53 protein-coding genes (2 of these 53 running past the window's edge) are annotated in these 54,868 nt (G+C 62.0%); 31 read left to right on the forward strand and 22 right to left on the reverse strand.

Annotated elements, in window-relative coordinates; translation table 11 throughout:
* A protein-coding gene (locus tag ACP7CJ_RS02880) for a 5-guanidino-2-oxopentanoate decarboxylase (RefSeq protein ID WP_426099510.1) crosses the window boundary here: on the reverse strand, nt 1-1,268 show its 5' portion. 358 nt of this gene lie to the left of the window's left edge; 1,268 of the gene's 1,626 nt are visible here — the first part of the coding sequence; its start codon is at nt 1,266-1,268; its stop codon lies beyond the left edge, outside the window.
* Nucleotides 1,269-1,380: 112 nt separating this feature from the next.
* Here ACP7CJ_RS02880 and ACP7CJ_RS02885 point away from each other — a divergent pair, with 112 nt between their 5' ends.
* Nucleotides 1,381-2,253, forward strand: coding sequence for a LysR substrate-binding domain-containing protein (locus ACP7CJ_RS02885; RefSeq protein ID WP_426099509.1), 873 nt, complete (start codon nt 1,381-1,383; stop codon nt 2,251-2,253).
* Between the two features lie 61 nt (nt 2,254-2,314).
* Here the strand turns inward: ACP7CJ_RS02885 and ACP7CJ_RS02890 are convergent, their stop codons facing one another.
* Together ACP7CJ_RS02890 and ACP7CJ_RS02895 are read right to left on the reverse strand one after the other, a co-directional pair.
* Nucleotides 2,315-2,929: an NAD(P)-dependent oxidoreductase gene (locus ACP7CJ_RS02890; RefSeq protein ID WP_426099508.1), complete on the reverse strand. Its 615-nt coding sequence runs from the start codon at nt 2,927-2,929 to the stop codon at nt 2,315-2,317.
* Nucleotides 2,930-2,963: 34 nt separating this feature from the next.
* Complete coding sequence (locus ACP7CJ_RS02895) at nt 2,964-3,830, reverse strand: MBL fold metallo-hydrolase (protein ID WP_426099507.1); 867 nt, start codon at nt 3,828-3,830, stop codon at nt 2,964-2,966.
* A gap of 105 nt (nt 3,831-3,935) precedes the next feature.
* Here ACP7CJ_RS02895 and ACP7CJ_RS02900 point away from each other — a divergent pair, with 105 nt between their 5' ends.
* A complete protein-coding gene (locus tag ACP7CJ_RS02900; RefSeq protein WP_276197004.1) occupies nt 3,936-4,841 on the forward strand; it encodes a LysR family transcriptional regulator in 906 nt (301 codons plus the stop codon).
* 99 nt (nt 4,842-4,940) lie between these two features.
* On the forward strand, nt 4,941-5,117 hold the full coding sequence (locus tag ACP7CJ_RS02905) for a hypothetical protein (protein ID WP_276197005.1): 177 nt from the start codon (nt 4,941-4,943) through the stop codon (nt 5,115-5,117).
* Nucleotides 5,118-5,142: 25 nt separating this feature from the next.
* On the opposite strand, the gene ACP7CJ_RS02910 is transcribed toward ACP7CJ_RS02905, so the two are convergent.
* Nucleotides 5,143-6,030: a helix-turn-helix domain-containing protein gene (locus tag ACP7CJ_RS02910; protein ID WP_426099506.1), complete on the reverse strand. Its 888-nt coding sequence runs from the start codon at nt 6,028-6,030 to the stop codon at nt 5,143-5,145.
* A gap of 189 nt (nt 6,031-6,219) precedes the next feature.
* Between ACP7CJ_RS02910 and pobA the strand changes: the two genes are divergently transcribed.
* Nucleotides 6,220-7,404, forward strand: a complete 1,185-nt coding sequence (pobA, locus tag ACP7CJ_RS02915; RefSeq protein WP_426099729.1) for a 4-hydroxybenzoate 3-monooxygenase — start codon at nt 6,220-6,222, stop codon at nt 7,402-7,404.
* Nucleotides 7,405-7,469: 65 nt separating this feature from the next.
* Nucleotides 7,470-8,987 (forward strand): MDR family MFS transporter, encoded by a 1,518-nt coding sequence (locus tag ACP7CJ_RS02920; RefSeq protein WP_276197007.1) that lies wholly within the window; start codon nt 7,470-7,472, stop codon nt 8,985-8,987.
* A gap of 44 nt (nt 8,988-9,031) precedes the next feature.
* On the opposite strand, the gene ACP7CJ_RS02925 is transcribed toward ACP7CJ_RS02920, so the two are convergent.
* Nucleotides 9,032-9,871 carry a cache domain-containing protein gene (locus ACP7CJ_RS02925; protein WP_426099505.1) on the reverse strand — a complete coding sequence of 280 codons (840 nt, stop codon included), beginning with the start codon at nt 9,869-9,871 and terminating at the stop codon, nt 9,032-9,034.
* Nucleotides 9,872-9,921: 50 nt separating this feature from the next.
* Nucleotides 9,922-10,695 (reverse strand): transporter substrate-binding domain-containing protein, encoded by a 774-nt coding sequence (locus tag ACP7CJ_RS02930; protein WP_426099504.1) that lies wholly within the window; start codon nt 10,693-10,695, stop codon nt 9,922-9,924.
* 410 nt (nt 10,696-11,105) lie between these two features.
* On the opposite strand from ACP7CJ_RS02930, the gene ACP7CJ_RS02935 reads away from it, so the two are divergent.
* The 5 genes from ACP7CJ_RS02935 (at nt 11,106) to ACP7CJ_RS02955 (ending at nt 15,769) form a co-directional block, all read left to right on the forward strand.
* Nucleotides 11,106-12,482 carry a glutamine synthetase family protein gene (locus ACP7CJ_RS02935; RefSeq protein WP_426099503.1) on the forward strand — a complete coding sequence of 459 codons (1,377 nt, stop codon included), beginning with the start codon at nt 11,106-11,108 and terminating at the stop codon, nt 12,480-12,482.
* A gap of 101 nt (nt 12,483-12,583) precedes the next feature.
* The gene (locus ACP7CJ_RS02940) at nt 12,584-13,183 is read left to right on the forward strand and encodes a class I SAM-dependent methyltransferase (RefSeq protein ID WP_276197010.1); all 600 of its coding nucleotides are present in this window, start codon (nt 12,584-12,586) and stop codon (nt 13,181-13,183) included.
* A 122-nt stretch (nt 13,184-13,305) separates the two neighbouring features.
* Entirely contained in the window at nt 13,306-14,439 is a 1,134-nt protein-coding gene (gene rnd / locus ACP7CJ_RS02945; RefSeq protein WP_426099502.1) for a ribonuclease D, read from the forward strand.
* Nucleotides 14,436-14,729, forward strand: coding sequence for a YcgL domain-containing protein (locus tag ACP7CJ_RS02950; RefSeq protein ID WP_017848744.1), 294 nt, complete (start codon nt 14,436-14,438; stop codon nt 14,727-14,729). The genes rnd and ACP7CJ_RS02950 overlap by 4 nt, the downstream gene beginning before the upstream one ends.
* Nucleotides 14,730-14,836: 107 nt before the next feature.
* A complete protein-coding gene (locus ACP7CJ_RS02955; protein WP_426099501.1) occupies nt 14,837-15,769 on the forward strand; it encodes a D-2-hydroxyacid dehydrogenase in 933 nt (310 codons plus the stop codon).
* Nucleotides 15,770-15,833: 64 nt separating this feature from the next.
* Here the strand turns inward: ACP7CJ_RS02955 and ACP7CJ_RS02960 are convergent, their stop codons facing one another.
* Nucleotides 15,834-16,427, reverse strand: coding sequence for a nitroreductase family protein (locus ACP7CJ_RS02960; RefSeq protein ID WP_276197013.1), 594 nt, complete (start codon nt 16,425-16,427; stop codon nt 15,834-15,836).
* Between the two features lie 153 nt (nt 16,428-16,580).
* Between ACP7CJ_RS02960 and ACP7CJ_RS02965 the strand changes: the two genes are divergently transcribed.
* Nucleotides 16,581-17,030: a YcgN family cysteine cluster protein gene (locus ACP7CJ_RS02965; protein ID WP_276197014.1), complete on the forward strand. Its 450-nt coding sequence runs from the start codon at nt 16,581-16,583 to the stop codon at nt 17,028-17,030.
* A 13-nt stretch (nt 17,031-17,043) separates the two neighbouring features.
* Complete coding sequence (locus ACP7CJ_RS02970; protein ID WP_426099500.1) at nt 17,044-18,264, forward strand: hypothetical protein; 1,221 nt, start codon at nt 17,044-17,046, stop codon at nt 18,262-18,264.
* A 133-nt stretch (nt 18,265-18,397) separates the two neighbouring features.
* Here ACP7CJ_RS02970 and ACP7CJ_RS02975 read toward each other — a convergent pair whose 3' ends face one another.
* The 4 genes from ACP7CJ_RS02975 to ACP7CJ_RS02990 all read right to left on the reverse strand — a co-directional run bounded on the left by ACP7CJ_RS02975 (nt 18,398) and on the right by ACP7CJ_RS02990 (nt 20,605).
* Entirely contained in the window at nt 18,398-18,748 is a 351-nt protein-coding gene (locus ACP7CJ_RS02975; protein WP_426099499.1) for a YgaP family membrane protein, read from the reverse strand.
* Nucleotides 18,749-18,816: 68 nt separating this feature from the next.
* On the reverse strand, nt 18,817-19,284 hold the full coding sequence (locus ACP7CJ_RS02980) for an RNA methyltransferase (RefSeq protein WP_247406491.1): 468 nt from the start codon (nt 19,282-19,284) through the stop codon (nt 18,817-18,819).
* Nucleotides 19,285-19,483: 199 nt separating this feature from the next.
* Nucleotides 19,484-19,858 carry a YajD family HNH nuclease gene (locus ACP7CJ_RS02985; protein ID WP_048725827.1) on the reverse strand — a complete coding sequence of 125 codons (375 nt, stop codon included), beginning with the start codon at nt 19,856-19,858 and terminating at the stop codon, nt 19,484-19,486.
* A 60-nt stretch (nt 19,859-19,918) separates the two neighbouring features.
* The gene (locus ACP7CJ_RS02990) at nt 19,919-20,605 is read right to left on the reverse strand and encodes a spermidine synthase (RefSeq protein WP_247406490.1); all 687 of its coding nucleotides are present in this window, start codon (nt 20,603-20,605) and stop codon (nt 19,919-19,921) included.
* 78 nt (nt 20,606-20,683) lie between these two features.
* Here ACP7CJ_RS02990 and ACP7CJ_RS02995 point away from each other — a divergent pair, with 78 nt between their 5' ends.
* Nucleotides 20,684-20,962 carry a hypothetical protein gene (locus tag ACP7CJ_RS02995; protein WP_276197017.1) on the forward strand — a complete coding sequence of 93 codons (279 nt, stop codon included), beginning with the start codon at nt 20,684-20,686 and terminating at the stop codon, nt 20,960-20,962.
* Between the two features lie 47 nt (nt 20,963-21,009).
* Here the strand turns inward: ACP7CJ_RS02995 and ACP7CJ_RS03000 are convergent, their stop codons facing one another.
* Entirely contained in the window at nt 21,010-23,064 is a 2,055-nt protein-coding gene (locus ACP7CJ_RS03000; RefSeq protein ID WP_426099498.1) for a S9 family peptidase, read from the reverse strand.
* A gap of 21 nt (nt 23,065-23,085) precedes the next feature.
* Here ACP7CJ_RS03000 and ACP7CJ_RS03005 point away from each other — a divergent pair, with 21 nt between their 5' ends.
* From ACP7CJ_RS03005 to ACP7CJ_RS03015, 3 genes are read left to right on the forward strand one after another with little or no spacing between them, the layout of a single operon-like run.
* Complete coding sequence (locus ACP7CJ_RS03005; protein WP_276197019.1) at nt 23,086-23,619, forward strand: MFS transporter; 534 nt, start codon at nt 23,086-23,088, stop codon at nt 23,617-23,619.
* 30 nt (nt 23,620-23,649) lie between these two features.
* The gene (locus ACP7CJ_RS03010; protein ID WP_276197020.1) at nt 23,650-24,426 is read left to right on the forward strand and encodes a class II glutamine amidotransferase; all 777 of its coding nucleotides are present in this window, start codon (nt 23,650-23,652) and stop codon (nt 24,424-24,426) included.
* An 11-nt stretch (nt 24,427-24,437) separates the two neighbouring features.
* Nucleotides 24,438-24,980 (forward strand): DUF2937 family protein, encoded by a 543-nt coding sequence (locus ACP7CJ_RS03015; protein WP_017848756.1) that lies wholly within the window; start codon nt 24,438-24,440, stop codon nt 24,978-24,980.
* A 122-nt stretch (nt 24,981-25,102) separates the two neighbouring features.
* On the opposite strand, the gene ACP7CJ_RS03020 is transcribed toward ACP7CJ_RS03015, so the two are convergent.
* Nucleotides 25,103-26,017, reverse strand: coding sequence for a LysR family transcriptional regulator (locus ACP7CJ_RS03020; RefSeq protein ID WP_426099497.1), 915 nt, complete (start codon nt 26,015-26,017; stop codon nt 25,103-25,105).
* A 175-nt stretch (nt 26,018-26,192) separates the two neighbouring features.
* On the opposite strand from ACP7CJ_RS03020, the gene ACP7CJ_RS03025 reads away from it, so the two are divergent.
* The 3 genes from ACP7CJ_RS03025 to ACP7CJ_RS03035 are packed head-to-tail and all read left to right on the forward strand — an operon-like array spanning nt 26,193 to nt 28,545.
* A complete protein-coding gene (locus ACP7CJ_RS03025) occupies nt 26,193-26,933 on the forward strand; it encodes a 5-oxoprolinase subunit PxpA (RefSeq protein ID WP_426099496.1) in 741 nt (246 codons plus the stop codon).
* The gene (locus ACP7CJ_RS03030) at nt 26,930-27,634 is read left to right on the forward strand and encodes a 5-oxoprolinase subunit B family protein (RefSeq protein WP_276197023.1); all 705 of its coding nucleotides are present in this window, start codon (nt 26,930-26,932) and stop codon (nt 27,632-27,634) included. The genes ACP7CJ_RS03025 and ACP7CJ_RS03030 overlap by 4 nt, the downstream gene beginning before the upstream one ends.
* A complete protein-coding gene (locus ACP7CJ_RS03035; protein ID WP_426099495.1) occupies nt 27,631-28,545 on the forward strand; it encodes a biotin-dependent carboxyltransferase family protein in 915 nt (304 codons plus the stop codon). Before ACP7CJ_RS03030 ends, ACP7CJ_RS03035 begins: the two co-directional genes overlap by 4 nt.
* 168 nt (nt 28,546-28,713) lie before the next feature.
* Here the strand turns inward: ACP7CJ_RS03035 and ACP7CJ_RS03040 are convergent, their stop codons facing one another.
* The 3 genes from ACP7CJ_RS03040 to ACP7CJ_RS03050 all read right to left on the reverse strand — a co-directional run bounded on the left by ACP7CJ_RS03040 (nt 28,714) and on the right by ACP7CJ_RS03050 (nt 31,923).
* Nucleotides 28,714-29,892: a vWA domain-containing protein gene (locus tag ACP7CJ_RS03040; RefSeq protein WP_276197025.1), complete on the reverse strand. Its 1,179-nt coding sequence runs from the start codon at nt 29,890-29,892 to the stop codon at nt 28,714-28,716.
* Between the two features lie 11 nt (nt 29,893-29,903).
* Nucleotides 29,904-30,749, reverse strand: a complete 846-nt coding sequence (locus tag ACP7CJ_RS03045) for an AAA family ATPase (RefSeq protein WP_247401493.1) — start codon at nt 30,747-30,749, stop codon at nt 29,904-29,906.
* Nucleotides 30,750-30,846: 97 nt separating this feature from the next.
* Nucleotides 30,847-31,923, reverse strand: coding sequence for a DUF748 domain-containing protein (locus ACP7CJ_RS03050; RefSeq protein ID WP_426099494.1), 1,077 nt, complete (start codon nt 31,921-31,923; stop codon nt 30,847-30,849).
* A gap of 124 nt (nt 31,924-32,047) precedes the next feature.
* Here ACP7CJ_RS03050 and cysK point away from each other — a divergent pair, with 124 nt between their 5' ends.
* Together cysK and ACP7CJ_RS03060 are read left to right on the forward strand one after the other, a co-directional pair.
* On the forward strand, nt 32,048-33,022 hold the full coding sequence (gene cysK / locus ACP7CJ_RS03055) for a cysteine synthase A (protein ID WP_276197027.1): 975 nt from the start codon (nt 32,048-32,050) through the stop codon (nt 33,020-33,022).
* A gap of 246 nt (nt 33,023-33,268) precedes the next feature.
* Nucleotides 33,269-34,207 (forward strand): aspartyl/asparaginyl beta-hydroxylase domain-containing protein, encoded by a 939-nt coding sequence (locus ACP7CJ_RS03060; protein WP_276197028.1) that lies wholly within the window; start codon nt 33,269-33,271, stop codon nt 34,205-34,207.
* A 133-nt stretch (nt 34,208-34,340) separates the two neighbouring features.
* Here the strand turns inward: ACP7CJ_RS03060 and acnA are convergent, their stop codons facing one another.
* Nucleotides 34,341-37,082: an aconitate hydratase AcnA gene (gene acnA, locus ACP7CJ_RS03065; RefSeq protein WP_276197029.1), complete on the reverse strand. Its 2,742-nt coding sequence runs from the start codon at nt 37,080-37,082 to the stop codon at nt 34,341-34,343.
* Nucleotides 37,083-37,277: 195 nt separating this feature from the next.
* On the opposite strand from acnA, the gene rlmM reads away from it, so the two are divergent.
* Nucleotides 37,278-38,354, forward strand: coding sequence for a 23S rRNA (cytidine(2498)-2'-O)-methyltransferase RlmM (rlmM, locus tag ACP7CJ_RS03070; RefSeq protein ID WP_253394109.1), 1,077 nt, complete (start codon nt 37,278-37,280; stop codon nt 38,352-38,354).
* A 27-nt stretch (nt 38,355-38,381) separates the two neighbouring features.
* Nucleotides 38,382-38,633 (forward strand): sulfurtransferase TusA, encoded by a 252-nt coding sequence (gene tusA, locus ACP7CJ_RS03075; protein ID WP_373423728.1) that lies wholly within the window; start codon nt 38,382-38,384, stop codon nt 38,631-38,633.
* A 138-nt stretch (nt 38,634-38,771) separates the two neighbouring features.
* On the opposite strand, the gene ACP7CJ_RS03080 is transcribed toward tusA, so the two are convergent.
* Complete coding sequence (locus ACP7CJ_RS03080; RefSeq protein ID WP_426099493.1) at nt 38,772-40,166, reverse strand: MATE family efflux transporter; 1,395 nt, start codon at nt 40,164-40,166, stop codon at nt 38,772-38,774.
* Between the two features lie 206 nt (nt 40,167-40,372).
* Here ACP7CJ_RS03080 and pdxB point away from each other — a divergent pair, with 206 nt between their 5' ends.
* Nucleotides 40,373-41,515 carry a 4-phosphoerythronate dehydrogenase PdxB gene (gene pdxB / locus ACP7CJ_RS03085; protein WP_426099492.1) on the forward strand — a complete coding sequence of 381 codons (1,143 nt, stop codon included), beginning with the start codon at nt 40,373-40,375 and terminating at the stop codon, nt 41,513-41,515.
* A 56-nt stretch (nt 41,516-41,571) separates the two neighbouring features.
* Here pdxB and ACP7CJ_RS03090 read toward each other — a convergent pair whose 3' ends face one another.
* Entirely contained in the window at nt 41,572-41,745 is a 174-nt protein-coding gene (locus ACP7CJ_RS03090) for a PA1571 family protein (RefSeq protein ID WP_276197032.1), read from the reverse strand.
* Between the two features lie 245 nt (nt 41,746-41,990).
* On the opposite strand from ACP7CJ_RS03090, the gene ACP7CJ_RS03095 reads away from it, so the two are divergent.
* A complete protein-coding gene (locus ACP7CJ_RS03095; RefSeq protein ID WP_426099491.1) occupies nt 41,991-43,775 on the forward strand; it encodes an ABC transporter ATP-binding protein/permease in 1,785 nt (594 codons plus the stop codon).
* Nucleotides 43,776-43,839: 64 nt separating this feature from the next.
* Here the strand turns inward: ACP7CJ_RS03095 and ACP7CJ_RS03100 are convergent, their stop codons facing one another.
* Nucleotides 43,840-45,768, reverse strand: coding sequence for a transglycosylase SLT domain-containing protein (locus ACP7CJ_RS03100; RefSeq protein ID WP_426099490.1), 1,929 nt, complete (start codon nt 45,766-45,768; stop codon nt 43,840-43,842).
* Between the two features lie 213 nt (nt 45,769-45,981).
* Between ACP7CJ_RS03100 and ACP7CJ_RS03105 the strand changes: the two genes are divergently transcribed.
* Nucleotides 45,982-47,901, forward strand: coding sequence for an ATP-binding cassette domain-containing protein (locus tag ACP7CJ_RS03105; RefSeq protein ID WP_247402014.1), 1,920 nt, complete (start codon nt 45,982-45,984; stop codon nt 47,899-47,901).
* Nucleotides 47,902-48,019: 118 nt separating this feature from the next.
* On the opposite strand, the gene ACP7CJ_RS03110 is transcribed toward ACP7CJ_RS03105, so the two are convergent.
* Nucleotides 48,020-48,457 (reverse strand): universal stress protein, encoded by a 438-nt coding sequence (locus tag ACP7CJ_RS03110; RefSeq protein ID WP_247402012.1) that lies wholly within the window; start codon nt 48,455-48,457, stop codon nt 48,020-48,022.
* Nucleotides 48,458-48,562: 105 nt separating this feature from the next.
* On the opposite strand from ACP7CJ_RS03110, the gene ACP7CJ_RS03115 reads away from it, so the two are divergent.
* Entirely contained in the window at nt 48,563-49,000 is a 438-nt protein-coding gene (locus ACP7CJ_RS03115; RefSeq protein WP_426099489.1) for a hypothetical protein, read from the forward strand.
* 110 nt (nt 49,001-49,110) lie between these two features.
* On the opposite strand, the gene ACP7CJ_RS03120 is transcribed toward ACP7CJ_RS03115, so the two are convergent.
* Nucleotides 49,111-49,476 (reverse strand): hypothetical protein, encoded by a 366-nt coding sequence (locus ACP7CJ_RS03120; protein WP_253394118.1) that lies wholly within the window; start codon nt 49,474-49,476, stop codon nt 49,111-49,113.
* A gap of 17 nt (nt 49,477-49,493) precedes the next feature.
* Here ACP7CJ_RS03120 and fadB point away from each other — a divergent pair, with 17 nt between their 5' ends.
* From fadB to topA, 4 genes are all read left to right on the forward strand, one after another.
* The gene (gene fadB, locus ACP7CJ_RS03125; protein ID WP_426099488.1) at nt 49,494-51,641 is read left to right on the forward strand and encodes a fatty acid oxidation complex subunit alpha FadB; all 2,148 of its coding nucleotides are present in this window, start codon (nt 49,494-49,496) and stop codon (nt 51,639-51,641) included.
* A 29-nt stretch (nt 51,642-51,670) separates the two neighbouring features.
* Nucleotides 51,671-52,846, forward strand: a complete 1,176-nt coding sequence (gene fadA / locus ACP7CJ_RS03130) for an acetyl-CoA C-acyltransferase FadA (RefSeq protein ID WP_276197039.1) — start codon at nt 51,671-51,673, stop codon at nt 52,844-52,846.
* 97 nt (nt 52,847-52,943) lie between these two features.
* A complete protein-coding gene (locus tag ACP7CJ_RS03135) occupies nt 52,944-53,180 on the forward strand; it encodes a DUF1653 domain-containing protein (RefSeq protein ID WP_010563748.1) in 237 nt (78 codons plus the stop codon).
* A 114-nt stretch (nt 53,181-53,294) separates the two neighbouring features.
* A protein-coding gene (gene topA, locus ACP7CJ_RS03140) for a type I DNA topoisomerase (protein ID WP_276197040.1) crosses the window boundary here: on the forward strand, nt 53,295-54,868 show its 5' portion. 1,048 nt of this gene lie beyond the right edge of the window; 1,574 of the gene's 2,622 nt are visible here — the first part of the coding sequence; it begins with the start codon at nt 53,295-53,297; its stop codon lies beyond the right edge, outside the window.

Below are 54,868 nucleotides of genomic sequence, written 5' to 3' on the forward strand. Positions count from 1 at the left end.
CAGGCGCCGATGGCCGCAGGCAGCGCGTAGCCCAAGGTGCCGTAGCCGGTGGAGGCGTTGAACCAGCGGCGCGGGTGGTCGAGGTTCAGGGTCAGGTTGCCGCTGTACACCGGCTGCGTGGAGTCGCCCACCAGCACCGCATTGGGCAGTTCCTCCAGCACGGTGTGAAGGAAGCGGGTTTGCGCACGGGTGGCGGTGTCCCAGGCCGGCGTCAAATCGGCCCATAGGCGGGCGACGCGTTGAGCACCCCAGGCGCTGTGGCGAGGCGCCAGCGGCAGGCGCTGGAGTTCAGCGAGCAAGGCCTCGGCGGCGATCTGTGCGTCGGCCACCAACGCCTGTTCGGGCGGGTAATTGCGCACGGTTTGGTCCGGGTCGATATCGATGCGCAGCAGCGCGCCGGGAATCTCGAAACCGCCGGCGAAGGTCACGTCGTAGTCGGTCTCCGCCAGCTCCGTGCCGATCGCCAGCACCACATCGGCCTCGGCGACCAGGGCGCGGGTGGCGAGCAGGGTCTGGGTCGAGCCGATCAGCAGCGGGTGGGCCGCGGGCAGCATACCTTTGGCGTTGATGGTCAGCGCCACGGGGGCGCCGAGGGTTTCTGCCAGGCGGGTCAACGCCGCAGCCGCCGCGATGGCACCGCCGCCGGCCAGGATCAACGGGCGTTTGGCGGCGGCGAGCCGTTGGCTCATTTGCTTGACCGCCGACGGTGCCGCCCCGGCACGCGCCACGCTGACGGGTGAAGTGCCGAGCAACGCATCGGCGTTTTCCACCAGCACATCCAGCGGGATTTCGATGTGTACCGGGCGCGGCCGCCCCGCCTGGAACAGCGCAAACGCCCGCGCCAGTACGCCGGGTAATTGCGCTGCCGACATCAAGGTGTGGGAGAACGCCGCCACGCCGGCGACCAGCGCGCTCTGGTTCGGCAGCTCATGCAACGTGCCGCGCCCGCCGCCCAACTGGCTGCGCGACTGCACGCTGGAGATCACCAGCATCGGGATCGAGTCGGCATAGGCCTGGCCCATGGCCGTGGTGATGTTGGTCATGCCGGGGCCGGTGATGATGAAACACACGCCGGGCTTGCCGCTGGTGCGTGCATAGCCATCGGCCATAAAGCCCGCGCCCTGTTCGTGGCGCGGGGTGAGGTGGCGGATGTTTGAGCGCGCCAGGCCGCGATACAACTCCACGGTGTGGACCCCAGGGATACCAAACACCTGGTCCACGCCGTAGCGTTCCAGAAGGTTGACCAGTACTTCGCCGCAGGTCGCCATACATGTCGCTCTTATTGTTGAGGTTGGGCGGTATTGGACCGGCTGGCCGTAGCGGCAACAATCGATAAAAAGTCATACTTGCCATGTCCTCACGTCATGGCTGCTTGCCCCTATGAAACGCCTTCCGCCGCTGCCCGCGCTGCACACCTTCTGGGTCACCGCCCAGTGTTGTAACTTCACCCGCGCCGCCGAGCAGTTGCACATCACCCAGGGTGCGGTAAGCCGGCAGATCGCCGGGCTGGAAAGCTATTTGGGCTACGCGCTGTTCCTGCGTCAGGCGCGGGGCTTGAGCCTGACTGAAGAAGGCCGCGAGTGGTCGCTGCGGGTGCAGCAGGTGTTCGGCCTGCTCGGTGACGCGCTGGAGCAGATCGGCAGCCGCCGCGACACCCTGCAGCTCAAGGCCTCCACCTGCGTGATGCGTTGGCTGCTGCCGCGCTTGATGCAATGGCAACGCGAACGCCCGGATGTGCCGGTGGAGCTGACCACGACCGTGGCCTACAGCGTGGACTTTCGTCGCGAGCAGTTCGATGCGGCGGTGATCTATGCGCCCAGCGCGGAACAATCAGCCGAGGCTCGGCATCTGTTCGATGAACAACTCACACCGGTCTGCGCGCCGGCTTTACGCGACTGTCTGAGTACGCCTGCGGACCTGCAGCAACAGGTGCTGTTGCATCCCACGCGGGACGAGCGGGACTGGGCGTTATGGCTGGAGGCGGCGAAGACGCGCTTGAGCAATGTGAGCCAGGGCCACCATTTCGAGACGCTGGATCTGGCCATGACGGTGGCGTCCCAGGGCTCAGGCGTGGCGATTGGCGACAGTGCGTTGATTGGCGACGACGTGAAGGCGGGGCGGTTGGTGATACCGTTTGAATTGCGGGTGCCGACGGGGATGGGCTATTACCTGGTGTATCCGCCGGGGACAACCCCTTCGGCCGGGCTTGAAGCGCTGATGGATTGGTTGGTCAACCAGGCGCAACAGACGTAGCGCTGAAGATCCACATGGGGGCGCCGGCAACGCAGCGCCCCCATGTTTTGATCGCGTTGGCTCAGTAACCGACGGTGAAACGCAGGCGCGAGTGCTTGGGTGTTTCCACTTCATCGAGCATCGCGATGGCGAAGTCGGCGAAGCTGATCCAGCTGCGGCCTTCGCTGCTCACCAGCAAATCATCCTGGCCCAGGCGGAACGTGCCGGTGCGCTCGGTTTCAACGAATTCGGCCGACGGCGACAGGAAGGTCCAATCCAGTTCCTGCTCCTGACGCAACGCATCGAGGAACGTCGCGCCGGCACTGGCTTCTGCCTTGTACGCTTGCGGGAAACCCTCGCTGTCGATCACCCGAGTGCCATCCGGCAGCAGCAGCGAGCCCGCGCCGCCTACCACCAGCAGGCGTTTCACCGCAGCTTTTTTCACCGGGCCGATCACCGCGCTGGCGGGCAGGGTGGCGAAGTGCGCCGCGCTGATCACCACATCGCTGCCGCTGATGGCCTGTTGCAAGGCCTCGGCATCCAGTGCATCGACCTGTTTGACGCTGACGCCGGGGCGCACGGCCAGTTTGTCGGTGTTACGCGCGATGGCGGTGACGCTATGCCCACGCCGCAGCGCCTCTTCCAGCAGTTGACTGCCCGCACGGCCAGTGGCCCCAATGATTGCGATCTTGCTCATGACGTTCTCCAGTACGGTTAAGGTGTGAAACGCTTCACCACTTCATTTCGCCCTTGGCGACTTTGGCGCTCAGTTCCAGCGAGCTTTCGTCGGCGAGGGTCGGGTAACGCTTTTGCATTGCCGCGATCAGGGCGGCGGAATCCTTGGCCTTGGCGGTTTCTTCGTCAAAGGCCTTGATGTAGCCGGCGGTAAAGGCCACGGATTGCAGCGCCGGGCTGCCGAGGAAATGCCCCGGAACCACCGTGCGCGGCTTCAGCTCGGCGATGCGTTGCAGGGTGGCCAGCCAGTCTTTATGGGACTGCGCGCTCTGAGTATCGGCCATCCACAGGTGGATGTTGTCGGCGACCACCACGCCGCCGATGACGGCCTTGATCGATGGAATCCACACAAAGCTGCGATCCGGCTGCGGGCCGTCCAGGCCGATCACTTCCAGGCCCTGCCCTTCAAGCGTCAGGCGGTGGCCGGCGAGCACCTGCGGCACGATGGTTTTGCCCGGCTTGTCGGCGCCCATTTTCGGGCCCCAGAACGCCAGTTTGCCGGCGACGGTAGCGTTGATGTGGTCGACCACCGCTTGCGGGGCCAGCACCTTGGCGTCGGGGAATGCGGCGGTCAGGGTGTCGAGGCCGAAGTAATAGTCTGGGTCGCCGTGGCTGATGTAGATGATGGTCAGGTGTTTGCCGCTGGCGCGGATCTTCTGCACCAGTTGTTCGGCCTGGCCTTTGCCGAACTGCGCGTCGACCAGGATCGCGTCTTTCGCGCCGCTGACCAGCACCGAACTGACCGGGAAGATCGCGGCTTCGCCGGGGTTGTACACGTCGAGGGTCAGCTCGGTGGCGGCCGCCTGGGCGGCGAAAGCCAGGGCGGCGGTCGCCAGGGTCAGGCGCTTGAGGGTGGAAAACATCGGGCAACTCCGGCAATCGGTAAGGGATGCACAGAGCTTAGTTGCACCAAACACAACAAAAAATGCGATGCTGGGACATAGTTTGTTTCTAAAATCGGGCAGATCATGGATCGTCTTCAAGCAATGCGCGTGTTTGTGACGGTGGTGGATTTGGGCAGCCAGTCCGCCGCCGCCGACCATCTGGACCTGTCGCGCCCGGTGGTCTCGCGCTACCTGGCCGAGCTGGAAGACTGGGTCGGCGCGCGCTTGCTGCATCGCACCACGCGCAAGCTGAGCCTCACGGCCGCCGGCGGGGAAACCCTGCCACGTTGCCGGCAATTGCTGGAATTGTGCGGTGACATGCAGGCCGCCGTTCGCGAGCCGGATGACGCGCCCCGTGGCCTGTTGCGCCTGAGTGTCAGCACCTCGTTCGGCCTGGCGCAGCTGGCCGAGGCCATCGCTGAGTACGTCAAGCGCTACCCCTTGGTGACGGTCGACCTGCAGATGCTCGATCGCACGGTCAACCTGGTGGATGAGCGCATCGATCTGGCGATCCGCACCAGCAATGACCTGGACCCCAACCTGATCGCACGGCGCCTGACCGTCTGTCGCTCGGTGGTGTGCGCGACCCCGGCCTACCTGCTTGAGCATCCGACGCCGCAAAAGGTCGAAGACCTGGCGCTGCACAACTGCCTGACCCACTCGTACTTCGGCAAAAGCCTGTGGCATTTCGAGGAAGGCGGCGAGCACGTTTCGGTGCCGGTCCACGGCAATATCACCGCCAACGAAGCCAGCACGCTGTTACGCCTGACGCTGGCCGGTGCCGGGGTGGCGATGTTGCCCAGTTATCAGGCCGGGGAGCACATCCGTCGTGGCGAACTGGTGCGCCTGCTGCCCGCAGCCGAGCCGCGGCAGATGAACATCTACGCGGTGTACGCGTCGCGCAAACACATGCCGTCGGCGCTGCGCAGCTTGCTGGATTTCCTGGTGCAGAGGTTTCCGGAAACGCCGGCGTGGGATAGGGGCCTCTGACCCGACATACAGATGTTGAATGTCGTCCAATAATGGCAACTCGCCCTGACTGACCTATGCTTTAAACAGCGTCAAATAGATCCTTCAGAGGTCTGTGCCATGACCGTCAAAACCAGAAAGTACCTGATGATCTTCATCCTCTGCGCCTTAGCCAGCGCGCTGTACGGCACTGCCGCCTATCGCGTGGAGCAGACCCGGATGCAGCCGAGCTTTGCGATCAGTTGCAATCAGGACCAATGCATTCCGCACACCGGCAGTTTCAGCGCGTTGCGCTAATGGCCTACAGAGGACGATCCCACCTTTAACCCTGGGGTGTGTCGGCCTTGAGTTGCTCGCGAAACGCCTTGGGCGAAAACCCGACCCGTCGGCGGAACAGCCGCGAGAAATTGGTCGGGTCGGAAAAGCCCAGTACCTCGGACATTTCATTGATGGTCATGCTGGTGTAGGTCAGCAGGCGCTTGGCTTCGAGCAATTGGCGGTCATGCATGATCTGTAGCGCAGGTTGCCCGCCCAATTCCCGGCACGTGCCGTTCAGGTGTGAGACCGAGATGCCCAGCTTGTGGGCTAGGTCTTCAATCTTCGGGTGTTCGCGATAATGCTGCTCGACCAATTGGGTAAAGCGCCGGAAATATTCTTGCCCGCGCGGTGCCCGTGGGTGACGGCGCTGGATCGCCTGGCGGCTGATCCACACCAGCAGTACGCTGACCAGAGCGTGCATCATCATGTCCCGGGCCGGCTGTTCATCGGCGTATTCGTCCTGCAGGCGGGAGAACAGGCTGTGGAGGTAGTCACGGTCCTTGCCTGCCGGGTAAGTGCCGAGCGCCTGCAGGCCGTCCACCGTCGCGCCCAGTTGCGCTTGCAGATGGCTGACCAGCGGGGCCGCCAGGGTCAGCACGTAGCCTTCGACCTCTTCAGCAAACCGAAACCCATGCACGCACAGCGGCGGCAGCACCTGCAAGGTCGCTTCGTTGAGGGTGGTGCGCTGGCCTTCGATTTCCAGTTGCGCCTGGCCTTTGTGGACGTACAGCAGCTGGCACAGATCCGCGTGCCGGTGGGGCTGGATTTCCCACTGATAGTCCCGGCTGCGTCGGGAAATCGTTTCGCAGTGCAACAAATCCGGCGTCGGCCATTGCTGGTTTTCCCCATACAACTTGAACACCGGAATCGCGGAACTGGCAGTTTTAGTCATAGTTTCAATCCGATACTCAGGCAAGTGGTTCGGTAATCGCCCCGATTGGCAAAAAGCGCAGGCTTTGGCGCAGTTTTCACCTTCTTATAGCGGCCACTCAAGTGAAAAATGTCAGCAACACGACCAATGACAACTCTTTCACCTGATCCGTTCGGGTGAAACTTGCGGACCACAAAAATAATGAAAACACTGAAAACTCAAGTCGCCATTATCGGCGCCGGTCCCGCGGGACTTCTGCTCGGCCAACTGCTGCATCAGGCCGGTATCCAGACCCTGATTCTAGAGCGCCAAAGCGCCGATTACGTGCTGGGTCGCATCCGTGCCGGCGTGTTGGAGCAAGGCATGGTCGACCTGCTGCGCGAGGCCGGCGTCAGCCAGCGCATGGACGCGGAGGGCCTGGTCCACGATGGCTTCGAACTGGCGCTCAATGGCCAATTGACCCACATCGACCTCAAGGCGCTCACCGGCGGTCAATCGGTGATGGTCTACGGCCAGACCGAAGTGACCCGCGACCTGATGGACGCGCGCGCCGCCGCAGGTGCCATCACCTTGTATAACGCCCGTGAGGTGCAACCCCACGGGCTCAAAACTGATCAGCCCTGGTTGACGTTCGAACATGAAGGCGAAACCTTTCGCCTGGAGTGTGACTACGTGGCCGGTAGCGACGGTTTTCACGGTGTCGCCCGTCAAGCGATCCCGGCAGAATCGCTGAAGGTCTTCGAACGGGTGTACCCCTTCGGCTGGCTGGGTATCCTGGCCGACACGCCGCCGGTCCATGAAGAACTGGTGTACGCCAAGCATGCGCGTGGGTTTGCCTTGTGCAGCATGCGTTCGCCGACACGCAGCCGTTACTACCTGCAAGTACCCGTTGAGGAGTCGGTCGACGCGTGGTCGGACCAGCGTTTCTGGGATGAACTGAAAGTGCGCCTGCCGAGCCACCTGGCCGAACAGTTGGTGACCGGGCCGTCGATCGAAAAAAGCATCGCGCCGCTGCGCAGCTTCGTGGTCGAGCCGATGCAGTACGGGCGTTTGTTCCTGCTGGGGGATGCGGCGCACATCGTGCCACCCACCGGGGCCAAGGGCTTGAACCTGGCGGCGAGTGACGTGAGCACGCTGTTTCGGATCTTGCTCAAGGTCTACCGCGAGGGGCGTGTGGAGTTGCTGGAGAAATACTCGGAGATCTGCCTGCGGCGGGTGTGGAAGGCCGAACGGTTTTCCTGGTGGATGACGTCGATGCTGCATCAATTTCCCGAGGCGGACGGGTTCAGCCAGCGCATTGCCGAGAGCGAACTGGCGTACTTCATCCACTCCCACGCCGGTCGCACGACCATCGCCGAAAATTACGTCGGGCTTCCTTACGAAGCTATCGAATAGCCTGCTATCGTATCGAGCATCCCCGCAGGTCGCCTTTTCCTGCGGGCCTTGCTCGAAGGTTTACCGTGACTCAACTCAATCAACCCACCCCAGCCGTGCCCGCCGTGCGCAGCATCCTCGTCTCGTTGATGATGGCGATCTTCCTCGGTGCCTTGGACCAGACCATTGTCGCGGTGTCCATGCCGGCCATTTCCGCGCAGTTCCACGACGTCAACCTACTGGCATGGGTGATCTCCGGCTACATGGTGGCGATGACAGTGGCGGTGCCGATCTACGGCAAACTCGGCGACCTGTACGGGCGGCGGCCGATGATGCTGATCGGCATGGGCCTGTTCACCCTGGCGTCGCTGTTCTGTGGCATGGCACAGAGCATGGAGCAACTGGTGCTGGCGCGGGTGCTCCAGGGCATCGGCGCCGGCGGGATGATTTCGGTGAGCCAGGCGATCATCGGCGACATCATCCCGCCCCGCGAGCGCGGCCGTTACCAGGGCTATTTCAGCAGCATGTACGCAGTGGCCAGCGTGGCCGGGCCGGTGCTGGGCGGTTATATGACCGAGTACCTGTCCTGGCGCTGGGTGTTTTTGATCAACCTGCCCTTGGGCGCCGGTGCTTGGTACGTGGCCCATCGCTCCCTCGTCGGGCTGCCGTTACCGCAACGCAAGCCGATCATCGATTACCTCGGTACTGTGCTGATGATCATCGGCTTGAGCGCCTTGTTGCTGGGCATCACCGAGATCGGCCAGGGCCATTCTTGGCGCGATGACTCGGTGCTAGCGTTGCTGGCCTGCGCGCTGGTGGCGCTGAGCATATTTGTCTGGCATGAGCGGCGTGCGCGGGAACCGTTGCTGCCGATGCACCTGTTCGCCAACCGCAGCGCGGTGTTGTGCTGGTGTACGATGTTTTTCACCAGTTTTCAGGCGATTTCCCTGACGGTGCTGATGCCCCTGCGCTTTCAGACGGTAACCGGTTCCGGTGCCGACAGCGCCGCGCTGCACCTGCTGCCGCTGGCGATGGGCTTGCCGATGGGCGCCTACTTTGCCGGGCGCATGACCTCGGTGACCGGGCGCTATAAACCGCTGATCCTCAGCGGCGCCGTGTTGAGCCCCTTGGCGATTCTCGGCATGGCCTACAGTGCGCCGCAGGCGTTGGGGCTGACGGCAATGTTCATGTTGCTGTGCGGCATCGCTGCCGGCATGCAGTTCCCGACCTCGCTGGTGGGCACACAGAATTCGGTGGGCCAGCACGATATCGGCGTCGCCACCAGCACCACCAACCTGTTCCGCTCCCTGGGCGGGGCAGTCGGGGTGGCGTGCATGTCGGCGTTGTTGCTGGCGCTGTTGCAGGACTCCAGCTTTGCCCACCTGGCCAGCGGTGCGCTGGTGGCCGAGGGCGGCTCCGGCAACGTCCTGCTCGACGGCCTGAACGCCGCCCCGGGCCCGGCGCAGGACGCCCTGCGCGGGGAACTGGCGGTGACGTTCCGGCATTTGCTGATGGTGAGTGCGGCGGTGTCGTTGCTGGGGTTGGCGGCGGCGATTGCGATGCCTAATCGCGTGCTGCGCGGTCGGGAAGACAGCGCCGAGTAGCTGGCCTGATCAAGCGCCCATGCTTGATCGCCTGCCACTTTGGATCAGGGGCTGTAGTACCCGACCGCCACCATGAAATGCCCGGCTTTGCGCAAATACGCATGCTTGTGCTCGACCTTGCCGGTCACCGGGTTTTTCCAGCGGTACTTGTACTCACCCTGGTCTTGCTCCGTCATCAGCTTGAGAATCGGTTCGCCCACCGGCTTGCCGTCCGGGTCCTTGATCGTGCTGAAGTCGGTGTTGACCAGTCGCAGGTTGGTGCCATGGGCGACATAGCGCTGGGTATCGAGGTTCACCACAAACACGTAGAGATCATCCTGCAGGAAACCGCCCTGCAATGAGTTGATCGCCTTCAGCGTGCCCGCTTGATCCTTGAGCAGCGCCTTGACAGCCTGGTCGCGCAGTGCCCGCGCCTGTTCCGGCGTGGCCCGTGGCAGGTAATAGCCCACCGCCAGGATGCGCTCGCCCACGCGCTGATAAAACACATGCTTGTGCTCGGTCTTGCCGTCGTTCCAGTTCTGCCAGCGGTAGTCGGCCTGCTGGATGCCCTGGCCTTCCGGCACCTTAAGCGCGTCCTTGAACGACTGGCGCAAATCCGGCCCCAGCACTTCGGAAATATCGCGGCCGATCAACGCGGAGGAGGGCCCGCCGCTGGCCAGCAACACGCCCTGGGTGTCGACCACGAACACATAGCGGTCATGGTCGATAAACTCGCCCTGGCGGCTGAAGGCGGCGAAGGCCTTGTCGCCATTGCTCTGGTAGTAGGCCAAGGCTTTCCCCAGCAGGGCCTTGGCCGCCTGGGCGTCCTCCTCCGGCAAGGTAGCGGCGTGGACCTGGCTGAAACCCAGCAGCAGCAGCCAGGTGAATCGGAGCAGTCCCTTCATTGTCCGTGCCTCGTTCTTATAGGTGTGAGCACAGCGTAGACGGCTGCGGCTCAGGGCGCTGCCAGCCATTGATTGACGATGCCGTCGTACACCCCGGTGGCCACGCTCAGGTGCAACCACTGGTCGACATAGCTTTTCCAGGCCACATCGTCGCGGGGCAGCAGGAAGGCTTTTTCGCTGTACTGCATCTGCCGCTGCGGGTTGACCGCGCACAGCCCCGGCTTGAGCTTCTGCTGGAAGCGCGCCTCGCTGGCGTCGGTGATCATCACATCAGCCTTGCCCGCCAGCAGTTCGTCGAAGATGCTCACGTTGTCGTGCAGGCGTATCTGCGCCTGGCCCAGGTGTGCCCGGGCGAACACTTCGTTGGTGCCGCCCGCCGGTTCGATCACCCGCACCTGCGGCTGGTTGATCTGCTCGACGGTCTGGTAACGCTGTACATCGGCGCAGCGCACCAGCGGGATCTTGCCGTCGACCCCGAGGGACTGGCTGAAGAAGGCTTTTTTCTGGCGTTCCAACGACACCGAAATACCGCCCACGGCGATGTCGCAGCGTTGCGCGAGGAAGTCCGGCATCAGGGTTTTCCAGGTGGTGGGCACCCAGGCGATCGTTGCATTGAGGCTCTTGGCCAGGGACTCGGCCATGGCGATATCGATGCCCTCGTAGTGGCCATCGGCACGCAGGGAGGTGTAAGGCTTGTAGTCGCCGGTGGTGCAGACGGTGAGCGTGCCGCTGTCGAGGACGGTGTCCAGGCGCGAGGGGGCAGTGTCCGCCAGGGCAGGCGTCGCTAGACTCGCCAATACACACAGGGCTAAGGGAGCTTTCATGCAGTCGAGTCCTTGGGCATGATCGGGCGGCCATTATTTCCAGCAAGATGGCAGGGTGGCAAGGACGGCGAATGTTTAGCCAACGTGTAACCAAACTCCAGCAACCCTGAATTGACCCACCTGACCCAGCATGTGACGCTGCCGGGCAACTCCACCACTGTGATTCGCCCATGGACGGTTGCCCCGACACTTACCCCGAGACACTGCCTGGCGTCGTCGCGCCGAGCGGTCCGGCGGATGTCGAGGCGTTACCCTCTGCGCTGGCTTTCTGGGCCCTGTTCCACTGTCGACATGCGCGCCCACCAGATACCTCTCTCCTACGTTGATCTATCCGATGGATGACGCGCACCTGCGCGCATCCGCCCGGCGGCGCCTGTGTGCCTGCCTGACGCAAACGTATGAGAATTGCCATGAGTGTTTTTGCCAGCCTGCACGAAGCCCACTCCTTCCTTGAGCAGAACCCGGACATCGAGATGTTCGAGCTGTTTATCCTCGACAACAATGGCGTGCCGCGCGGCAAGTTGCTGCATCGCGACGAACTGCTGGCGGTGTATGAAAGTGGTCGCCCGCTGCCCAGCACGATCCTTGGCCTGACGATCCACGGCGATGACGTGGAAAACTCCGGGCTGGTGTGGGAGGTGGGCGATATCGACTGCCGTGCCTACCCGATCAGCGGCAGTTTGCAGCGCATGCCATGGCGGTTGATTCCGACGGCAGCGGTGCAAGTCAGCATGCACCCCACCGAAGGCTTGCCCGCCACCGTGGCCGACCCCCGGCATGTGCTGGCCAAGGTGATCGAGGGGCTCAAGGCCGACGGTTACTACCCGGTGATGGCGGCGGAACTGGAGTTCTACCTGCTCGACCAGAAACCCGACAGCAACGGCCGCCCGCAACCGGCACGCGACATTGACGGCGGCCGCCCGCGTGCGACCCAGGTCTATGGTCTGCGCGAACTGGAGCAGATCGAGCCGTTTCTCGCCGACCTTTACAGCGCCTGCAAACTGCAAGGCATCCCGGCCCGCACGGCGATTTCCGAATACGCCCCGGGCCAGGTCGAAATCACCTTGGAACACCGCGCCGATGCGCTGCAAGCGATGGATGAAGCGGTGCGTTACAAGCGCCTGGTCAAAGGCGTGGCGCACAAACACGGGATGACAGCGTGCTTCATGGCCAAGCCGTTCGACGACCTGGCCGGCACCGGCATGCACATGCACGTCAGTCTCGCGGATGCCGAGGGCAATAACCTGTTCGCCAGCGAGGCCGCCGACGGCACGCCGTTGCTGCGCCAGGCGGTGGGCGGCATGCTCAGCACCTTGCTCGATTCGCTGCTGATGTTCTGCCCCAACGCCAACTCCTATCGCCGCTTCCAGACCAACAGCTACGCGCCGCTGGCCGCCACCTGGGGCGTCGATAACCGCACCGTCTGCCTGCGCGTGCCGGGTGGTCCGGCGCAGTCGCGGCATATCGAACACCGCCTCTGCGGTGCCGACGCCAACCCCTATCTGGCGGCGGCGGCGATCCTCGCCGGTATCCACCGCGGCATCCGCGAACAACGCGACCCCGGCGCCCCGGTGGAAGGCAACGGCTACGCCCAGGCCAACGCCAACGCGTTACTGCCCACCGACTGGCTCACCACCCTGCGCGCATTGGAAGATTCCAGCTGGGCACGGGAGGCGTTCGGCAGTGAGTTCCTCGGGGTGTACCTGGCGGTGAAACGTGCTGAATATCGGCAGTTCATGGGTGAGGTGGGGGAGCAGGATTGGCGCTGGTATCTGCACTGCGCGTGAGTGGAATGGCAGGGGTGGCGTTTTCGACCTTTTTTTCACGTTGCAGTGGGTAAGCTGCGAATCAAGGTCGTTCACTACCGTTCCACTCATATGAGTCCGTGATGTCGTCACCACCACTTTCTTCCATCGAGATTGAATACGCCGAGCGCTGTGACCGCGAGCACGCCAGGATCTGCGGCGATACGCACCCGCCTGGGTTGCGTCGGCGTCTGGCGGCGTGGCGTCACGGGCGGCTGGTGCGCAATGCCCTCAAGGTCGCCGGCGAGCCCGGTTTGGTCCTCGACCTGGCCTGCGGCTCGGGGCGGTTCTGGCCGGTGTTGGCCGAACACGTCAACCGGGTGATCCTCGCCTCGGATAACTCCCAGGACATGCTCGACCACGCCCGCACCCACCACCCGACGTCGCTGCTCAAACGGGTCAAGACCTTTCAAGGTTCGGCGTTTTCCATTGGCCTGTCGGCGAATGCGGTGGATTGCATTTTCTGTCTGGAATTGTTTCGCCATGTACCCAGCAGCGAAGCGCGCCAGGCGCTGCTGCAGGAGTTTCATCGGGTCAGCCGCGACACGGTGATCGTGTCGGTCGCCTCTCATACGCCGGTGGAGGACGAGTTCCGGCGGGCGGGCTTCGAGGTCCTGAATTACCAGGAGTTCATCCCCGGCTCCAGTGTGTGGCGTGTCTACATTCTGCGTAAGACGGGATAACTCCCCTCGATCGGACTATTCTTCGCTCGCTGTCGGAGTTTTCATGATTGCGTGTGCACTGCGGATGCTCGCAAGTCCCTTCCGCGATATATACTGCGCGCCATTCTTCAAGGGAGAGCCGTGTGGCCATCGATATTCACTGGATCTGCGACAACGATAGCCTCGGCCAGCATTGCGCCGAATGGCAGCAGTTGCCATTCGTCGCCCTCGACACCGAATTCATGCGGGTCGACACCTTTTATCCCATTGCCGGGCTGATCCAGATCGGTGATGGCGTGCGCGCTTACCTGATCGACCCTCTGACCATCGACAACTGGCAACCGTTGGCCGCTTTGCTGGAAAACCCGGCCGTGATCAAAGTGGTCCACGCCTGTAGCGAAGACTTGGAAGTATTGCTGCGCCTGACCGGCAGCCTGCCGGTGCCGTTGTTTGACACCCAACTGGCTGCGGCTTACCTGAACCTCGGGTTCTCCATGGGCTATTCGCGCCTGGTGCAAGCCGTGCTCGATATCGACTTGCCCAAGGGTGAAACCCGCTCCGACTGGCTGCAGCGCCCGTTGTCCGAGACCCAGGTGAGCTACGCCGCCGAAGACGCGGTCCACCTGGCCGAGGTCTTCATTCGCCTGCGCCCGCGGCTGTCGGACGACAAATACGCCTGGGTCCTGGACGACGGTGCCGAACTGGTGGCCAACCTGCGCCGCGAAGTCGACCCTTACGAGGTGTACCGCGACGCCAAGCTGGCGTGGAAACTGTCCCGTGCCCAACTCGCCGTGCTGCGTGAACTGTGCGCCTGGCGCGAGCAGCAAGCGCGTGCCCGCGACCTGCCGCGTAACCGCATCATTCGTGAACACTCGCTGTGGCCCCTGGCCAAATCCCAGCCGGATAACCTCGCCGCCCTGGGCAAAATCGAAGACATGCACCCGCGCACCGTGCGTCAGGATGGCCAGTTTCTGCTGGACCTGATCAAGCGCGTCGGCAGCGTGTCCATGGACCAATGGCCGCCTGCCGTGGCTGAACCGCTGCCGGTGGATGCCGCTGCGCTGATCAAGCAACTGCGCGCCTTGGGCCAGGCTGAAGCCGAACGCCTGGACATGGCGCCGGAACTGATGCTGCGCAAGAAAACCCTCGAAGCCCTGGTCAAAAGTGGCTACCCCGATGGGCCTTATAAACTGCCAACCTCGCTGCGTGGCTGGCGCCGCGAGTTGATGGGCCAGGCGCTGCTCGACAGCCTGGCCACTGCCGGAGAACAGCCTTGAAACGTATTTGCTCCATCTATCGCAGCTTGAAACGCAACGAAATGTACCTCTACGTGCTGAAAAGCGATGCCCTGGAGCGCGTGCCGGAACCCTTGATGGAAGCCTTCGGCAAAGCCCATCACGCGTTCGACATGGTGTTGACGCCCGAGCGCAAGCTGTCGCGCGAGGACATCGCGGTAGTCCTGGAAAACCTCGAAAAGCAGGGCTACCACCTGCAAATGCCACCGGCCGAAGACGAGTACATCGAACACTTGCCCGAAGAGTTGCTGCGACGCAACGACCCGATGTGATCGCTCAGTGCCCTGTCCTGGGCGCATTTTTCCATGGAATCGTATTAATGGACGGTGGCCGTAAGGATACGGGCGGCCGTCTGCATTGTTTTTGAAAGGTTTGAACCATGCGTGTTCTGATTGCTGAACAGGATCACCCGCTCTACGCTCGGTTGCTGAGCGAAGCGGCACCGGACCTTGAGGTGTTGACCAGCGGCGACTCGGCCGAACTGTCGCGCCTGGCCGCCGATTGCCCGGTGTGGCTTGGCCAGCCGGACCTGCTGGCCACCCTGTTGCGTCAGGGGCACCACCCGCAGTGGCTGCAGTCGACCTGGGCCGGTGTCACGCCGCTGCTGGCCGAGGGTTTGCCCCGCGACTATCGGCTGACCCGCGCGGTGGGGATTTTTGGCCAGGTCATGGCGGAATTTATCCTCACCTACATGCTGGGCCATGAACGCGAAGTGTTGGCGCGCCTGGTCAGCCAGGTCGAGCGCAAGTGGGACAGCCGCATGGGCCAGAGCCTCGCCGGGCGCACGGTGTTGATCGTCGGCTGCGGTGATATCGGCCAACGCGTAGCGCAGTTTCTCGTGCCGTTTGGCGTCAAGCTGTACGGCATTGCCAGCCAGGCACGCGAGCAGGCACCGTTTATCGAAGTGGCCGGGATCGATCAACTGGGCCGGCTGGTGGGCGAAGCGGACTACGTGATCAACCTGCTGCCGAATACGCCGAACACCCACGACCTGTACGACGCGGCGTTGTTCACGCAGTTCAAGCCGAGCGGGTTGTTCATCAACGTCGGCCGTGGCGTCGCGGTGGTCGATGCCGATCTGGTCGAAGCCTTGAAAGAAGGGCACTTGGCCGGTGCGGTGATCGATGTGTGTCGCCAGGAACCGTTGCCGCAACGCCACCCGTTCTGGACCGCCTGGGGCCTGCTGCTGACCGGGCACAGCTCGGCACCGACCTCGCCGCCGATGATGGTGCAACTGTTTCTGGAGAACGTGCGCGCGTACCAGGCCACGCAAGCCTTGCGCGGTGAAGTGGATTTCGAGCGCGGATACTGACACGACGCTGAGCAAAAATGTGAGAGCGGGCTTGCCCACTCCCACATTGGGTATCGCCTCAGCTTCAGAGGCTGAAGTCACCCTCCGACACCAGTTCGCTCAATGGCTTACGCGGGCTTGGCGTCTCACGGCCTTGCAGGTACTCGGGCAAGGTCGACTTGTCGCCCAGCTTGCCGATCGCGACCGCCGCATGCAGCGCATAACCCTGTGGAATCTTCAGCGCCTTGCGTGTCAGTTCCTGATCGAAGCCGGCCATGCCATGCGTATGCCAGCCGCTGAGGCTGGCCTGTAGCGCGAGGTAGCCCCAGGCCGAACCGGTGTCGAAGGTGTGCCACAGGGCCGGGGTTTCTTCGGTGGCGCCGGGGGCGATGAAGTCGGTTTTCGAGGCGATGATCACCAGGGCCGACGCATGCTGCGCCCAGTTGCGGTTGAATTCGTTCAACAAGCCCAGGAAGCGCTCCCAGTCCGGCGTGTCCCGGCGCGCGTAGAGGAAGCGCCAGGGCTGCGAGTTATAGGCCGATGGCGCCCAGCGCGCGGCTTCAAAAAAGCTCAGCAGGGTTTCCTGCGGGATGCTCTCGCCGGTGAAGGCGCGGGGCGACCAGCGGTCAGTGAACTGGGGGTTGATCGGGTAATCGGCAGCGCGGGGGTTGGTGCTCATGGGCAGTTCCTGATTGTCAATTCGGCGCCCAAAGCTACTGCGCCCCCGCTAGACTGACAAGTCTTGTAACACCGCCAGTCGTAAGCGCTTGGCCGCAGTGGTCTTGGGCACTAGACTGACGGCCTTTTCACCTACCGATACTGATGTAGAGCCATGGCCGCCAAAGTCGAACCTTTCTGGATACGCAAAACCCTTGAACACCTCGATCAGGAGGAGTGGGAGTCGTTGTGCGACGGCTGTGGCCTGTGCTGCCTGCAAAAGCTCGAGGATGAAGACGACAACAGCGTCTATTACACGCGCATCGCCTGCAAACTGCTCGACCTGAAAACCTGCCAGTGTACCGATTACCCTAACCGCCGCGCGTCGGTGCCCGACTGTATCCAGCTCACCCCGGGCCATGCCGACCAGTTCAAGTGGCTGCCGCCCACCTGCGGCTACCGCTTGGTCAGCGAGCGCAAGGACTTGCCGCTGTGGCATCACCTGGTCTGCGGCGACCGTGACGCCGTGCATCACGAACGCATTTCCCAGTCCGGACGCATGCTCGCCGAAGGCAGCGTGCCCGAAGACGACTGGGAGGATTACCTGATCTTCCGCGCGGGCTGAACAAGGAGTGAGTATGAGGGGGCTGACCCAGTTGGCGGCGAGCCTGGTGTTGCTGGCGCTGAGCACGCCGGCGTGGTGCGCGAAGAAAGTCGACTTGGACTATCACGTCAAACTGCTGCCCCAGAGCGATCAGGCGCAGGTGCGCGTGAGTCTGTCCCAGGGTTCGGTGGTGCGCAGCCTGGATTTCGAGCTGGGTCGCGACGGTGACTACAGCGATTTCCAGGCCGACGGCCAATGGACAGTCAGTGGCCATCGCGGCCTTTGGCAACCTAGCGCCGACAAGGCCAGCCTGACCTACCGTGTACGCCTTAGCCATGCGCGCAAGCCGGGTGCCTATGACGCGCGGATAACGCCGAGCTGGGCGCTGTTTCGCGGGGAAGATTTGGTGCCAACCGCGCACCTCGACCAGCAGGACGGCGTCGAGCTGGTCTCGCGCCTGGTGTTCGAGCTGCCAACCGGCTGGAAAAGCGTCGAAACCGCCTGGCCGCGTATCGGCAAGCACACCTTCCGGATCGACAACGTCTCCCGCCTGTTCGACCGGCCCACCGGTTGGATGCTCGCCGGTAACCTCGGCAGCCGCCGGGTGCGCCTGGGGGAAACCGACGTCACCGTGGCCTCGCCCAAGGGCCAGGCCATGCGTCGTATGGATGTGCTGACGTTGCTGACCTTCGTCTGGCCGCAGGTGGAAGCCGCGTTCCCGCGTCACCCCGCCAAGCTATTGATCGTCGGCGCCAGCGACCCGATGCGCCGTGGCGCCTTTTCGGCACGCGACTCGATCTACCTCAACAGCCGCACGCCGCTGGTCAGTGAAAACGGCAGCAGCCCGTTGATCCGCGAAGTGGTGCAAGCCATTGGCCGCTTCAACAACCATGACACCAGCGACTGGATCGGCGAAGGCCTGACGGAGTATTACGCGATCGAACTGCTGCGCCGTGGCGGCGGGATCACCGATGAGCGTTATGCGGCGATACAGGCGCGGCTGACCCGCGAAGGCAAGGATGTCACCACCTTGCGCGGCGAGCACGTCAGCGGCGCAACCGTGGCGCGGGCGGTGGTGGTGATGCAGGAGCTGGATCGCGAGATCCGCGTGAAAACCCACAACAAGCGCTCCCTGGATGATCTCGCGCAAGCGGTGATGCGTGCGAACAGCATAAACACCCGGGCGTTCGTGCAGTTGGCCGAGAGCATTATCGGCGAGTCGTCGGTGGTGCTGGACTCCAAGCTGTTGCGCTGACCCAGAATAAAGGTGGGAGGGGGCTTGCTCCCGATAGCGGTGGTTGCGTCACTGTAGGTGGCAACTGACACTCTGCTATCGGGGGAGCAAGCCCCCTCCCACATGTGGATCACCAACAGGCAGAAGACTTGGCTCAGCCGGTGGTTTTTGTGGCCTTTTCGGCGGCCACTTGCGCCTTGGTCTTCAGGTTTTTCAACTCTTCGCCGGCCCGCTCGATTTTCGTGCGCACGCTGTTCATTTCCTGGCGGCCTTGTTCCAGCTTGTCTTTGAGCGAACTGTGCCCGGTAAAACCACGCGCCAACGCTACGCCGCCAATCGCCACCTGAAGCAGCCCGAAAATCCCGCCACGGCGCAGGCCTTTGCCGACCATCATCACGCCGCCGGCTACCGAGCCGATGCGCTCCCAGCCGTGTACGTTCTGTGTAGGGCGGGCCTGGAACGGGGTGGATTCAATGATAGGTCGTAGGGTTTTGCTGTCGCTCATGGTCTGTCTCCAACAAGGGCTAGTGATACGCAACTGACTGTGTGCAGGCGCCGGATGTTCCCGAAAAATCAGTACTTGGGGCCCGAGCGGGTGTTATTGCCCTTGGCCATGCGGTCGTAGAGCACCACGTTGACGGTGGCGGCGAGGTTCATGCAGCCGGTGGTCGGGATATACACCACGTCTTCACACCAGTCGCGGATCTCTTTGTCGAGGGAGCCATCTTCGGGGCCGAAGATGTACAGCGCGCGGTCGGGGTGGGTGTATTCAGGCAGTGGGCGGGCGCCTTCCACCAGTTCGACGGCGACCGGAATGCAGCCCAGCGGCAGGATTTTTTTCAGGTCGTCGATGCCGATCAGCGGAATGTCGTGGTGGACCTTCTTGGTGTCGGTGATGAAATCCCGGGCGCGCTCGTAGCGCTTGCCGGTGTAGAACACCGAGGCCACGCCGTAGCAGCCGGCGGCGCGCATCACCGAACCGACGTTTTCGGGGGATTTGGGGTTATACAGACCAATGCAGCTGTAGCGTTTATTGCCCACGGGGAAGGGTGCCTTGGAGAAAAGCGGCGATTATACGGGGATTGGTCGGGCTGTTGTCGCTATCGAGCGGTGTGTCGCTAGCGCTGCCGCCTTCGCGAGCAAGCCCGCTCCCACATTGGTCCGTGTCCATGCTCTGGAATGCGGTCGAGGGTGCGAGCGGGCTTGCCCGTGATGAGGCCGGGACAGGCAGCGACGCGCTTCAGTCGTCCTTCTTCATCAACCCTGCCAACGCAGCAAAGGGGTTGTGCGTGGCCTTGGCGATCGTCGGGCTGCTGGTGGAGCCTTCGCTGAAGTACTGCTGGTCGGTGTAGCGTGAGTGCTCGTTGTCGTGGCAGTACAGGCACAGCAACTCCCAGTTGGAACCGTCCTGGGGGTTGTCGTCATGGTTGTGGTTGCGGTGGTGTACGGTCAGTTCGCTCAGGCGCTTGCCGGCGAATTCACGGGCGCAGCGGCCGCACACGTGGGGGTACATTTTCAGGGCTTTGTCGCGGTAGCCCATTTCCCGGTCGCGCTGGGCATCGGCGAGGATGCGGTCCAGCTTGGCGGTGTGGGAGGGCGGGTTGGTCGAGCTCATCATGGCTCCTGTCTTTGGGTGGTTCACGGATAAGGTTGATTCTAGCCAATCGCGGCGCAATTAGCCCTTGAGCTTTTCCGCAATCCAGATGGTGTGCCGCGTGCCCTTGTTGCCATGGGCGAACACCTGCACTTCTTCGGCCTTGAAGCCGGCCTTGCGCAGCTTGTCGCTGAACAGCTTGTCGGCGCTGGCCGACCATACCGCGAGCACGCCCTTGGGGCGCAGGGCCTTGGCGCAGGCGGCCAGGCCACCGGCGGAGTAGAGCCAGCTGTTGGCTTTTTGCGTGAGGCCTTCGGGGCCGTTGTCTACGTCGAGCATGATCGCATCAAAGCCGTGGGGCTCGGCTTGCAGCACCTTGGCCACGTCTTCCATGCGGATCACGGTGCGCGGGTCGAGCAATGGGCGCCCGGCCTTTTCGCCCAAAGGGCCGCGGTTCCATTCCACGACGCCGGGCACCAACTCCGCCACCACCACTTCGGCGGTCTTGCCCAGGTGCTTGAGGGCCGACGCGAGGGTAAAGCCCATGCCCAGCCCGCCGATCAATACCCGCGAACCGGGGCGGCCGGCGACTTTGCGACAAGGAATTTCCGCCAGCGCGTCTTCGGAGCCATGCATGCGCGTGTTCATCAACTGGCCGCCGTCGCCGCCCTGGATCTTGATGACAAAATCCTCGCCGTATTCGAACAGGCACAAAGCACCGCCGTTGTCGGGGATCGGGGTGGTGTCCAGCAGAACGAAACGTTTCATGGAAATCTCATTGGGAAGGGCATTCTTGCGCGGTTGGGAGTAGCCTTACGACATTCCGGTCAGGCCATGGAGCCATCGATGAAGTGCAGCATTCTAACGGTCATTGTGCTCGGCGCGCTCACATTGGGTGCGGTGCAGGCTCAGGAGTTGCAAACCGTACCGGTTGCGCCGACACCAACCCCTGGCGCGCCGGGCACCGCCACCCCGACGCTGTATCCGCAAGTCACCCCGCCGGCCGTGCCCAAGACGAACGGCTCGCCGCCGTTGGTGCCCATCGTGTTACCTGCGCCACCGAAGGACCAGACGGTCCCCGGCGTGCCGCCGAACGACAGCAAGCCAAAGACGCCCGGCGGTTAACACGGTAGGGCGGTCCAGTGTTCAGACGGGACCACCGTACAAAGCTGCTAAACCAACCCCAGCGCCTTGAACACAAATGCATATTCGAGCGCTACGTCACGTAACCCCTGATAACGCCCGCTCATGCCGCCGTGGCCGGCCCCCAGTTCGGTCTTGAGCAGCAGCAGGTTGTCGTTTGTCTTGGTGTCGCGCAGCTTGGCCACCCACTTGGCCGCTTCCCAGTACTGCACGCGGCTGTCGTTGTAGCCGGCAATCACCAGCAGGGCCGGGTAGGCCTGGGCGCGGACGTTTTCATACGGCGCATACGCCTTGATGCGGGCGTAGACCTCGGGTTCTTGCGGGTTGCCCCACTCGTCGTACTCGGTGACGGTCAGCGGCAGGTCCGGGTCGAGCATGGTGTTGAGCACGTCGACAAACGGCACTTCGGCAATCGCCGCCTGGAACAGCTCCGGCCGCTGGTTGAGCACCGCGCCGATCAACAGGCCGCCGGCGCTGCCGCCGCTGATTACTAGCTGTTTGGCGCTGGTCAAACCCTGTGCAATCAGGTGTTCGGCACAGGCAATGAAGTCGCTGAACGTGTTCTGTTTGTGTTCCTGCTTGCCGTTGCGGTACCAGGCTTCGCCCAGCTCGCCGCCGCCGCGCACGTGCGCAATAGCAAACGCGACGCCACGGTCCAGCAGGCTCAAGCGGGCGTGGGAGAACCACGGATCAAGGCTCTGGCCGTAGGCGCCGTAGCCGTAGAGGTACAGCGGCGTCGGCTTGCCGAGCTGGTCGCGCTTGACCACTAGGCTGATCGGCACCTGGGTGCCATCGGCGGAGGTCGCCCACAAACGCTGGCTGACGTAATCGTCGGCGTTGAACACGCCGAGTACCGGGGTTTCCTTGAGCACCTGTTGTGCACCGCTGGCCAGTTCCAGCTGGCGCACCTGGGCCGGGCGGTTCAGCGCTTCATAGCGCAGGCGGATCTTGTCGCTGGGGAATTCCAGGCTGTTTTGTACGTAGAGGCTGTAGGCGGCGTCAGGCAATTCCACGCGGTAGGTCGGCAGACCCTGGGGATGCACTTCGATGACCGGCAGTCCGCCAATGCGCAGGCTCAGGGTCATGGCGCTGGCGTTCAGGCTCACGCCGTCGAGCATTACCTCATCGCTGTGGGGGATCAGGTTTTGCCAGTCGGCTTGGGTCGGCACGCGGCCGGTGTCGGCGGCTACGAACAGCGCGTAGTTGATGCCGTCGCGGTTGCTGCGGATAAACCATGTCCACGCGCCGTCGAGCTGGCCGTGGTCGACGTCGTACTCGTGGTCTTCGACCCGTGGCGCCAGGCAGGTGAAGTCCAGGTGCGGCTGGTCGGCGTCTAGCGCCCAGATTTCACTGGTGGTCTTGCTGCCCAGGGCCACCAGTAACTGGCGCTCGGAGCTGGAACGGTAGCAGTGCAGGAAGAAACGCCCGTCGGTCTCGTGGAACACTTCCTGCGCTGCCGTGCCGTCCAGGCGATAGCGGTAGAGTTTGTGCGGGCGATGGGTGTCGTCCAGCTCGCCGAAGAATAGCGTCAGGCTGTCATTGGCCCAGGTCATGCTGCCGTCGCAGTTGTCGAACGCCAGTTCGCTGACTTTGTCGGTGGCCAATTCCTTCACGTACAGGGTGTAGATCTCTTCGCCACTGGTGTCGAGGCTGTAGGCCAGGCGCTGGTGGTCGGGGCTGATGCTGAACGCGCCGAGGGAGAAAAAGCCGCCGTTGGCCAACGCATTGGGGTCGAGCAACAGCTCTTCGCTGCTGTCATCCACCAGGCTGCTGTCATCGGCCGGGCGGCGGCAGCGGTAGTGGCGGGCGTATTCGTCGCCGGCGGTGGTGCGCGTGTAATACAGGTACGGGCCCCAGGGGGAGGGCAGCGACAGGTCGGTTTCGAGGATGCGGCCCTTGATCTCTTCGAACAGGGTTTCACGCAGCGCCTGTTGCTCGGCGAGTTGGGCTTCCTGCCAGGCGTTTTCGGCCTTGAGGTAATCCATGACTTCAGCGCTGTCACGCGCTTGCAGCCAGGCGTAAGGGTCCTGGCCCGTGGCCTTGCGGGCAATCGGGGCGGCAGTGATGTGGGTCGATGACGGCATGGATCACTCTCTGTCTGGAGGATGGTGGCAGGCATTGCAGCCGCGACACGCAAAAGCCGTTATCATAGCGGCCTGTTTGCCTACCTTGCCATGGACACCATGACCGAGAACGACTATCTGACCGCTTGGGGCCTTTACGCCTTCGCCGCTTTGGGCTGCTTGTTGGTGTGGTGGCGCATGACCCGCTGGATCTGGCGCTGGTTGCGCGAGCCACTGCAATTACTGATGGCCGTGCTGCTGTTGAGCCCGACCGTCGTCGACCCGGTCAAGACCCAGTTCGCGCCCGCCGTGGCGATTACCGCGTTGGACCTGGTGCTCAAGGTCGGCAATAACGCCTGGCGGGCCGTCTCCGACTTGTTCATGTACACGATGATCGCTTTTGGCGTGTACCTCGTGTTTGTGTTGATACGCTGGCCCATCGAGCGCGCCGCCAAGGCGCGCCGTGAGCGCAAGGCTGCGGTCGATGCGGCCTTGGCCGCCGAGCCGGAAGAGGATGACGAGCCGTTCCGTCGCCCCGCGCCTGTGAGCGGTATGCGGGTCGAACCGCGCCTTTAACGTTGTCTGCCCTGCAGCGAGAGCCCTGGCATGTGTGAATTATTGGGCATGAGTGCCAACGTCCCCACCGACATCGTGTTCAGCTTTACCGGGCTGATGCAGCGCGGTGGGCGTACCGGCCCCCACCGCGACGGTTGGGGCATCGCCTTCTATGAAGGCCGCGGCTTGCGCCTGTTCCAGGACCCGGCCGCGAGCAGCGAGTCGGAAGTCGCGTTGTTGGTGCAGCGTTATCCCATCAAAAGTGAAGTGGTGATCGGCCATATCCGCCAGGCCAACGTGGGCAAGGTGTGCCTGTCCAATACCCACCCGTTCGTGCGCGAACTGTGGGGGCGTAACTGGTGCTTTGCGCACAACGGTCAATTGGCGGGCTTCAACCCACGCGCCACGTTTTACCGCCCGGTGGGCGACACCGACAGCGAAGCGGCGTTCTGCGACTTGCTCAACCGGGTCCGCGAGGCGTTCCCGGAGCCGGTGGAGATCGAACAGATGCTGCCGGACCTGGTCGCTGCCTGCGCCGAATACCGCAGCAAAGGTGTGTTCAACTGCCTGCTCAGCGACGGTGATTGGTTGTTTTGCTACTGCTCGACCAAACTGGCGCAGATCACCCGACGCGCGCCGTTTGGCCCGGCGCGTTTGAAAGATGTCGACGTGATCGTCGATTTTCAGGCCGAAACAACGCCTAATGATGTGGTCACGGTGATTGCCACCGAACCGCTGACCGACAACGAAAACTGGACTCGCTACGAACCGGGCCAGTGGAGCCTGTGGCGGCGCGGTGAATGCGTCAGCCAGGGCATTACCGAGTAAGGAAGTCGACTATGTTGCTCAGCTATCTGCGGTTGGTGTTGTTTGCCATTGGCTTGTTGGTCGGTGTGCAAGTGCCGGGTTTTATCAATGACTACGCCAAGCGCGTCGAAGCCCATCTGATCGAGGCCCAGACCGGTCTGCGCGGCTTTGAATCCACCGCGCAACAGTTCTTCAACGGCGACTTGCAGGCCCTGGTCGCCCACTACCGCGCCAGCGACGACCCGGTGTTTCGCAGCGATGCCAATAGCCTCGGCACGTTATTGGATCGCCAGTTGGCGTTGGACAAGCAATTCCAGGCCATGCAAGGCCCCTGGTACATCCGCGCCCTGCAGGTGGCGGTGGCGGCCGACCCGGCGATCCGCCTGGAAACCTGGAACGGCTACAGCTACCAGATCCTGCTGACCCCCGAAGCCATGGGCTGGGGCCTGGGCGGGGCGATGTTGTTGTCGTTCGGCCTGGAGTGCCTGTTCCGCTTGATCGACTGGGTGGTGTTGGGCGGTAAGCGTCTTCGCCAGAGCCGGCCGATCGAAGAGCGCGACCTTAAGGGCCTCTAACGCCCAACTCGGTCAAATGTGGGAGGGGGCTTGCCCCCGATAGCGGTGGATCAGCTAAAAATAAGCTGACTGACACCCTGCTATCGGGGGCAAGCCCCCTCCCACATTTGGATTGGGTTCCTTCAGTTGCTCAGTACCATCCGCTCTTCGCCGACTTCCTCGGCATAGCGGGCAACGACCTTCTGGCACAGCCCCACAATCTCCTCCACCAGTTCTACCCCCACGCGCCACGACACCACCACCTGCAAATTCGGCAGTTTCTGCGCCATCGGCAGCATCACCAGTTCCCCGCGCGCCAGCTCTTCGCGCACCAACACAGGCGGCAGTGCACCAATGCCGAAACCATCGCGCAGCAAGCGGGTAATGGCCGACACCGAATTCACGCAGTTCATACGCGGTGCCGCGACGCCGTTGGCCTGCATCAGGCTCAAGACATCCTGGTGCGGGTGGGAATTTTTCGAGTAGGTGATGATGCGCTCCTGGGCCAGTTCGGCGAGGGAGGCGTAGTTGCGGTTGTAGATCGACTGGCTGGCGACGATCCAGGCCATGGGGTGGCTGGCCAGTTCCAGGCTGCGCACGGTTTCCAGGCGCAGCAGGTCCGTTTGCAGGATCAGATCGAGGAAGCCTTTTTGCAGTTGGTCGCTGAGGTTGAGTGCGGTATCGGCGACCAACTCGATTTCCACCCGTGGGAAATGGTCCATCAATTCGGCGACCAACGGGCTCAGCCAGGTGTGGATCACCGTGTCCATTGCACCGATACGAATTCGCCCGACCTTGCTGCTGGTGGTCTCCAGGGACTGTTTCAAACCCTGCATGGTCACCATCATTTGCTCGGCGTAATCGAGTACCTTCAAGCCTTCCGGCGTCAGGCTGACGCCGCGCGAATCACGCAGAAACAGCTTCACCCCCAGTTCGCTCTCCAGCACGGCGATGCGGCTGGAGATCGAGGCCTGTGTGGTGAACAGTTTCTCGGCGGTCAGGCGGAAACTCTTGAGCTTGGCCACCCAGACGAAGGTTTCGAGGAACTTCAAATTCATGGGATCAACTTTTTCTTATGCATGGATCGGTTTTTATTAGTTGGACGCCGCACCGGGCAAACGCCAAAAATCGAGCCGTTCCACGATAAGCGTCGTTGGGGTGTCAGGACAAGTTGCGAGTCTTGCGTAAAAGATCCCACACTACAAAAAAACAAAGCCTACAGGAGTAACCAGCGTGAGCCGCCTGCTATTAAATTGCGACATCGGCGAAAGTTTTGGCAACTGGACCCTGGGTCTGGACGCCGAGGTTATGCCGTTCATTGATTGCGCCAACGTGGCCTGCGGCTTCCATGCCGGCGACCCGGGCATCATGCGCAAGACCGTCAGCCTGGCGCTCAAGCATGGTGTGCTGGTCGGTGCGCACCCGGCGTATCAGGACCTGCAAGGTTTTGGTCGCCGTTCCATGGCCTACACGCCTGAGGAAATCCAGGACCTGTTGCACTACCAGATCGGCGCGCTCGACGGCATCTGCCGCGCCCAGGGCGGACGGGTCAGCTACGTCAAACCCCATGGCGCGATGTACAACGACATGATGGCCAATCCCGCGCAGTTGCGTGCAGTGATCCAGGCTGTCGCCACTTACGGCGACCTGCCGCTGATGCTGCTAGCCACCCGTGACAACCGTGCGGCCCAGGCGCTGGGCGACGAGTACGGCGTGATCCTGTGGTTCGAGGCCTTCGCCGACCGCGCCTACGACAACAAGGGCCATCTGGTTTCCCGCCAATTGCCGGGCGCGGTACACCACGATACCGAGACCATCATCCAGCAATCCCTGACCATTTCCTGTGGCGAACCCTTGACCGCCAGCGACGGCAGCCCTTTGTTCCTGCGGGCCAATACCCTGTGCGTGCATGGCGATAACGCCAGTTCGGTCGCAGCCGTGCAGCGCATTCGCGAGGCGTTGAAGTGCCAATGAAGCCACGCATCGAAGTGGTGGCCATCGACTGCTTGATGGTGCGTCTGTTTGAGGTGATCGCCGAAGCCAATATGCCGTGGATGCTTGCCGCTACCCAGCGTCTGCGGCAAGGGTTTGGCGCGGCGTTGGTGGACCTGGTGCCGTCCTACACCACCTTGATGGTGCATTACGATCTCACCGTGTTGAACCCGGCCCAGTCGCGGGAATTGATCGCCCAGGCCCTCACCGACCTGCAACCCCAGGCCCAGGGCAGCGGCCACTGCCATGTGCTGCCGGTGTGGTACGACCTGAGCGTCGGGCCCGAACTGACCTTGCTCAGCCAGCGCAGTGGCCTGGCGGTCGATGAGGTGATCCGCCGCCACAGCGGCCACGAATACCAGGTCTTCGCCCTCGGCTTTGCCCCCGGTTTTGCCTTTATGGGGCTGGTGGATGAAAGCCTCGCCACCCCCAGGCTCAACACTCCGCGCAAGCGCGTGGCGGCCGGCAGTGTCGGCATCGCCGAGCGGCAAACGGCCGCCTACCCAGTGGTCTCTCCCGGCGGCTGGAACCTGATCGGTCGCACCCCGACCCAGCTGTTCGAGCGCGACCGCGACGGTTACAGCCTGATGCAGCCCGGCGATACGGTGCGCTTCGAGGCGGTCGACCACGCCGAATTCATCAAGCTGGGTGGCGATGACGCGCCGTTGGAGGCGCAGGCATGAGCGGCTTGATCATTGAGGCCAGCACCCCGCTGTGCCTGTTGCAGGACACCGGCCGTTTTGGCGTGCGACACCTGGGCGTGACTCAGGGCGGCGCGCTGGATTGGGTGTCGATGTCCTGGGCCAATTGGCTGTTGGATAACGCCCTGGATGCGCCGGTGGTGGAAATCACCCTGGGCGGTTTTACCGTGCAGGCCGAGGATTATTGCTTGCTGGCCTTGGCCGGTGCGGACTTGGGCGCCTACATCGATGCGCGCGCCATCAGCCCCGGGCGCAGTTTTATCCTGCAAAAGGGCCAGCGGCTGCGCTTTACCCAGCCGTTCAGCGGCGCGCGGGCCTACCTGGCGGCGCCGGGCGGGTTTGATGCGCCGCAGGTGCTGGGCAGCTGTGCCACCGTTGTGCGTGAGGCACTCGGCGGGCTGGACGGTTTCGGCAAACCCTTGGCGCAAGGCGGGCGGCTGGCTTATTCCGGCACGGGCGGGGCGATGAAAGTGTTGAGCACAGTCGCATTGCCGGCCAAGGCGCCGTTGGATGTGATTATCGGCGCGCAGATCGGCCAGTTCAGCGGGCAGAGTCTGTTCGATGCGTTCAACACCGAATGGACCCTCGACAGCCGCGCCGACCGTATGGGCATGCGCTTGCTGGGCACGCCGCTTGAATACCAAGGGCCGTCGTTGATCTCTGAGGGGATCCCGCTGGGCGCGATCCAGGTGCCGCCGGACGGGCAGCCGATTGTGTTGCTCAATGACCGGCAGACCATCGGCGGCTACCCGCGCCTGGGGGCGTTGACGCCGTTGGCACTGGCGCGGCTGGCGCAGTGTGTGCCGGGGGAGAAGGTGCGGTTGGCGCCGGTGGTGCAGGAAACGGCGCATAGGCAGCATGTGGACTTTTTGCAGCGGTTCACCGCCGCCTGAAGAACACTGAAATCCAAACTGTGCGAGGGGCGGTGCGACGATTCGACTTGCTCCCGATGGCGGTGGTTCAGTCACTGATGTATTGACTGACACACTGCTATCGGGGGCAAGTCGAATCGTCGCACCGCCCCTCCCACATTGGTGTTGGGTTGAATGGGAGATATCGGTTTATTTGGAAAGAAACCGCATGCCTTCTTCCAGCCCGCGCAGCGTCAACGGATACATCTGATCCTCGACCAACTCCCGCACAATTGCGGTCGATGCGGTATAGCCCCAAGTGTCCTTGGGGTACGGGTTTATCCAGATCAGCTTCTTGTACTTGGCCATGAAGCGCTGCATCCACACATACCCTGGCTCTTCGTTCCAATGCTCGACGCTGCCGCCGGCCTGGGTGATTTCATACGGCGCCATCGACGCGTCGCCGATAAAGATGACTTTGTAATCGGCGCCATACTTGTGCAGCAGGTCCTGGGTGGAGGTGCGCTCCGAGGTGCGGCGTTGGTTGTTCTTCCATACCGACTCGTACACGAAGTTGTGGAAGTAGAAGTACTCCAGGTGCTTGAACTCGGTCTTGCACGCGGAGAACAGCTCTTCGCAGGTCTTCACATGGGCGTCCATCGAACCGCCGATGTCGAACAGCAACAGCAGCTTGATGGTGTTGCGCCGCTCCGGACGCATCTGGATGTTCAGCAAGCCGGCATCGCGGGCGGTGTGGTCAATGGTGCCGTCGATATCCAGCTCTTCCGCTGCACCCTGGCGTGCAAACTTGCGCAGGCGGCGCAGGGCGATCTTGATGTTGCGCGTGCCCAGTTCCACCTGGTCGTCGAGGTTCTTGTACTCGCGCTGCTCCCAAACCTTGACCGCCTTGCCCTGGCGCGTGCCCGCATCGCCGACGCGGATGCCTTCCGGGTTGTAGCCGCCGGAGCCGAACGGGCTGGTGCCGCCGGTGCCGATCCACTTGTTGCCGCCGGCGTGGCGCTCTTTCTGTTCTTCCAGGCGTTTCTTGAATTCCTCGATCAGCTTGTCCAGGCCGCCGAGGGACTGGATCTGTGCGCGTTCTTCGTCGCTCAGCGAGCGCTCGAACTCTTTGCGCAGCCAGTCTTCGGGGATCAGCGCCTGCAGGTGCTCGTCGAGTTTTTCCAGGCCGTTGAAATAGGCGCTGAAGGCGCGGTCGAACTTGTCGAAATGGCGTTCGTCCTTGACCAGGATCGCCCGGGCCAAGTAGTAAAACTCGTCCATGTCGGCGAAGGTCACCCGCTGTTTCAGGGCGTTGATCAGGTCGAGCAGCTCGCGCACCGATACCGGCACTTTTGCGGCACGCATTTCATTGAACAGGTTGAGCAACATGGCAGGCGCCCTTATCGGTTACCGCGACGGCTCATGAACGCCAGGCGCTCGAGCAATTGCACGTCCTGCTCGTTCTTCACCAGCGCACCGGCCAGGGGCGGGATGGCCTTGGTCGGGTCGCGTTCGCGCAATACCGCTTCGCCGATATTGTCGGCCATCAGCAGCTTGAGCCAGTCGACCAGTTCGGAGGTGGAGGGCTTTTTCTTCAGGCCCGGGACTTTGCGCACGTCGAAGAACACGTCCAGCGCTTCGCTGACCAGGTCTTTCTTGATGTTGGGGTAATGCACGTCGACGATTTTTTGCAGGGTGGTGCGGTCGGGGAAGGCGATGTAATGGAAGAAGCAGCGGCGCAGGAACGCGTCCGGCAGCTCTTTTTCATTGTTGGAGGTGATGATGATGATCGGGCGCTTCTTGGCCTTGATGGTCTCGTCGATTTCGTAGACGTAGAACTCCATCTTGTCGAGTTCTTGCAGCAGGTCGTTGGGGAACTCGATGTCGGCCTTGTCGATTTCATCGATCAGCAGGATCACCCGCTCCTCGGACTCGAAGGCCTCCCAGAGCTTGCCCTTCTTCAGGTAGTTGCGCACGTCGTGCACCTTGTCCACGCCCAACTGCGAGTCGCGTAGGCGGCTGACCGCGTCGTACTCATACAAGCCCTGGTGGGCCTTGGTGGTGGACTTGATGTGCCAGGTGATCAGCTTGGCGCCGAAGGATTCGGCCAGTTGCTCGGCGAGCATGGTCTTGCCGGTGCCCGGCTCGCCCTTGACAAGCAGCGGACGCTCCAGGGTGATGGCAGCGTTGACGGCCAGTTTCAGGTCATCGGTGGCAACGTAGGCCGGGGTGCCTTCGAACTTCATCGGTCATTCCTCGAATTCATCAATGCCCGACTATACCGTGCGGCCCCGGCGACTGTGAACGCAGACGGGTTATTCAGTCTCTGAATGGCCGGTCAGCTTAATCCGCCGATGGCTTGGGCTGTTCATACCGTGCAGTGAATGCCTGGATGAACCCATTACGCAAAATCTGCAAAAACGCGGAGAACGCGCTGATGTCTTGCTGGTGTACGCTGCCGCTCAGCTCAACACGGGTGGCGAACTGGTTTTTGCTCTGGTTCTTCAGCACGGTTTCGCTGGCGCCGACCACGGCTTCCCAGATCGAGCGGAAGATGTTCTTGTCCTGGTTTTGCACGTCCTGCTGCCAGTCGAACACTTCCACATCACGCAGCAGCGGCTTGATGTAGCCGGTCAGTTGGCCTTTCTGCGCCTGGGCTTCGATTACCACGTCGCCGGTGCCGGCCTTGAAGTCGAATTTGCCATAGGCCGAGGCGAAGTCATTCATGCGCTTGAGCTGCAAATCGCGTGCGCGAAAGCGAAATTCAAAGTCTTCGAAATTGCTCAGTGGGTCAAAAGTGGCGGTGGCTTCCAGCGGCGCCTGGCCCTGCAGCAGGGCTTTGCCGTCGAAGCTGGCGTCACGCTTGCCTTTGACGTCAACGACATTGGTCAGGTTATAGACGCTGGCGTTAACCGAGGTGGCATTGATGTTCACCGGCGGCTTGGAGCTGAAGTTGTGGAAGGCGATCTTGCCGTCCTGGATGCGCACTTCGTTAAGGGTGATCGGCAACAATTTGCTCAGTTGCGCGCGCCAGTCGGTGCCCTGACCGGTCTGGGACGCCGCTTTGTTGGCTCCGCCGTCGACAAAGTTCAGCTCGGGCTGGATGAACTGGACCTCGGCCACCACGGCACGGTCGTACCACAGCGAATGCCAACTCACCGACAGGTCGATCAACGGCGCCTTGACGAAGGGCACCGGCACCTTGCCGTCGACTTTGACGATCTGCAGCCCATTGATCCGGTAGGCGCCGCGCCACAGGGCCAGGTCCACATCGGTGATCTGGCCGCGGTAGTCGCCCATGTCGGCGAGCTTGTCATTCAGGTAGTTGCGCACCAGGTAGGGCAGGGCGAGGTCCAGCGCAACCAGCACCACCACCAGCGTAGCGATGGTCCAAATCGGCCAACTGTAGCGACGTTTCATGGGGCAGATCTCCGTGCGTGTAGGAGATTGACTGTTGTGATGCTGCCAACGTTCCTCTGACTGGACGCTTTGGAAGACGAGGCATACCCTTGGGGCTTTCTTCAAACCGCCTCAAGGACCCGTTATGAGCCGCATTTTTGCAGACAACGCGCACTCCATCGGTAACACGCCCCTGGTTCAGATCAACCGCATCGCACCGCGTGGCGTGACCATCCTGGCCAAGATCGAAGGGCGTAACCCGGGTTATTCGGTGAAGTGCCGCATTGGCGCAAACATGATCTGGGACGCGGAAAGCACCGGCAAACTCAAGCCAGGCATGACCATTGTCGAACCCACCTCGGGCAACACCGGTATCGGCCTGGCGTTTGTCGCCGCCGCCCGTGGCTACAAGCTGTTGCTGACCATGCCTGCGTCGATGAGCATCGAACGCCGCAAAGTGCTCAAGGCCCTGGGCGCCGAACTGGTGCTGACCGAGCCGGCCAAGGGCATGAAGGGCGCAATCGACAAAGCTGCGGAAATCCTCGCCAGCGACCCGGCCAGCTACTATATGCCGGGGCAGTTCGAAAACCCGGCCAACCCGGCGATCCACGAAAAAACCACCGGCCCGGAAATCTGGAACGATACCGACGGTGCCGTAGATGTACTGGTGGCGGGCGTGGGCACCGGCGGCACGATTACCGGGGTGTCACGCTATATCAAGAACACCGCGGGCAAGCCGATTCTGTCGGTGGCCGTCGAGCCGATCGTGTCGCCGGTGATCACCCAGGCGCTGGCGGGTCAAGAGATCAAGCCCAGCCCGCACAAGATCCAGGGCATTGGCGCCGGGTTCGTGCCGAAGAACCTCGACCTGTCGATGATCGACCGCGTGGAACTGGTGAGCGACGAAGAATCCAAGGCCATGGCCCTGCGCCTGATGCGGGAAGAGGGGATTCTGTGCGGGATCTCCTGCGGCGCGGCCATGGCGGTCGCCGTGCGCCTGGCCGAGAAGCCGGAAATGCAGGGCAAGACCATCGTGGTGATCCTGCCGGACTCCGGCGAGCGCTACCTGTCGAGCATGCTGTTCAGTGATTTGTTTACCGATCAAGAAAACCAGGCTTGATGCACATGTGGCGAGGGAGCTTGCTCCCGCTGGGGCGCGAAGTGGCCCTGTACGTTGTTTAAAAGAGTGAGACTGCTGCGCAGTCCAGCGGGCGCACGCTCCCTCGCCACAAGGTTTGATGTATGTCAGCCGGTCGGCCAAGGCCTTCTGCATAATGGCCCAAGTGTTTATCATGGCCGGCTGCTACGTCTGGTTTCCCCTCGACGGGAGGTTGTTGGCCAGGCGCTTATTTCCAGGAGTTGCTGCATGACCTTTTCTTTGGCCGCCAAACTGTCGGTGTTGCTGGTGTTTATCGGCAGTACGCTTTACGTACACCTGCGCGGCAAGGCCCGTTTGCCGATGTTGCGCCAGTTCGTCAACCACTCGGCGCTGTTTGCCCCGTATAACGCCTTGATGTACCTGTTCTCGGCGGTGCCGTCCAAGCCGTACCTGGACCGCAGCAAGTTCCCGGAACTGGACGTGCTCAAGGACAACTGGGAAGTGATCCGCGAAGAGGCCATGCACCTGTTCGACGAGGGTTACATCCGCGCTGCTGAAAAGAATAACGACGCCGGCTTCGGTTCGTTCTTCAAGAAGGGCTGGAAGCGTTTCTACCTCAAGTGGTACGACAAACCGCTGCCGTCGGCCGAGGCCCTGTGCCCGAAAACCGTGGCGCTGGTCAGCAGCATCCCCAACGTCAAGGGCGCGATGTTCGCGCTGTTGCCGGGCGGCAGTCACCTCAACCCGCACCGCGACCCGTTTGCCGGCTCCCTGCGTTATCACCTGGGGCTGTCCACGCCGAACTCCGACGACTGCCGCATCTTCGTCGATGGTCAGGAATACGCCTGGCGCGACGGTGAAGACGTGATGTTCGACGAGACCTACGTACACTGGGTAAAGAACGAGACTGAAAAGACTCGCGTGATCCTGTTCTGCGACATCGAGCGCCCCCTGAGCAGTCCCCTGATGACCCGCGTCAACCGCTGGGTCAGCGCGCAACTGGGCCGCGCCACCGCGCCGCAGAACCTGGATGACGAACGCGTCGGCGGCATCAACCAGGCCTATGCCTGGAGCAAGTCGTTCAGCGACAAGATCAGCGGTGTGGTCAAACAGTGGAAGCGCAAGCATCCCAAGGCCTACCGCATTGCGCGGCCGGTGCTGGCGGTTGTCGTCTTGGTACTGCTGTGGAAGTGGCTCTTCGGCTGATCTGAAAGGTTGAGCTCGGTCAAAAATGTGGGAGGGGGCTTGCTCCCGATGGCGGTGTGTCAGGTTGAATAACTGTGCCTGATTCACCGCCATCGGGAGCAAGCCCCCTCCCACATTTGGCCTCCAGCGACCTTTAGCTGGCGATCAACTGGCGCAGCACATAGTGCAGAATGCCCCCGGCCTTGAAGTATTCCACTTCATTGAGGGTATCGATCCGACACAGCACGTCGACCTTCTCGCTGCTGCCATCCTCACGGGTAATCACCAGGGTCAGGTTCATGCGCGGCACGATCTCCACAGCGGTCAAACCGAGGATGTCGATCTTCTCCTTACCAGTGAGATTGAGCGCCTTGCGGTTCTGGTCCAGCTTGAACTGCAAGGGCAGCACGCCCATACCCACCAGGTTGGAGCGGTGAATCCGTTCGAAACTCTCGGCGATCACCGCCTTGACCCCCAGCAGGTTGGTGCCCTTGGCCGCCCAGTCGCGGCTTGAGCCGGTGCCGTATTCCTGGCCGGCAATCACTACCAGCGGTGTGGCGGATGCCTGGTATTTCATGGCCGCGTCGTAGATCGGCATTTTCTCGCTGGTGGGGATATACAGCGTGTTGCCGCCTTCCTCGCCGCCGAGCATTTCATTGCGGATACGGATATTGGCGAAGGTGCCGCGCATCATCACTTCATGGTTGCCCCGGCGTGAGCCGTAGGAGTTGAAGTCACGCGGTTCCACGCCTTGTTCGCGCAGGTAGCGACCGGCGGGGCTGTCGGCCTTGATGTTACCGGCGGGGGAGATGTGGTCGGTGGTCACCGAATCGCCCAGCAGGGCCAGGATGTTGGCACCGTTGATGTCTTTGATCACCGGCAGCGGGCCGGCGATGTCGTCGAAGAACGGCGGGTGCTGGATGTAGGTGGAGTCCTTCTGCCACACGTAGGTCGCGGCCTGCGGCACTTCAATCGCTTGCCACTGTGCGTCACCGGCAAACACCTCGGCGTATTCCTTGTGGAACATGCTGGTGCTGACCTGGGCGACGGCCTCGGCAATTTCCTGGCTGCTCGGCCAGATGTCCTTCAGGTACACCGGATTGCCTTGCTGATCGTTGCCCAACGGTTCGCGGCTGATATCGATGCGCACCGTACCGGCCAACGCATACGCCACCACCAGCGGCGGCGAGGCCAGCCAGTTGGTTTTCACCAGCGGGTGTACGCGGCCTTCGAAGTTGCGGTTGCCGGACAGCACCGACGCCACGGCCAGGTCGGCTTTCTGGATGGCTTTTTCAATCGGCTCGGGCAACGGTCCGGAGTTGCCGATGCAGGTGGTGCAGCCATAACCCACCAGGTCAAAGCCGAGCTTGTCCAGGTATTGAGTGAGGCCGGCGGCCTTGTAGTAGTCGGTGACTACTTTGGAGCCGGGGGCCAGGGAGGTTTTCACCCAGGGTTTGCGGGTCAGGCCTTTTTCCACGGCCTTTTTCGCCACCAGCCCGGCCGCCATCATCACGCTGGGGTTGGAGGTGTTGGTGCAGGAGGTGATGGCGGCGATGACCACGGCGCCGTTTTTCAGGCGATAGGTCTGGCCGTCATCTTCATAGTCGGCCTCGCCCACCAGGTCGGCATTGCCCACGGCGACCCCGCCACCGCCTTCGCTTTCCAGGCGGCCTTCTTCTTTGTTGGTCGGCTTGAATTGCAGGTCGAGGAAGTCGCTGAACGCCTGGCTGACATCTGGCAGCGACACGCGGTCTTGCGGGCGTTTCGGCCCCGCGAGGCTGGCTTCGACGCTGCCCATGTCCAGGGCCAGGCTGTCGGTGAACACTGGCTCCTGGCCCGCGTTGCGCCACAGGCCCTGGGCCTTGGTGTAGGCCTCGACCAGTTTGACGGTCTGCGTCGGGCGGCCGGACAGGCGCAGGTAGTCCAGGGTGACCTCATCCACCGGGAAAAAGCCGCAGGTTGCGCCGTATTCCGGAGCCATGTTGGCGATGGTGGCGCGGTCCGCCAGGGGCAGGTCGGCGAGGCCGTCGCCATAGAACTCGACGAATTTGCCGACCACGCCTTTCTTGCGCAGCATCTGGGTGACGGTCAGCACCAGGTCGGTGGCAGTGATGCCTTCTTTCAGTTTGCCGGTGAGCTTGAAGCCGATCACTTCCGGAATCAGCATCGACACCGGCTGGCCGAGCATCGCCGCTTCCGCTTCGATCCCGCCCACGCCCCAGCCAAGCACGCCGAGGCCGTTGATCATGGTGGTGTGGGAATCGGTGCCGACCAGGGTGTCGGGGAAGGCGTAGGTACGGCCGTCTTCATCCTTGGTCCACACGGTGCGGCCGAGGTATTCGAGGTTGACCTGGTGGCAGATACCGGTGCCCGGCGGCACCACGCTGAAGTTGTCGAAGGCGCTTTGGCCCCAGCGCAGGAAGGCGTAGCGTTCGCCATTGCGCTGCATTTCGATGTCGACGTTTTGCTCGAACGCGCCGGTAGTACCGAACTTGTCGACCATCACCGAGTGGTCGATCACCAGGTCCACCGGCGATAGCGGGTTGATGCGTTGCGGGTCGCCACCGGCCTTGGCCATGGCGGCGCGCATGGCGGCCAGGTCGACCACGGCGGGCACCCCGGTAAAGTCTTGCATCAGCACGCGGGCCGGGCGGTACTGGATCTCGCGGTCGGACTGGCGTTCTTTGAGCCAGGCGGCGATGGCCTTGAGGTCGGTGCCGGTGACGGTCTTGTTGTCTTCCCAGCGCAGCAGGTTTTCCAGTAGCACTTTGAGGGACATCGGCAGCTTATCCAGGTCACCCAGGCTCTTGGCGGCTTCGGGCAGGCTGAAATAGTGATAAGTCTTGTCGTCGATTTGCAGGGTTTTAAGGGTTCTCAGGCTATCAATGGATGACATTACATGACTCCTTATGGTCCGCACGGCTACGGACCTGACGGGACGAACAGAGCTATCAAACTAGCGCTGTTTTCAGTAGCTGGCTAATTACTGGACTCTATGGACAGATCCAAGGTTCCGAAGTCAGCTATCATGCGCGCGTTTTCATGACAGACATTGCGATAGCGCACGTCCGTTGAGTCGCCAGGAGAATTGATGAACACCCTTTTTATGCACTGCCGCCCGGGTTTTGAAGGCGAGGTCTGTTCCGAGATCGCGGAACACGCCGCGCGCCTGAACGTTTCTGGCTACGCCAAGGCCAAGACCGGCAGCGCTTGCGCCGAATTTGTCTGCACCGAAGAAGATGGCGCCCAGCGCCTGATGCACGGCCAGCGTTTTGCCGAGCTGATCTTCCCGCGACAATGGGCACGCGGGGTGTTCATCGACCTGCCGGAAACCGACCGCATCAGCGTGATCCTCGCGCACCTGCGCGATTTTCCGGTGTGCGGCAGCCTGTGGCTGGAGATGGTCGACACCAACGACGGCAAGGAACTGTCGAATTTCTGCAAGAAATTCGAAGTCCACCTGCGCAAAGCCCTGCTCAACGCCGGCAAGCTGGTGGACGAGCCGAGCAAGCCACGCCTGCTGCTGACCTTCAAGAGCGGCCGCGAAGCGTTCATCGGCTTGGCCGAATCGAACAACTCGGCGATGTGGCCAATGGGCATCCCGCGCCTGAAATTCCCCCGCGACGCACCCAGCCGCTCGACCCTGAAGCTGGAAGAGGCCTGGCACCACTTCATCCCCCGCGACCAGTGGGACGAGCGCCTGCACGGCGACATGACGGGCGTCGACCTGGGCGCCGCGCCCGGCGGCTGGACCTGGCAGTTGGTCAACCGGGGCATGCTGGTGACCGCCATCGACAACGGGCCCATGGCCGAAAGCCTGATGGACACTGGCCTGGTGCAACACCTGATGGCCGACGGCTTCACCTTCGTGCCCAAGCAGCCGGTGGACTGGATGGTGTGTGACATCGTCGAAAAACCGGCACGCAACGCCGCCTTGCTGGAAACCTGGATCGGCGAAGGCTATTGCCGTGAAGCGGTGGTCAACCTGAAGCTGCCGATGAAACAGCGTTACGCCGAGGTCAAGCGTTTGCTCGAGCGCATCGAAGACGGCTTCAAGGCACGCGGCATTCGCGTGGAGATCGGCTGCAAGCAGCTGTACCACGACCGCGAAGAAGTGACCTGCCACCTGCGCCGCCTGGTGGATGTGAAGAAAACCAAGGCCCGTTAAACTGAGCGCCTGCTGCAGGAGTAATCAATGAGCGATATGACCGACACCGCCGTCGACGGCACCCTTGATGCCACGGGCCTCAACTGCCCGGAGCCGGTAATGATGCTGCACCAGCACATCCGCGACCTGCCGCCTGGCGGTCTGCTCAAGGTGATCGCGACCGACCCGTCGACCCGCCGCGACATTCCCAAGTTCTGCGTGTTCCTCGACCACGAACTGGTGGCTCAGCAGGAGCAGGCCGGTACGTACCTGTACTGGATTCGCAAGAAGTCGGCTTAACCCCGACCCCGGTATGCGCCGCCTCCGTGGCGAGGGAGCTTGCTCCCGTTCGACTGCGCAGCAGTCGCCTGCTTTGGGGGCGCTTCGCACCCCAGCGGGAGCAAGCGCCCTCGCCACAAGCGCAGCGTCTACAGGCGGTTATGCCCGCGCCTTGTCCCGGCGGATGCGTCGGCGTGCGCTGCGCGCCAAGCGCACCAGCAACATCCCCGCCGCACAGCTCAGGCCCACGATCAGCCCCTGCCACAAACCGCTGGGGCCGCTCGGCTCGCCCAACCAGTCGGTCAGCCCCAGGGCGTAACCCACCGGCAACCCCACGCCCCAGTAGGCAAACAGGGTCAGCACCATTGTCACCCGGGTGTCCTGATAGCCGCGCAACGCACCGGCGGCGGTGACCTGGATCGAGTCGGAAAACTGGAACAGCGCTGAAAACACGATCAGCGTCGACGCCAGGTGGATCACCACGGGGTCCGGGGTGTAGATCGTCGCGATCTGTTCGCGGAACAACAGCATCAGGCTGCAGGACAGGCAGGCATATACCAGCGCTGTGCCCATGCCGACGCCGGCGGCAAAGCGCGCTTCGCGCGGCTGGTCACGGCCGAGGGCCTGGCCGACGCGCACGGTGACGGCCATGCTCAGGGAGTAGGGGATCATGAACACCAGGGAGCTGACGTTCAGGGCGATCTGATGGCCGGAGACCACCGTGGCGCCCAGGCTGCCGATCAGCAGGGCGATCACCGCGAAGATGCTCGATTCGGCAAAGATCGCGATGCCGATCGGCAGGCCAATGCCCAATACGCGCTTGATCACCGCCCATTGCGGCCAATCGAAACGCTTGAACAGTTCGCTGCTCCGGTACGCCGGCCCCCAGCGCGTCCAGCCTGCCAGGCCGAGCATCATCACCCACATCGCAATGCCCGTGGCCCAGCCGCAGCCCGCTCCGCCCATGGCCGGCACGCCCAAATGGCCATAGATGAAGATGTAGTTCAGCGGGATATTCAGCGCCAACCCGCACAGGCCCATGACCATGCTCGGTCGTGTGCGGCCCAGGCCATCACTGAAACAACGCAACACGTAATACACCGCAACGGCCGGCATGCCCGCAGCGATGCCGTGCAGGTAGCCCATGGACGGTTTGATCAGGTCGGGTTCAACCTTCATCGCGTGCAGGATGGGTTCGGCGCTGAGCAGTAACAGCGACGCGGTGATGCCGACCACCACCGCCAGCCACAGGGATTGGCGCACCAGCGGCCCGATCTCGCTGTGCTGGCCGGCGCCGTAGTGCTGGGCGACTTTCGGCGTGGTGGCCAGCAAGGTACCGGTCATCAGCAGGTACACCGGAATCCAGATCGAATTGCCCAGGCCCACCGCCGCCAGGTCTTGCGGGCTGACGCGCCCGGCCATCACCGCATCGACGAAGCTCATCGCGGTGGTTGCCAGTTGGCCGATCATGATCGGCAGGGCGAGTCTCATCAGGCCGCGCACTTCCCGGCTGATGCGGGCGGGACGGGTGAGGGTGGCGGTGGCAGTGTTCACGTACAGATGTCCAAGAAAAGAGCGCAGGACGGCGGATTCTACGCGTTGACACAGCGGTCAGGAAAAAACCTGTGTTAACGATTTGTAAGCAATCTTCCAGGCAGCGCAATTCCCTGTGGGCGCTGGCAAGCCGGCTACCACCTTCGATCTGCGGTGGAACACCGATCGCATCCCTGTACACTGCTGATCCGCCAAAGGAGCCTGCCATGCTGATTGTTGCCGACGAAAATATTCCGCTACTCGATGCTTTCTTCCAAGGATTTGGCGAAATCCGCCGGGTGCCCGGCCGTTCCATTGACCGCGCCACCGTCGAACAGGCTGATGTGCTGCTGGTGCGCTCGGTGACCAACGTCAACCGAGCCTTGCTCGAAGGTTCCAAGGTGCGCTTTGTCGGCACCTGCACCATCGGCACCGATCATTTGGACCTCGATTATTTCAAGCGGGCCAGCATTCAATGGTCCAGCGCGCCCGGCTGCAATGCCCGTGGCGTGGTGGACTATGTGCTGGGCAGCTTGCAGACCCTGGCCGAAATCGAAGGGGCCGACCTCAATCAGCGGACTTACGGTGTCGTCGGCGCCGGTGAAGTGGGCGGGCGCCTGGTCAAGGTGCTCAAGGGCCTAGGCTGGAACGTGCTGGTCTGCGACCCGCCCCGGCAGATCGCCGAAGACGCTGACTACGTCAGCCTGGAGCAGATCATCGAGCAATGCGACGTGATCAGCCTGCACACGCCGTTGACCAAGTCCGGCAATGGTTCCACCTGGCACTTGCTCGATCGCGACCGCCTCAACCGCCTCAAGCCCGGTGCCTGGCTGATCAACGCCAGCCGTGGCCCGGTGGTGGATAACGCCGCCCTGCGCGACGTGTTGCTGGAGCGTGAAGACCTGCAAGCGGTGCTGGATGTGTGGGAAGGCGAGCCCGAAGTGGATGTCGACCTGGCCGACCTCTGCGTGCTGGCCACTCCGCATATCGCCGGTTACAGCCTGGATGGCAAGCAGCGTGGCACGGCGCAGATCTACCAGGCGTTTTGTTCGCATCTGGGTCAGGAGCCCGCGATTGAATTGAGCGATTTGCTGCCGCCGCCGTGGCTGGCCGAGGTCCACTTGAATGCGTCTACCGACCCGGCCTGGGCGCTGGCGACGTTATGCCGCAGCGTGTACGACCCGCGTCGCGACGATGCGGATTTCCGTCGCAGCCTCGTGGGAACGGTGGATGAGCAACGCAAGGCATTCGACCTGCTGCGCAAGCATTATCCGGAGCGCCGTGAGATCGATGGCTTGAAGGTGCGCATCCATGGGCAATCGGCGCGGTTGTCGGGCATCGTTGAGGCATTGGGCGCTGAACTGTTGTAGGAACGAGTCCACAAAAAACCGGCCATCAAGGCCGGTTCTGAAAGAGCGTGGACACTTCAGCCTTGCGGGGCAGGCTTGACCAGTCGCTGTTCCAGCTCACGGCACGCTTGCTGGATCATCTCTTCGGTAATCTGCACTTCGCGGCCTTGGGCGTCGATGACGGAGCAAGGCAGGTATTGCGGTTGGCGGATTACTTCAATCTTGGCATCGCTGCTGTTTTGCAAGGTCATGGCCTGTCTCCTCATCAGGTTGTGTACCAACTTTAACCCCCCTGCGTGACCAAGCTGTTACAACTCCTTGCAAGATCATCGCTTCGAATACCCAGTCCACCAGAAACCGTTACAAATTTCCAGACGGGCGTTAGACCGATAACCTCTAGGGCGCAGGGTGGGCGGGCATAATTAACCTGACTCATTGTTATTTACCCAAGTTCCCCCAATGTTATCTGCAGGTTCCTATCTCCCATCATCAGGTGATGCCCTCCATGTTCTCAGTCCGTCAACGCCGCGCGATTCGCCTGGCCAGCCGCTTCATTGCGCCCTACCGCTGGCAGGCGTTCGGTGCGTTGGTGGCGCTGATCGTCACCGCGGGTATCACCTTGTCCATGGGGCAGGGCATTCGCCTGCTGGTGGACCAGGGGTTCATGACCCAGTCACCGCACTTGCTCAACCAGTCTATCGGCCTGTTCATGATCCTGGTGCTGGGCCTGGCCGTCGGCACGTTTGCGCGGTTTTACCTGGTGTCGTGGATCGGCGAGCGGGTGGTGGCTGACATTCGCCGGCAGGTGTTCAATCACCTGATCTACCTGCATCCGGGTTTTTATGAAAACAACCGCAGCTCGGAGATCCAGTCGCGGTTGACCACCGACACCACCCTGTTGCAATCGGTGATCGGCTCCTCGTTGTCGCTGTTCCTGCGCAACGCCTTGATGGTCATCGGTGGCATCGTGCTGCTGTTTGTCACCAATCCCAAGCTCACCAGCATCGTTGTGGTGGCGCTGCCGTTGGTGCTGGCGCCGATCCTGATTTTCGGCCGCCGCGTGCGCAGCCTGTCGCGCTTGAGCCAGGACCGCATTGCCGACGTCGGCAGCTACGTGTCCGAGACGCTCGGCCAGATCAAGACCGTGCAGGCCTTTAACCACCAGGCACAGGACGAACAACGCTTTGCCGTGACCGTCGAGGACGCCTTCGCCACGGCGCGCAAACGCATCGCCCAGCGCGCCTGGCTGATCACCCTGGTGATCATGCTGGTGCTCGGTGCTGTCGGCGTGATGCTGTGGGTTGGCGGGATGGACGTGATCAGCGGGCGCATTTCCGGCGGCGAGCTGGCGGCGTTTGTGTTCTACAGCCTGATCGTCGGCAGCGCCGTCGGCACGTTGAGCGAAGTGCTCGGCGAGTTGCAGCGCGCCGCCGGTGCGGCGGAGCGGATCGGCGAGTTGCTGCAGTCGAACAACGAGATCCAGGCGCCCGCCAGCGGCACCGTGCAGTTACCAGACCGCGTCAGCGGCCGTATGGAGCTGCAAGACCTGCGCTTTTCCTACCCCTCGCGGCCGGACACTTACGCCATCGACGGTTTGAGCCTGACCATCAATCCCGGCGAAACCCTGGCGCTGGTGGGGCCGTCCGGTGCGGGCAAATCGACGATTTTTGATCTGCTGCTGCGCTTTTATGATCCCCAGCACGGTCGCATCCTGCTCGAAGGGCACCCGCTGACCGAACTCGACCCCCAGGACCTGCGCCGCCACTTCGCCCTGGTGTCCCAGAGCCCGGCGCTGTTTTTCGGCAGCGTTGAAGACAACATCCGCTACGGCAACCCGACGGCCACCCGCGAGCAGGTCGAAGCCGCCGCGCGCATCGCCCATGCCCACGACTTCATCCTGCAAATGCCCGATGGTTACCAGACCCACCTCGGCGACGCCGGCATGGGCCTCTCCGGCGGCCAGCGGCAACGCCTGGCCATCGCCCGCGCGTTGCTGGTGGACGCGCCGATCCTGCTGCTGGACGAAGCCACCAGCGCCCTCGACGCGCAGAGTGAACACCTGATCCAGCAGGCGCTGCCGCAACTGATGCACGGCCGCACCACGCTGGTCATCGCGCATCGCCTGGCGACGGTGAAGCATGCGGACCGGATTGCCGTGATGGACCAGGGCAAGCTGGTGGCGATCGGCACGCATCAGCAGTTGATCGCGAGTAACCCGCTGTATGCGCGGTTGGCGGCGTTGCAGTTCAGCGATGGTGCGGAGGAACAGGCTGCGCACTGAAATCACCGCGCATAAAAAATGCCCGCATCGTTCGATGCGGGCATTTTTGTGTGTGCGTCAGGCTTTATTGATCATCGAAGTAACGCTCGTGCCAGTCCACTAATGGCTGTGGCGAATTGAGCTTCTGCCCGTAGATCACCGAATAAGACAGCACGTTCTGCACATACTGGCGGGTTTCGTCGAACGGGATGCTTTCCACCCATACGTCGAAACTCAGGTGATCGGCACCGCGCAGCCACTGGCGCACGCGGCCGGGGCCGGCGTTGTAGGCGGCGGAAGCGAGGACGCGGTTGCCGTTGAATTGGCTATGCACCTGGCTCAGGTAAGCAGCACCGAGCTGGATGTTTTTGTCCGGGTCGAGCACCTGGGCCGGGGAGGCCAGCGGGATGCTGAACTTGCGCGCAGTATCTTTGGCAGTGCCGGGCATCAGTTGCATCAGGCCGCTGGCGCCGACGCCGGAGCGGGCGTCGTCCATGAACGCGCTTTCCTGGCGGGTGATGGCGAACACCCAGCTCGAATGCAGGCCGCGGACCTTGGCTTCGCGCACCAGGGTGTCGCGGTGGGCCATCGGGAAGCGGATGTCGAGGTCATCCCAGTACTGCGCCTGGCTGATGGTACGGATCGCCGGGAAGTACCACTTCATGTCGTAGGCCAACCTGGCCTGGGCGACCATTTCGTCGCGGTTGAAGTGACGGCTGACGTGGTACCACTCGCGGCGGCCATCGACCACCTGGCCACGCGCATAGAACTCCAGGGCGCGGCGCACGCCGGGGGTGTTGCGCACTTTGTTGATCAGCGCCTGGCTCATCAACAGCGGCTTGTTGATCAACTGGTAGGGGGCTTTGGAGCGGTCAGCGGCGAGGAAACCGTAGAAATCCCGCTCCCGCGACAGGTTCTTGTACAGCACCAGGGCTTGCGGGTTTTTCGGCTCGGCCAGTTCCAGGCTGCGGGCCTGCCAGTAGCGCCAGCGGTTGGTGGTGGCCAAGTCTTGTGGGAGTTTGCGCGTGAGTTGGTAGGCGTCTTCCCAGCGAGCCAGGCGCAACAGCAGGCGCAGGCGCCATTCGGACACGGTGTTGTCGCGCAGTTCGGGGTCGTACTTGGTCATCACCTCAAGGGCGCGTGGGTCAAAGCGCTTGGCCAGGGTCAGGCCGATCTCGCGGGCAATCGCCACTTTTTCGTCACGGGAGAAGTGCATGCTGGTGGCATAGCCGTCGAGCATGGCCATGGCCTTGTCCGGGTCCTGGCGCGCCAGGCGGCGCAGGCCCAGGCCCACGGCGTCAGACATCGCCTCGGTGGCCGGCAGGAAGCGCGAGGGGTCGCTGAGCATCTCGGGCTTTTGCGCCACGTCCACCATCAGGCGGCCTTGGGCGCCGAGGGTCGGCAGGCTTTTCACCAGGCTGTTGGCCAGCGCGTAGTTGCGGGCTTCGGCGGCGAGCTTGGCGCGGTCCCAGATTTTCTGTTCGGTGAGTTGGCCATCTGAGGCCCACTGCGCAAAGGTGGCATCACAGGCCGCCGGTTGGGATTTGCCGGTCAGCCAGAGTTTCTCGGCGGTCTTGTAGCCTTCGGCCTTCAGATTGTGCGTGAGCTGGAACTGGCCATGCAGGCAATCCAGCTCGACGAAATTGAGCTTGGGGTCGTAGTACTTTTCAAAGGTCTGCCAGTCGCCACGGTCGGCCAGCCAGCGCAACCAACGCAGCTTCATCCAGTTGGCTTGGGGCAGGTCGCCGTTTTTAGCGAGGAATTGTTCGATTTCCTCGTTGCTGGCGGTCTTCAGGCGGGCGGTCAACTCGTCGTAGGCCAGGTACGGCGTCAGCGGATAATCGGCCAGGGCCTGGCTGTATTGCATGTACGGCCCGGTATCGCCTTTGGCCAGGGCGCGTTTGGCCTCATCGTAATATTGACGTTGGGTGGTGATGTCCACGGCCTGGGCGGATTGAGCGGCAGTGGCGGTAAGAAGGAGACAAGATAAAAAGTTGAAAAGGCGACTGCGCATGAGACGTCCGTGCAGAGAAATCACGACTAGCGCCGGCACCGCCGACACTCATTGCCTCTAGCTTAGCCTTTTGCCAGCGGCCGGTGAAAGCTTTGCTGACCGGTTCGTTCAAGTTCGCCGAAATTGTCCTACAGAACGCGTCAGTAGCGAAAATGCCGGCCGCATCCCACCCTCAACTCAGGTAGAATGCGCGCCCAGTTTTTGGAGAAGCGTATGACCCTGCTCAAATTCAGCGATGTGTCCCTTGCTTTCGGCGCTATGCCGTTGTTGGACAAGGTGTCCTGGCAGATCGCCCGTGGTGAGCGGGTGTGCATCATCGGCCGCAACGGCACCGGTAAATCCAGCATGATGAAGCTGGTAAAGGGCGACCAGAAGCCCGATGAAGGCTCTGTTTGGCGTGCCCCCGGCCTCAAGATTGGTGAATTGCCGCAGGAATTGCCGGTGGCCGACGGACGGACAGTGTTCGACGTGGTCGCCGAAGGCCTCGACGGCGTTGGCGCGTTGCTCGCCCAGTACCATCACCTGGCGCAGAACTGCGTCACCGAAGAAGATCTGGACAAGCTGATGCACGTCCAGCAAGACCTCGAAGCCCGTGACGGCTGGCGCCTGCAGCAACTGGTGGACAGCACCCTGAGCCGCCTGCAACTGCCGGCCGACAAGACCCTCGCCGAATTGTCCGGCGGCTGGCGTCGTCGCGTGCTGCTGGCCCAGGCCCTGGTGTCCGAGCCGGACCTGCTGCTGCTCGACGAACCGACCAACCACCTGGACATCGGCGCGATTGCCTGGCTCGAAGAAGCCCTCAAGGATTTCCAGGGGGCCGTGCTGTTCATCACGCACGACCGCTCCTTCCTGCAGAACCTGGCGACACGCATCCTCGAACTGGACCGTGGTGGCCTGATCGACTGGAACGGCGACTACGCCAGCTTCCTGGTCCACAAGGAGGCCACCCTGGCCGCCGAAGATACCGCCAACGCCTTGTTCGACAAGCGTCTGGCCCAGGAAGAAGTGTGGATTCGCCAGGGCATCAAGGCGCGCCGCACCCGTAACGAAGGCCGTGTACGCGCACTGAAAGCCCTGCGCGTTGAGCGCGGTGAGCGTCGCGAGCGCACCGGCAAGGCCAACATCATGCTGGAAACCGCCGATAAGTCCGGCAAACAGGTGATGGTGCTGGATAACGTCAGCTTCCATCACCCGGACGGTCCGTTCCTGATCAAGGACTTCTCCATGGTCCTGCAGCGCGGCGACCGCATCGGCCTGCTCGGCGCCAACGGCACCGGCAAGACCACGTTGCTCAAGCTGATGCTCAGCGGCCTGCAGCCGACCAGCGGTAAAGTGGAAGAGGGCACGCGCATCGACGTGGCCTACTTCGACCAGTTGCGTCACCAGTTGGACCTGGAAAAAACCGTGATCGACAACGTCGCCGAAGGCCGCGACTTTATCGATATCGACGGCCAGAGCCGCCATGTGCTGAGCTACCTGGGCGACTTCCTGTTCAGCCCGCAGCGCGCCCGAACGCCGGTCAAGGCCTTGTCCGGTGGTGAGCGCGCGCGCTTGCTGCTGGCCAAGCTGTTCAGCAAGCCAGCCAACTTGCTGGTCCTCGACGAACCGACCAACGACCTCGACGTGGAAACCCTCGAGCTGCTGGAAGAGGTCCTGCTGACCTTCAACGGCACCGTACTGATGGTCAGCCACGACCGGGCATTCCTCGACAACGTGGTCACCAGCACCCTGGTCTTCGAAGGTGAAGGCAAGGTGCGCGAGTACGTCGGTGGTTACCAGGACTGGCTGCGCCAGGGCGGCTCGCCGCGCCTGCTGGGTGTGACCGAGAGCAAGTCCGGCAAGGCCGACTTGACCTCCGCCGTCGTGGCCCCTGCGGCCGCCGCTGCACCGGCTGCGGAAGCCGCGCCTGCCGCGAAGAAGAAACTCAGCTACAAACTGCAGCGTGAGCTGGAAGCCTTGCCGGGTGACATCGACGCCAAGGAACAGCAGATCGCCGCGGTCGAAGCGGAAATGGCTGACGCGGGTTTTTACCTGCGTCCGGCGGCCGAAACCGCCAAGGTCATCGCGTCCCTGGAAACATTGAACCAGGAGCTGGAAGGGTTGGTTGAGCGTTGGGCCGAGCTGGATGCCTGATTGATTCCAATGCATTAAAAAACCCGGTGTTCATCTGATGAACACCGGGTTTTTTATAGGAGATGAGTTCAAATGTGGGAGCAAGCAAGCCCCCTCCCACATTGGATCTTCATCGGTCTTACGAGCTTTTTACCAGCTTCACCGCCAGCACATCGCACGGTGCGCCGTGCAGTACGTCATTGGCGGTGGAACCCAGCAGCAATGCCAGCCCGTGACGGCCATGGCTGCCGACGACGATCAGGTCGCAGCCCTGTTCCTTGGCCAGGTGATGGATTTCCTGGCGCGGCTGACCATAGGTCAGGTGGCTCTGATCTTTTTTCAGGCTCGGGTACTTGGCGATCAGGCGCTCAAGGCGTTCCTTGGCTTGATCGAATTGCTGCTGTTGCAATTGAGACAGGTCCATCGGCACGTCGCCGCCAAAGGCCATGGCCATCGGTTCGACGATGTGCACCAGGGACAGCTTCGCAGTGTCGCCAGCCAGATCCACGGCGCGCTTGATCACTGGATCGCACTCTTCGGTCAGGTCGACGGCGACCAGAATATGTTCGTATGACATGGGGCGTTCCTCCAGGGGACTGCAATAAGTTCAGTATGGCTGCTTTCAGGCGGATGGGGTTGCGTCAGGTCAAATCCGCTCATCTAGAAATTCGGGAGTACACATATGACGGTCTGGATAGTGGTGTCAATCCTCGCGGTGGTTTTGAGCCCCCTGGCATGGCTGCGCCCGTCGCGTCATCAGAGCGGGCGCATGGCCCTGCGTATGGAGGCGCGCCGTATGGGCCTGGCGATGCAACTGTCGCCTCAGGAATGGCCGCACTGGCTCAAGCAGGAGCCACCGAGCCCGTGTGCGCAATACCACCGGCCACGACGCGGCAAGGTCCCTGCGCTATGGAGTTACTGGCAGTTGGAGCCTGGGGTGTGGGTCAATCAATGGCAGGAGCAGTGCGTGGATGAGAAGTTGTTGGCGCATTTTGCGACGCTGCCGGCCAACGTCTACAAAGTCGAGGCGGACCGGCAAATGATCGCATTGTGCTGGGGCGAGAAGGGCGAGGTGAGTGATCTGCAGGCCATTGACACGTTGCTCAAGGCCCTGGCCTGAACGCCAGGCAATAAAAAGCCCGACATCATCATCGGGCGGGGTTGGCCAGGCAGGCCGGTAACTCTGTGTGTTCCACGCCGGGTATTCATCCAGGCGTTTTGACTATTCGTTCATGGCTGCCGCAAGCCTAGCCGGATATCCGGATCTGTACAGCCTTTTTCAACATCGTGTTCATTATTGATTTTGTGAATAATTGAATATTGGCGAAGCGTGGGCCGCGGGTTGGGGTTCTGAAATGACTGGAAAGTCGCGTTTTTCCTAGCGCTTTCGAGCGATTGACAATTGCCCGGAATTGGATGAAGGTGGCGTACCCAAATCAAACGGGCGTATGAATTGAGCGTTTGTCTGTCAGATGTCTCATACAGAATCCCGACTATCGCATTGGCGGGTGTGCCTGGCGCATTGGGGTGAGCATTGACGAAATTTTCAATGTCCATCCAGAGGCCAGCGTCCAATGTGTACTGTTCAGCTTCCATATCGTGGAGATCAGTTGATGATTTACGAAGGTAAAGCCATCACGGTTAAGGCTCTTGAAAGTGGCATCGTCGAACTGAAATTCGACCTCAAGGGTGAGTCCGTCAACAAGTTCAACCGTCTAACCCTGAACGAACTGCGTCAGGCCGTAGACGCCATCAAAGCAGATGCTTCGGTCAAGGGCGTGATCGTCTCCAGCGGCAAGGACGTGTTCATCGTCGGCGCCGACATCACCGAATTCGTCGAGAGCTTCAAGCTGCCCGATGCCGAGCTGGTGGCTGGCAACCTCGAAGCCAACAAGATTTTCAGCGATTTCGAAGACCTCAACGTGCCGACCGTTGCCGCGATCAACGGCATCGCGCTGGGCGGCGGCCTGGAAATGTGCCTGGCGGCGGATTTCCGCGTCATGTCGGCCACTGCGAAAATCGGCCTGCCGGAAGTCAAGTTGGGCATCTACCCAGGCTTCGGCGGCACCGTGCGCCTGCCGCGCATCATCGGTGCCGATAACGCCATCGAGTGGATCGCCGCCGGCAAGGAAAACAAGGCTGAAGACGCGCTGAAAGTCGGTGCTGTCGATGCCGTGGTTGCCCCGGACAAACTCGCCGAAGCGGCACTGAACCTGATCAAGGGCGCCATCAACGGCGAATTTGACTACAAGGCCAAGCGTCAGCCGAAGCTGGAAAAACTCAAGCTCAACGCCATCGAACAAATGATGGCGTTCGAAACCGCCAAAGGTTTCGTGGCCGGCCAGGCCGGCCCGAACTACCCGGCACCGGTTGAAGCGATCAAGACCATCCAGAAAGCCGCGAACTTCGGTCGCGACAAAGCCCTGGAAGTGGAAGCGGCGGGTTTCGTCAAACTGGCCAAGACCTCTGCTGCCCGGAGCCTGATTGGCTTGTTCCTGAACGATCAGGAACTGAAGAAAAAGGCCAAGGCCTACGATGAAGTCGCCAAAGACGTGAAACAGGCCGCCGTACTCGGCGCCGGTATCATGGGCGGCGGTATTGCCTATCAGTCGGCGTCCAAAGGCACGCCGATCCTGATGAAAGACATCAACGAGCACGGCATCGAGCAAGGTCTGGCGGAAGCGGCCAAGCTGCTGGTGGGTCGCGTTGATAAAGGTCGTATGACCGCTGCGAAAATGGCTGAAGTGCTCAACGGCATTCGTCCAACCCTGTCCTACGGTGATTTCGGCCACGTCGACCTGGTGGTCGAAGCGGTTGTCGAAAACCCGAAGGTCAAGCAAGCGGTGCTGGCTGAAGTGGAAGCCCAGGTTAAAGACGACACTATCCTGGCGTCCAACACCTCGACCATTTCCATCACGCTGCTGGCCAAGGCCCTCAAGCGTCCGGAAAACTTCGTCGGCATGCACTTCTTCAACCCGGTACACATGATGCCGCTGGTGGAAGTGATCCGTGGCGAGAAGTCCAGCGAGCTGGCCGTCGCCACCACCGTTGCCTACGCCAAGAAAATGGGCAAGAACCCGATCGTGGTCAACGACTGCCCGGGCTTCCTGGTCAACCGCGTGCTGTTCCCGTACTTCGGTGGTTTCGCCAAGCTGGTCAGCGCCGGTGTGGACTTTGTGCGTATCGACAAGGTCATGGAAAAATTCGGCTGGCCCATGGGCCCGGCGTACCTGATGGACGTGGTCGGCATCGACACCGGCCACCATGGCCGCGACGTGATGGCTGAAGGCTTCCCGGACCGCATGAAAGACGACCGCCGCTCGGCGATCGACGCGCTCTACGAGGCCAAGCGCCTGGGCCAGAAAAACGGCAAGGGTTTCTACGCCTACGAGACCGACAAGAAGGGCAAGCAGAAGAAAGTGGCCGACCCGTCGGTTCACGAAGTACTCGCGCCGGTCATCTACGAACAGCGTGAGGTGTCCGACGAGGACATCATCAACTGGATGATGATCGCCCTGTGCCTGGAAACCGTGCGTTGCCTGGAAGACGGCATCGTTGAAACCGCCGCCGAAGCCGACATGGGCCTGGTGTACGGTATTGGTTTCCCTCCATTCCGTGGCGGTGCGCTGCGTTACATCGACTCGATCGGTGTGGCCGAGTTCGTTGCCCTGGCTGATCAATACGCTGATTTGGGCCCGCTGTACCACCCGACCGCGAAGCTGCGTGAGATGGCCAAGAATGGCCAGAGCTTCTTCGGTTAAGCGTCCCATACACTTGAGCGAGAATATTTATGAGCTTGAATCCAAGAGACGTCGTGATTGTCGACTTCGGTCGCACGCCGATGGGCCGCTCCAAGGGCGGCATGCACCGCAACACCCGCGCCGAAGACATGTCGGCGCACCTGATCAGCAAATTGCTGGAGCGTAACGTCAAGGTCGACCCGAACGAAGTCGAAGACGTGATCTGGGGTTGCGTCAACCAGACCCTGGAGCAGGGCTGGAACATCGCGCGTATGGCCTCGTTGCTGACCCAGATCCCGCACACAGCGGCCGCCCAGACGGTCAGCCGCCTGTGTGGCTCGTCGATGAGCGCACTGCACACTGCCGCCCAGGCGATCATGACCGGCAACGGTGATGTATTCGTGATCGGTGGCGTGGAGCACATGGGCCACGTCAGCATGATGCACGGCGTCGACCCTAACCCGCACATGTCGCTGTACGCGGCAAAAGCCTCGGGCATGATGGGCCTCACCGCGGAAATGCTCGGCAAGATGCACGGCATTACCCGTGAAGCCCAGGACGCGTTCGCCGTGCGCTCCCACCAACTCGCCCACAAGGCGACCGTGGAAGGCAAGTTCAAGGATGAAATCATCCCGATGAACGGCTACGACGAGAACGGTTTCCTGAAACTGTTCGACTACGACGAAACCATTCGTCCGGACACCACCCTGGAAAGCCTGGCCGCCTTGAAACCGGCGTTCAATCCAAAGGGCGGCACCGTGACAGCGGGTACTTCGTCGCAAATCACCGACGGTGCCTCGTGCATGATCGTGATGTCGGCGCAGCGTGCCCAGGACCTGGGTATCCAGCCGATGGCGGTGATTCGTTCGATGGCAGTCGCGGGTGTGGACCCGGCGATCATGGGCTATGGTCCAGTGCCGGCGACACAAAAAGCTTTGAAACGCGCAGGCCTGACCATCGCCGATATCGACTTCTTCGAGCTCAACGAAGCGTTCGCCGCACAGGCCCTGCCAGTGCTGAAAGATTTGAAAGTGCTCGACAAGATGAACGAGAAGGTTAACCTGCACGGCGGCGCGATTGCCCTGGGCCACCCGTTCGGTTGCTCCGGTGCGCGTATCTCCGGCACTTTGCTCAACGTGATGAAGCAAAATGGCGGCAACCTTGGGGTTGCAACCATGTGCATTGGTCTCGGCCAAGGCATTTCCACCGTCTTCGAACGCCTCTAAGCGTTTAGTTGACGGAAGCCGGGGCCCAGTGCCCCGGTTTTTGTTTTTCGGTATGTTTATTATTTTTTTTTAACAAAATTTGTAAGGTGGCCAGAGCATGAAAGTCGAACCAGGGCTCTACCAACATTATAAAGGTCCGCAGTACCGCGTTTTTAATGTGGCGCGGCACTCCGAGACCGAAGAAGAAGTGGTGTTCTACCAAGCACTGTATGGCGATTACGGCTTTTGGGTGCGCCCTTTGAGCATGTTCCTCGAATCCGTCGAAGTTGACGGCGAACAGGTCCCGCGCTTTGCTTTGGTACAGGCCGAACCCAGTCTTTTTTCAGGGCAATAACGGCAGGCCGCGCAGAATGCTGCGCTTGACCTCACCCTGTTGCCACTATATATAGCGTTGCCGCGTCAGGCGCCAACTGCCTTTCACTTCTCGAATTCAGGAATTTTCCGATCCATGGGCAAATCGCTGGTCATTGTGGAATCCCCGGCTAAGGCCAAGACCATCAACAAGTACTTGGGTAACGAGTACGTGGTGAAGTCGAGTATCGGCCATATCCGAGACCTGCCCACCAGCGGTTCGGCTAGCGCCAGCAAGGAGCCAGCCGCCAAGCGCGGCAAGGCGGCTGCGGGCGAAGGTCCGGTACTCACGCCTAAAGAGAAAGCGCGCAAGCAGCTGGTCTCGCGCATGGGTGTGGACCCGGAACATGGCTGGAAGGCCAAGTACGAAATCCTTCCGGGCAAGGAAAAGGTCATCGAAGAGCTGCGCCGGCTCGCCAAAGATGCTGACACCATCTATCTCGCAACGGACTTGGACCGCGAAGGGGAAGCCATTGCCTGGCACCTGCGGGAAGCCATCGGCGGTGATGACAGCCGCTACAAGCGTGTGGTGTTCAACGAAATCACCAAGAAAGCCATCCAGGAAGCCTTCTCCAAGCCGGGCGAACTGGATATCGACCGTGTCAACGCCCAGCAGGCCCGTCGTTTCCTCGACCGCGTCGTGGGTTACATGGTTTCGCCACTGCTGTGGGCCAAGATTGCCCGTGGCCTGTCCGCCGGCCGTGTGCAATCGGTAGCGGTCAAGCTGGTGGTAGAGCGTGAGCGCGAAATTCGTGCGTTCAACCCCGAAGAGTATTGGGAAGTCCACGCGGACCTCGGTACCGCCAAGGGCAACAACGTGCGTTTCGAAGTGGCCCGCGAGAAAGGCGAGGCCTTCAAGCCGCTGAACGAAGCCCAGGCCATGGCTGCGCTGGAGAAGCTCAAGTCTTCCAGCTACAGCATCGTCAAGCGCGAAGACAAGCCGACCAGTAGCAAGCCGTCGGCGCCGTTCATCACGTCCACCCTGCAACAGGCCGCCAGTAACCGCCTGGGCTTCGGCGTGAAGAAAACCATGATGATGGCCCAGCGTCTGTACGAAGCCGGCTACATCACCTATATGCGTACCGACTCCACCAACCTGTCGCAAGACGCGGTGGCGATGGCGCGCACTTATATTGAAAGCGAGTTCGGCAAGAAGTACCTGCCGGAAAACCCGAACGTCTACAGCAGCAAAGAAGGCGCCCAAGAGGCTCACGAAGCGATTCGTCCTTCCGACGCCAACACCGAGCCGAGTAAGCTGACCGGCATGGAGCGTGACGCTGAGCGTCTCTACGAGCTCATCTGGCGCCAGTTCCTGGCCTGCCAGATGCTGCCGGCGCAATACCTGTCCACCACCGTCAGTGTGGGCGCAGGCGACTTCGAGCTGCGTGCCAAAGGCCGTATCCTCAAGTTCGACGGCTACACCCGCGTGATGCCGCAAATCGCCAAGCCAGGCGACGACGATGTGCTGCCGGACATGGCCCAGGGTGACACGTTGAAGCTGATCAAGCTCGACCCGTCCCAGCATTTCACCAAGCCGCCGGCGCGTTATTCGGAAGCCAGCCTGGTGAAGGAGATGGAGAAACGCGGTATCGGTCGTCCTTCGACCTATGCGGCGATCATCTCCACCATCCAGGACCGTGGCTACGTGGCGCTGCACAACCGTCGTTTCTA

Source organism: Pseudomonas sp. PSPC3-2, from assembly GCF_049897085.1.
GTDB classification, from domain to species: Bacteria; Pseudomonadota; Gammaproteobacteria; order Pseudomonadales; family Pseudomonadaceae; genus Aquipseudomonas; species Aquipseudomonas paraveronii.

Excerpts from the sequence above, each read along its gene's own strand:
- ACP7CJ_RS02885 (WP_426099509.1), top strand. The coding sequence starts at position 1,381 with ATGAAACGCCTTCCGCCGCTGCCCGCGCTGCACACCTTCTGGGTCACC.
- ACP7CJ_RS02890 (WP_426099508.1), bottom strand. The coding sequence starts at position 2,929 with ATGAGCAAGATCGCAATCATTGGGGCCACTGGCCGTGCGGGCAGTCAA.
- ACP7CJ_RS02895 (WP_426099507.1), bottom strand. The coding sequence starts at position 3,830 with ATGTTTTCCACCCTCAAGCGCCTGACCCTGGCGACCGCCGCCCTGGCT.
- ACP7CJ_RS02900 (WP_276197004.1), top strand. The coding sequence starts at position 3,936 with ATGGATCGTCTTCAAGCAATGCGCGTGTTTGTGACGGTGGTGGATTTG.
- ACP7CJ_RS02905 (WP_276197005.1), top strand. The coding sequence starts at position 4,941 with ATGACCGTCAAAACCAGAAAGTACCTGATGATCTTCATCCTCTGCGCC.
- ACP7CJ_RS02910 (WP_426099506.1), bottom strand. The coding sequence starts at position 6,030 with ATGACTAAAACTGCCAGTTCCGCGATTCCGGTGTTCAAGTTGTATGGG.
- ACP7CJ_RS02925 (WP_426099505.1), bottom strand. The coding sequence starts at position 9,871 with ATGAAGGGACTGCTCCGATTCACCTGGCTGCTGCTGCTGGGTTTCAGC.
- ACP7CJ_RS02930 (WP_426099504.1), bottom strand. The coding sequence starts at position 10,695 with ATGAAAGCTCCCTTAGCCCTGTGTGTATTGGCGAGTCTAGCGACGCCT.
- ACP7CJ_RS02935 (WP_426099503.1), top strand. The coding sequence starts at position 11,106 with ATGAGTGTTTTTGCCAGCCTGCACGAAGCCCACTCCTTCCTTGAGCAG.
- ACP7CJ_RS02940 (WP_276197010.1), top strand. The coding sequence starts at position 12,584 with ATGTCGTCACCACCACTTTCTTCCATCGAGATTGAATACGCCGAGCGC.
- ACP7CJ_RS02955 (WP_426099501.1), top strand. The coding sequence starts at position 14,837 with ATGCGTGTTCTGATTGCTGAACAGGATCACCCGCTCTACGCTCGGTTG.
- ACP7CJ_RS02960 (WP_276197013.1), bottom strand. The coding sequence starts at position 16,427 with ATGAGCACCAACCCCCGCGCTGCCGATTACCCGATCAACCCCCAGTTC.
- ACP7CJ_RS02965 (WP_276197014.1), top strand. The coding sequence starts at position 16,581 with ATGGCCGCCAAAGTCGAACCTTTCTGGATACGCAAAACCCTTGAACAC.
- ACP7CJ_RS02970 (WP_426099500.1), top strand. The coding sequence starts at position 17,044 with ATGAGGGGGCTGACCCAGTTGGCGGCGAGCCTGGTGTTGCTGGCGCTG.
- ACP7CJ_RS02975 (WP_426099499.1), bottom strand. The coding sequence starts at position 18,748 with ATGAGCGACAGCAAAACCCTACGACCTATCATTGAATCCACCCCGTTC.
- ACP7CJ_RS02985 (WP_048725827.1), bottom strand. The coding sequence starts at position 19,858 with ATGAGCTCGACCAACCCGCCCTCCCACACCGCCAAGCTGGACCGCATC.
- ACP7CJ_RS02990 (WP_247406490.1), bottom strand. The coding sequence starts at position 20,605 with ATGAAACGTTTCGTTCTGCTGGACACCACCCCGATCCCCGACAACGGC.
- ACP7CJ_RS02995 (WP_276197017.1), top strand. The coding sequence starts at position 20,684 with ATGAAGTGCAGCATTCTAACGGTCATTGTGCTCGGCGCGCTCACATTG.
- ACP7CJ_RS03000 (WP_426099498.1), bottom strand. The coding sequence starts at position 23,064 with ATGCCGTCATCGACCCACATCACTGCCGCCCCGATTGCCCGCAAGGCC.
- ACP7CJ_RS03005 (WP_276197019.1), top strand. The coding sequence starts at position 23,086 with ATGGTGGCAGGCATTGCAGCCGCGACACGCAAAAGCCGTTATCATAGC.
- ACP7CJ_RS03010 (WP_276197020.1), top strand. The coding sequence starts at position 23,650 with ATGTGTGAATTATTGGGCATGAGTGCCAACGTCCCCACCGACATCGTG.
- ACP7CJ_RS03015 (WP_017848756.1), top strand. The coding sequence starts at position 24,438 with ATGTTGCTCAGCTATCTGCGGTTGGTGTTGTTTGCCATTGGCTTGTTG.
- ACP7CJ_RS03020 (WP_426099497.1), bottom strand. The coding sequence starts at position 26,017 with ATGAATTTGAAGTTCCTCGAAACCTTCGTCTGGGTGGCCAAGCTCAAG.
- ACP7CJ_RS03030 (WP_276197023.1), top strand. The coding sequence starts at position 26,930 with ATGAAGCCACGCATCGAAGTGGTGGCCATCGACTGCTTGATGGTGCGT.
- ACP7CJ_RS03035 (WP_426099495.1), top strand. The coding sequence starts at position 27,631 with ATGAGCGGCTTGATCATTGAGGCCAGCACCCCGCTGTGCCTGTTGCAG.
- ACP7CJ_RS03040 (WP_276197025.1), bottom strand. The coding sequence starts at position 29,892 with ATGTTGCTCAACCTGTTCAATGAAATGCGTGCCGCAAAAGTGCCGGTA.
- ACP7CJ_RS03045 (WP_247401493.1), bottom strand. The coding sequence starts at position 30,749 with ATGAAGTTCGAAGGCACCCCGGCCTACGTTGCCACCGATGACCTGAAA.
- ACP7CJ_RS03050 (WP_426099494.1), bottom strand. The coding sequence starts at position 31,923 with ATGAAACGTCGCTACAGTTGGCCGATTTGGACCATCGCTACGCTGGTG.
- cysK (WP_276197027.1), top strand. The coding sequence starts at position 32,048 with ATGAGCCGCATTTTTGCAGACAACGCGCACTCCATCGGTAACACGCCC.
- ACP7CJ_RS03060 (WP_276197028.1), top strand. The coding sequence starts at position 33,269 with ATGACCTTTTCTTTGGCCGCCAAACTGTCGGTGTTGCTGGTGTTTATC.
- acnA (WP_276197029.1), bottom strand. The coding sequence starts at position 37,082 with ATGTCATCCATTGATAGCCTGAGAACCCTTAAAACCCTGCAAATCGAC.
- rlmM (WP_253394109.1), top strand. The coding sequence starts at position 37,278 with ATGAACACCCTTTTTATGCACTGCCGCCCGGGTTTTGAAGGCGAGGTC.
- tusA (WP_373423728.1), top strand. The coding sequence starts at position 38,382 with ATGAGCGATATGACCGACACCGCCGTCGACGGCACCCTTGATGCCACG.
- pdxB (WP_426099492.1), top strand. The coding sequence starts at position 40,373 with ATGCTGATTGTTGCCGACGAAAATATTCCGCTACTCGATGCTTTCTTC.
- ACP7CJ_RS03090 (WP_276197032.1), bottom strand. The coding sequence starts at position 41,745 with ATGACCTTGCAAAACAGCAGCGATGCCAAGATTGAAGTAATCCGCCAA.
- ACP7CJ_RS03095 (WP_426099491.1), top strand. The coding sequence starts at position 41,991 with ATGCCCTCCATGTTCTCAGTCCGTCAACGCCGCGCGATTCGCCTGGCC.
- ACP7CJ_RS03100 (WP_426099490.1), bottom strand. The coding sequence starts at position 45,768 with ATGCGCAGTCGCCTTTTCAACTTTTTATCTTGTCTCCTTCTTACCGCC.
- ACP7CJ_RS03105 (WP_247402014.1), top strand. The coding sequence starts at position 45,982 with ATGACCCTGCTCAAATTCAGCGATGTGTCCCTTGCTTTCGGCGCTATG.
- ACP7CJ_RS03110 (WP_247402012.1), bottom strand. The coding sequence starts at position 48,457 with ATGTCATACGAACATATTCTGGTCGCCGTCGACCTGACCGAAGAGTGC.
- ACP7CJ_RS03115 (WP_426099489.1), top strand. The coding sequence starts at position 48,563 with ATGACGGTCTGGATAGTGGTGTCAATCCTCGCGGTGGTTTTGAGCCCC.
- ACP7CJ_RS03120 (WP_253394118.1), bottom strand. The coding sequence starts at position 49,476 with ATGGAAGCTGAACAGTACACATTGGACGCTGGCCTCTGGATGGACATT.
- fadB (WP_426099488.1), top strand. The coding sequence starts at position 49,494 with ATGATTTACGAAGGTAAAGCCATCACGGTTAAGGCTCTTGAAAGTGGC.
- fadA (WP_276197039.1), top strand. The coding sequence starts at position 51,671 with ATGAGCTTGAATCCAAGAGACGTCGTGATTGTCGACTTCGGTCGCACG.
- ACP7CJ_RS03135 (WP_010563748.1), top strand. The coding sequence starts at position 52,944 with ATGAAAGTCGAACCAGGGCTCTACCAACATTATAAAGGTCCGCAGTAC.